Below are 57,671 nucleotides of genomic sequence, written 5' to 3'. Positions count from 1 at the left end.
AATGCAAACAGCATCCCCATGTACAGTTTGCGGGGGTGCAGGGCAAACTATAGATAAAAAGCCAGCAGATACCGATGCTCATGGACTTAAGGTAAAAGAAGAAACGGTAACCATTAAAATCCCTGCCGGGGTAGAAGATGGAATGCAATTAAAAGTTTCCGGCAAAGGGAACGAAGCTCCGGGGAATGGTATTCCAGGAGATCTTTTGGTAGCTATTGAAGAAAAAGCACATCCCACTTTACAACGAGAAGGGGATAACCTTCATTACGATCTTTATATAAGTTATTCCGAAGCAGCATTGGGAGCAAGTAGGGAAATAGATACGGTGTCTGGCAAAGTGCGAATTAAGATCGACGAAGGAGTTCAGTCTGGAAAAATATTGAGGCTTCGTGGTAAAGGTATCTCGAATATCAATGGTTATGGAAAAGGGGATCTCTTGGTACATGTGAATGTTTGGACTCCAAAAGTTCTAAATAAAGAGCAAAAAGACTTTTTCGAGAAAATGGCCAATGATGATAATTTTCAGCCTAATCCAGAGAAAAGCGATAAATCTTTTTTTGAGAAGGTAAAAGATATGTTTTCATAATTAAGATAATTTTAAGATAATTTTTATATATTTGGGTATCACTAATTTAATTTAGTGATACTTTTTCTTTTTCATAGCAATTTTTTTCCCATCCTTATTTTTAATTTAAGGGTGGGTTTTTGTTTTAAAACAGCGGCGTTGGCAAGTGTGAATAAATTTTTTAGGATATAAAAGCATTTCTGCGCTATTTCAATATATTTACGAGATAATAGACTTTTATGGATAATCTTCTGGTTGCAGAAAATATTTGCAAACAATTTGGAAATTTTACTGCGCTAAACAATGTCTCCATCAATATCCCAAGAGAGAGCATTTTTGGGCTCCTGGGACCAAATGGTGCAGGAAAGACCACTTTTATTAGGATAATCAATCAAATAACCATGCCCGATAGCGGGATGGTTTATCTGGATGGGAAACCATTGCACCCAGATGATGTTGGCCATATAGGGTATTTGCCAGAGGAACGCGGACTTTATAAATCAATGAAGGTGGGAGAACAAGCGCTCTATTTAGCTAGGCTGAAAGGTTTGACCAAGGCCGAAGCTAAGGAACGTTTGGATTACTGGTTCACTAAATTGGATATCACGCACTGGTGGGACAAGAAGATCCAAGAACTATCCAAAGGGATGGCCCAAAAAGTGCAATTTGTGATCACGGTACTTCACCGCCCTAAATTATTGATCTTTGATGAACCTTTTAGTGGTTTTGATCCTGTAAATGCCGACCTTATTAAAAATGAAATTTTACAGCTTCGCAAAGAAGGTGCTACCATCTTGTTTTCTACACACAGAATGGAAAGTGTCGAAGAATTATGCGATTATATGGCATTGATCCATGAATCCAATAAATTGCTGGACGGAAAAGTAGACGATATTAAAAGGGCACATAAAACCAATACTTTTGAAGTTGGAATGCATCCATTTAATGAAAACGAGTTGTTATCTGAATTAAAAGGGAATTTTAAAATTGGGAAAGCACAATTTAAATCACTTTCCGACGATTTAAAATTGAGCATTCAAATAAAACCAAACGAATCGCCAAACGATCTTTTACAATATTTAATCACAAAATCCAGGGTCAATCATTTTGTAGAGGTTGTGCCTTCAGTAAATGATATCTTTATTAAAACCGTTACTACAAATGAATAACCTTAAATTAATTATTCAAAGGGAGTATCTGGCAAGGGTAAGAAACAGGACCTTTATTGTAATGACCTTTTTGAGCCCCTTGATCCTTGTGGGGATGTTTTCTTTAATTGCCTATCTAAGTATGCTCAACAACAGTGAAACCCATACTATTGCGGTTAAAGATGATAGTGGCTTATTTAAAGGCGAATTCGAGAATAAAGAAGAAATAGATTTTGTGGATGTATCAGCAGTTTCCTTGGATGATGCCAAACTTTTGGTAAAAGAGAAAGAGTATTACGGGGTATTGTATATTCCAGATACCAAGAGTAATGTTGAGTTGGCCAAATCAATCCGGTTTTTCGGCAAGGAAGCTCCATCTATTGGCATTTTAAGGCAGATAGAACAAACCATTTCAGAAAACCTAACAACTCGAGAGCTTATTTCCCGTGGCATGGATATTTCGCAAATTAAAGCGGCCGAGGCTCAGGTAGACATCCGTATAGAAAATTTCGAAGGAAAGCGCACCTCAAAAATGTCCAATTATATAAAGATGATATTTGGAGGCGCAGCGGGATATTTGCTCATGATGTTCATTATCATCTACGGAAACATGGTAATGCGCAGCGTTATTGAGGAAAAAACCAATAGAATTATCGAAATTATAATATCATCGGTAAAACCCATTCAGCTGATGCTTGGGAAAATTATAGGAACCTCCCTGGCGGGAATTACCCAGTTCTCTATTTGGGTGATCTTAGGAACCGTTCTTTTATTGATAACTTCCTCCCTTACCGGAATGAACTTATTGGAAGCACAGCCGCAAATGCAGGATATAGACCAGGTTTCTAACGGGGAAATGCAGCAGCTGATAATAGATATTACCAACTTGCCTATTCTCACATTGATAATCTCATTTTTGGTGTATTTTATAGGAGGTTATTTTCTTTATAGTGCTATTTACGCTGCTATAGGTGCCGCGGTAGATTCAGAAACCGATACCCAGCAATTTATGTTCCCCATAATTTTGCCATTAATGTTGGGGATCTATGTGGGGTTCTTCTCGGTGATAGAAAATCCGCATGGTACAGTTTCTACCATATTTTCCATGATTCCATTAACATCCCCAATCGTAATGCTAATGCGCATTCCTTTTGGGGTGCCGTGGTATGAATTGGCGATTTCTGTAATCCTATTGTTCGCTACCAATGCAGGGGTAGTGTGGTTGGCAGCTAAAATTTATAGGGTGGGAATTTTAATGTATGGTAAAAAACCAACCTATAAGGAATTGTATAAATGGATTAAATATTAATCAATGCAAGGGAATGTAGAAAAAGTTAAGGAAGTGATAGAACAGGATATCTGGGGCCTAATCCAAGATTTTCTCAATATTACCCTGTATCCTTTTAATGGCGACGAAGACGGTAAAATCCATATTACCGTAGGTGTCGTTCTACTGGTTGTTTTTACTTTTGTGGTTACCACGATTGCACTTAAATTAATTCGTATATTCCTAACCAGGAAGTTGGAAGAGAACGATAAACTTAAATTTATAAGCGTTTTCAAATTTATAAAATACCTGGTATATCTTATAGTTGTAATTCTTACTTTAAGTTCTTCGGGAATAGATATTACAGTGTTGCTCACTGCTTCTGCGGCCCTATTTGTTGGTTTAGGTTTAGCCTTGCAGGAACTCTTTCAGGATATTATAGGGGGTTTGTTTATTATCGTGGATAAATCGCTACTGGTGGGGGATATTATCGAAATAGAAGGTCGAGTAGGTAGGGTCATAGATATTAAATTAAGAACCACCCGCGTTCTCACAAGGGATGATAAGGTAATGATTATCCCCAACCATAAATTTATTAGTGAGATCCTGTTCAATTTCACTCAAAACCATAGGTCCACCAGGGAATTTGTAAGTGTTGGGGTAGCCTACGGAAGTGATACAGAGAGGGTGCAAGCCATATTGTTGGAATGTGCCAAAGAACAAACAGGAATTGTTAAAAAACCTGAGCCTTTTGTCCTTTTTGATGATTTTGGCGATTCGGCACTGGTCTTTTCCCTACACTTTTTCGTTACAGATAGCTTTGTAGATCCTAAAATCAAAAGTCAGTTAAGATTTAAAATAGACAATTTGTTTAGATTGAACGGAATTACCATTCCGTTCCCTCAACGAGATGTACATATGTTCCACCCCGCCAGTGCAAGCAATCCTACAATTCCTCCAAAAAATGAAGAAAATTCTTAAGATAATCTTTTTCTTGTTCGTGATGGGAATAACTGTGGCAATGCATGGTCAGGCAACCGATTTGGCAAGAATAGAATATACGAATTTTCCGCAATCCAAGTCTGATAATTCTTTTAACCGTTTTAAGTCTTTTTTGAGGTTTCCTATTAAACTTAAAGATAGTGGAACTTATTTGGTACCGGGAATTAAATATGAGAATGTTAATTTTCAATATAAAGATGCTGCTTCTTTTCCTACGGGAAAGTTGGAACATTTAATATCATATGCTTTTAGCTTAGGCTATACTTTTAAAATGACCGAAGAATGGCGTTTTGGGGCAGAGGGAGAGATAAATGCGACTTCCAATTTCGAAACAGGAGAGTTGCAAAGTGAAGATGTTGAATATACTGGATCCATTTATTTTATAAAATCCAAAAAAGACGAAGGGTTTATTCAACCATGGAGATTGATATTGGGATTGCGTTATGCTACCTCTTCCAGTGTGAGGTTCCCATTGCCAATAGTTAATTATTACCGAAGATTCGATCCTAAATGGTCCTATACCTTGGGAGTACCAAAAACGAATCTAAAATATTATTTTGGAAAAAGCTCTTTACAGGCCTATGTTACCGTAGATGGATTTTATGCAAATATTCAAGAAAAATTTAATCCAGACGCAGTTAACACTCCAAATCAAAAATTGGCTCAAAATATTTCAATGACCACTGTTTTATCTGGGATTGGTTACGAATTACAGTTCTCGGAGTATTTTTCTTTTTATATTTACGGTAGTCATAGCCTTATTAATAATATTCGTTTGAGGGATGAAAATCAGGATAGGGTATATGTCATAAACGATACAAATTATTTATATGGCCGTACAGGTCTTAAATTCAGTATATTATAATGGCAAAAATTTTAGTAATAGAAGATGAAGCGGCAATACGAAGGGTTTTGGTTAAAATTCTTTCTGAAGAAAACAAAGCCTATCAGCTGGAAGAAGCTGAAGACGGATTGATTGGGATAGAGAAGGTCAAGGATGAAGAATACGATCTAGTTTTATGCGATATCAAGATGCCAAAAATGGATGGAATCGAAGTCCTTGATGCCATAAAAAAAATTAAGCCCGAAGTGCCAGTTGTTATGATCTCTGGCCATGGAGATCTGGATACTGCTGTAAATACTATGAGAATGGGGGCTTTCGATTATATTTCCAAGCCGCCAGACCTTAACAGGTTATTGAATACCGTTCGCAATGCACTGGACAGAAAAGAATTGGTGGTAGAAAACACGCTGCTTAAGAAAAAAGTGGGAAAAAAATACCAGATGATCGGGGAATCTCCCGCTATCACTTCCATTAAGGAAATTATAGAAAAAGTCGCACAAACAGATGCCAGGGTATTAATTACTGGGCCCAATGGTACGGGCAAAGAATTGGTGGCGCATTGGATACACCAAAAAAGCGACCGGTCCAGCGGGCCTATGGTAGAGGTGAATTGTGCTGCGATCCCTTCAGAATTAATAGAAAGTGAACTTTTTGGACATGTAAAAGGAGCTTTTACTTCGGCAAATAAAGATAGAGCTGGGAAATTTGAAGCGGCCAATGGCGGGACCATTTTTTTGGATGAAATAGGCGATATGAGCCTATCTGCTCAAGCAAAGGTATTGCGTGCATTACAAGAAAACAAGATTTCCCGCGTTGGGAGCGATAAGGATATAAAAGTCGACGTGCGAGTAGTTGCGGCCACTAACAAAAACCTTAAAAAAGAAATTGAGGATAAAAAATTCAGGGAAGATTTGTATCATAGGCTAGCTGTCATCCTTATTAAAGTGCCACCGCTAAATGAACGTAGAGATGATATTCCACTTTTGGTGAAATTCTTTACAGAAAAAATAGCAGAAGAACATGGGAGCAACGTCAAGGTATTTACCGCAAAGGCTATAGATCAGTTAAAGGATTATGACTGGACAGGGAACATTCGGGAATTACGAAATGTTGTGGAACGCCTCATTATACTTGGAGGTTCAGAAGTGACTGAAGAAGATGTGAAGCTTTTTGCCAGTAAATCCTAATATTTTGAGACAAGAATTATTCTTTGGTTTTTAAAGATTCTGGAATATACCTTAAAAAATACATGGTGTCCCCACTTGGATGTTTCCACTCATTAAAAAGTTCGAATCCAAATCTTTGGTAAACCAAGGCATTTTGACGCATTCTGGTTTCGGCATATAGCGGAATGTTGTAAAGATTTGCTTGACGATAGAATTCGTCTTTCATTTCTTTTCCTACTTGTTTGTCCGCCCCCCGGGAATCTTCTAAAATCCCCCAAAACCAACAGTATAAATATTCACCCTCTTGTGGTCGCTGGTTCTTGATGTGTTTTTGTGTCTTTAAGATATTTAAAGCATTCTTTATTCCCGTAACATTCCAAACAAGACCCAATTGTTCAGGCAATTCTTTCCAAAAATTCTCCTCTTTTTTGCTTGTTTTAAAAAGGATGGCAAAACCTTTTTGGTTCTCGGAAACAATAAGGGCATCCTTCTTAAGTGCCTTATCTACCATGTGAGTCGCCAAATAATGGAATCGTTGATCTCTTCTAGAATCATTCTTTACCACCTCCATAGAACTAGGAATTTCCTTTAGTAGGGTGGCAACATTCTGTATTATCTCTTCTCTTTCCAAGCTGTTGAATTTAAAGGCGAAGATAAAAAAAATATGTTTCTTAAAGATCGTATATTTAGCATTCAACGATTTAGAATATGGATAAATTAGATCTTGCTCACTTTCGAATAGATTCTGAGATTAAATTAAAAAACAAATCGACTTCCTTTTCTTTGAAAACCAAGGGAGAGGAGATTGAAGATATGCTAGAGGATACCAGGGAAAAACTGGGCAAATGGCAGGATAAATTATATGCACATGGCAAATATGCAGTGCTTATTTGCCTACAAGGGATGGATACTGCTGGGAAAGATAGTTTGATTAGGGAGGTGTTCAAAGATTTTAATTCCAGGGGTGTGGTAGTGCACAGTTTTAAAGTACCAACTTCTTTAGAGTTAAAGCATGATTTTTTATGGAGACATTATATCGCACTTCCTGCTCGGGGTAAATTCGGAGTATTTAATAGAACACATTATGAAAATGTATTGGTTACTAAAGTGCATCCAGAATACATTTTGGGAGAAAATTTGCCGGAGGTAACAAGTTTGGAAGATGTAAACGAAAAATTTTGGGAAGACCGTTACGAGTCTATCCGAAATTTTGAAAAGCATATTGCTGAAAATGGGACTTTGATCTTTAAATTTTTTCTTCATATCTCTAAAGAAGAACAGCGGCAACGCTTATTACGTAGACTAGATAAACAGGAAAAAAATTGGAAGTTTTCCCCAGGAGATCTTAAGGAGCGAAAATTATGGAATCAATATCAAGATGCCTATGAGCAGGCTATAAATGCTACCTCCAAACCTCATGCTCCTTGGTATGTGATCCCTGCAGACGATAAGGATACGGCACGTTATTTGGTTGCTAAGATCTTGTACGATGTGCTTACAGAATATAAAGATGTTCAGGAGCCAGAGTTATCTCAAGAGATCAAAAATAACCTTGAAGAATACAGGGAAATCTTAAAAAAAGAAATCTTATAATTACCTTTTTTAAATTCAAAAAAACATCCAAAATGAAAAAAATAGTTATAGTAGGACTTGCCATTTTGTGCAGTCAGCTATCATTTTCACAAATTAGTAGCAAACAAGAAGATTCGTTGAATCTTCGAAAATTATACGATATGTCTTTGCTTAATGGCAAGTCCTATCTATGGTTGGAACATTTGTCCAATGATATTGGAGGGAGGCTTTCTGGCTCTTTAGATGCGCAAAAAGCGGTAGAATACACTAAAAAGGAATTGGAGACCTTAGGATTGGACAAGGTTTGGTTACAACCCGTTATGGTCCCAAAATGGGTGCGTGGTGCTAAGGAATTTGCTTACATAGAAACTGCTCCCGGTAGCACCAGGAATATCAATATTACGGCACTTGGGGGCTCTGTGTCTACCCCAGTGGGCGGAGCGAAAGCCCAGGTTATAGAAGTGCAGGGAATAGAAGATCTTGCAAGGTATGGAGAAGCCCAAATTAAAGGGAAAATCGTATTTTATAATAGGCCAATGCGGGCAGATCTTATAAATACCTTTGAAGCTTATGGTGGTTGTGTAGATCAGCGGTATTCTGGTGCTGCAGAAGCCGCAAAATATGGGGCAATTGGTGTGCTGGTAAGATCCATGAATTTAAGGTTGGACGATTTCCCGCACACTGGAACCATGAGTTATGGCGAATTAAGGCCTTCTCAAAGAATTCCGGCAGCAGCAATAAGCACCAATGATGCAGAATATTTAAGCGGTCTTTTGAAAATTGAAAAGAAAACAGAGGTTTATTTTAAACTGAATAGTGAACAATTGCCAGATGTGCAAAGTTACAATGTAATTGGTGAGATTACCGGAAGCCAATTTCCTGATGAATATATTGTGGTAGGCGGACATTTGGATTCCTGGGACGTAGGCGATGGTTCTCATGATGATGGTGCTGGAGTGGTTCAATCCATGGAAGTTTTGCGACTATTAAAAGAATCTGGAATAAAGCCTAAAAGATCTATTCGTGTGGTCTTGTTCATGAATGAAGAGAATGGTTTACGTGGCGGCAATAAATATGCTGAAGTAGCTAAAGGGAAGAAGGAAAACCACATTTTTGCCTTGGAAAGTGATGCTGGTGGATTCACTCCCAGAGGATTTTCTTTTGAAGCAAAACAAGATCAATTTGATCAAATAGCAGCTTGGGAACCGTTGTTTAAGCCTTATTTAATTCACTATTTCGAGATTGGTCATGGAGGAGCAGATATTGGTCCGTTGAAAAATGGCAAAACCGTACTTGCTGGTTTGGTACCAGATTCTCAACGCTATTTCGATCATCATCATTCAGAAAATGACACTTTTGATCATATTAATAAAAGGGAACTGGAACTAGGTGCTGCTACTATGGCATCCATGGTTTACTTAGTAGATAAATATGGAATTTCAAAGCTTTAGGTGACAGTATTACCTTTTTAAAGTCTAGTTTTTTATATCATTTTTTTTTCCAAATAAATCATTATCCTTCTAAAAGGATCACACCACCCTGTCCCGAAGGCTTTCGGGATTGTTTTAGGATCTTCAACATAGATTAAAGTGATGGTGCAATAATTCCGAGGCGACCTGAAAAGCATGAAGAAAACCAAAGAATTTAATGATTTAAAAATGCGTTTCTGTAGCAAACCCGGATGATTGGTTCCATTTTAATTTTCTAAAAATCATAGCTGCTCTCTTTATTGAAAATTAAAATGGAATTCAATTTTTGCCCAAACAAATCCTGTTATCTTTGCCACTTAATTTTAGAAATTGCAGCTAACAGCCTACACCAAAGAGTTCAAATATAATTTAAGCATCGCCTTTCCTGTAATGATGGGACAACTGGGTCATGTGTTGGTGGGTCTTGCCGATAATTTAATGATCGGGCGGCTAGGTGCTGCCCAATTGGCAGCAGTGTCTTTGGGAAATAGCTTGGTCTTTATTGCCTTGTCCTTAGGGATTGGTTTTTCCTTTGCAATAACCCCGTTAATTGCCGAGGCAGATGGAGCGGGAAATATAGAAAAGGGAAGAAGTTATTTTCATCATGGCGTGATGTTGTGTACCGTAAATGGAGTTGCCCTTTTCCTGCTGTTATTGTTGGCTAAGCCTATTTTATATCATTTGGATCAGCCGCCAGAAGTGGTTGCATTGGCCCTTCCATATCTGGAAATAGTTGCTTTTTCCATGATCCCTTTAATGATCTTTCAGGCATATAAGCAGTTTGCCGATGGATTGTCACAAACAAAATATGCCATGTACGCCACCTTGCTCGCAAATGTGGTAAATGTAGTATTCAATTTTATATTAATCTATGGCTTTTGGATCTTCCCAAGGCTGGAGCTGGAAGGGGCGGCCATAGGAACCTTGATCTCCAGATTCTTTATGCTATGGTTTTTATGGGAAGTATTAAGAAAGAAAAAGAAATTCAAACCTTATTTTATTTGGTCTAAAAACGAATTTTTTAAAATTGCAATCTTCAAAAGAATATTGGCGCTTGGATTTCCTACTGCTTTACAGATGTTCTTTGAGGTAGCCATCTTTACTGGCACGATTTTCTTGGCAGGAATGTTAGGAACCAATCCGCAGGCTGCAAATCAAATAGCACTCAATTTGGCCTCTATGACTTTTATGATTGCCGTTGGGTTGGGAGTAACTGCAACCATACGGGTTGGAAATCAAAAAGGACTGCATAATTATAAAGAACTCCGGCGGATTGCAATATCCACTTTCTTACTGGTGTTTTTAATTGAAGCCGTTTTTGCCATTCTCTTTATTTTAATGAAGGATTGGTTGCCAACATTATATCTGGACAATGTAGACGTGATTATTCTAGCCGCTCAATTATTGGTGGTTGCTGCTTTATTTCAACTAAGTGATGGCCTTCAGGTTGTGATTCTCGGAGCATTAAGAGGATTGCAGGACGTGAAAATTCCGACAGTAATTTGTTTTATAGCATACTGGATCATCGGGTTCCCAGTTTCAATTTATTATGGAAGAGCAGAAAATTTGGGCAGTATGGGGATTTGGCTTGGCTTATTGGCAGGTTTAACGGCATCGGCTATAATGTTGTATTTTAGGTTCAATTATTTAAGTAAAAAATTAATTCTGAAGCTTGCTTGATTTTATGCTGAAATGATTTCAGAATAAATTTATCAGTTGAAAATAGAAAAAGGATATTGAGCTATCCTGAAGAATAATATAGGATGAAAAATGGCATTTTTGACAGCCTTCCTTTTGAAAATTATAAAAAATATAAACTATGGAATTCCCAAAATTTCTTTTAGGTGATAATACCGATTTTCCGGATGCTATTTTTGTGATCCACACAGAATATCCGAGATTTATAATCAATTTGGAAAACGACGATGTAGAGTGGTTGGAAGATTTTGATAAAGGTGATGAAAAGGAACTTGCTACCGAAGCTGAGATCTTGATCACACAGGCAAATGAATTTTACGATAGGGAAGTATCCAGATACGACGATTAATTTTATATGTATCCGTTTTTTGTCATAAAATTCATGTCGTCACCCTGAATTTATTTCAGGGTCGTTAAAGTGTAATGAGATTCTGAAACAAGTTCAGAATGACCGTTGCTTATCGATTATGATACTTTAAGAACACCCAATTAATTTTTAATGTTAGATGAACTAATAGAATACGACAGGGAGCTATTCCTTTATTTAAATAATCTTGGCAACCCTACGTGGGATCCTTTTTGGCTTTTGATGACCGATAAATGGACTGCCATTCCGCTGTATGCGGTGTTATTATTTTTGATTTATAAAAAAATTGGTGTCAAAGGAACCTTGATCACTATGGTGTTGGTTGCTTTAATGATTACCTGTACCGACCAGTTAGCAAATCTTTTTAAACATGGTTTTGAAAGACCAAGACCTTGCGGACAAGAAGGCGTGAAAGAGGCGACACGATTTATTGCAGAGCGTTGTGGCAGATTTGGTTATTTTTCTGCACATGCATCTAATTCTACAGCCTTGGCAGTATTTGTTGGATTAATTCTGAAAAAATTCTATCCAAAACTTATTTATTTCCTACTCTTTTGGGCGTTAATAGTAACCTACAGTAGAATTTACGTTGGGGTTCATTATCCTTTAGATGTGATCACCGGGATGTTAATAGGAACATTATTGGGCTTATTATTTGTGGTTTTGCATAAATTTTTCTTCCAAAAATTCAAGATTGTTTTTTAGTCAACACATAGAATTCTCGAATCAACCGGCTGTTCTTTCCTTTATCCATTGTTGGATTGAGATCTAAGGTGTCAATCAGCTTAAAATTATAGCTTCGGAATTTTTCCTGCCACTCCGGTTTTTCCTCTTGAGACACTAGGATTCCAAATTTATTATCGTTGGCTTGAGTTGGAAGTTCTTCTTCAGATTTTACGATAGGCATAGGTTTTCCATATTCAAAAATGAACTCAGGAATAATTCCGGAGGCTTCATAAATTCGTATATTTTCAGCTTCTTCAAATTTAATAAGCGTTGCTATATTTGGCACATTTCGATGTGGAGAGATCAATTCGGCTAAGGGAAAACCGAAATTTAAAATCGCCAAAATCATTAGAAATTGTAACCCAAACAGCAATTTTGGTTTCTTTTTAAGCAAGCCAAAGACAAAGCCAGCTCCCATTAAAAGCAATGCAATACTCACTAAAACAAAGCTGAAAGATTTCTCCCAGATTACTTCGCCAAAGAAATTATAAAGCACAAAAGGAGCAGCAATTGCAATTATTGCCAATACTATAAAATTGAGATAAACTGGAAATCGCTCTATTTTTGATAATCCCTGTCTGAAATTCTTAATGATGTATTCCACATAAAATCCCGTAGTCAATGCCAAAGGAATTAATACCGGCAATAAGTACCTGCTTTTCTTTTCAGGAATTAAGGAAAGTAAAACAACCGAAAAGAGCGTCCATAGGATATAGAATCTATAAGCTTTTAAATTAGAAACCCTTGGTTTTAAATACCAATAGAACAAGCTTACAAAAGCTGGAATAGTCCAAATTCCACTTTGGGTAAAGAAACTCCAATAATACCAAATAGGCCGCACGTTATAATTAAGCCACCTACTACTTTCAAGTTCTGCCACTGCGGCGAAAGCTTCAGCATCGTAATAGTGCACCACCACACTCCACCACGCACCAGATGAGACTCCTACAATTAGAAATAGGAGAAGGGCTGGCCATTTTTCAGAAAGATTTTTGAACTTATAACTTATTCCGTACGCTATCAAAAATGGCAAAAACAAGGCATATAAGGAAACCGGCCCTTTGCTCAACACAGAAATTCCAAAAAATAATCCGGCAAAAATCGCATAGGGATAGTTGTTCTTTTTAGTTTTAAATAAACGAATAATGAAATAAATACAACCCATCATAAAGGCATGGGTAAAAATATCCCACTGCCCGTCCCTGCCTGAAAAAATAATATAAAAAGAAGTCATTAAAATTAGACTGGAGATAAATGCGAGCTTCTTTTTTATTACCAATAACAGCTGAAGCTTATAAAATATAAAAGAGAGAAAAATTGAAGTTAAAGCTGCTGGCAAACGATAGGCAAACAAGCTTTCCATACCAAATAGATAGGCGGAAATCGCTGTTAACCACGTTGGGAACGGAGGTTTTTCATAGCGAGCTGCCTCATTCATCGTGGTGAAGATCCAATTATTATGAGTGAGCATTTCCCTGGCACTAATAAAATTACGGGCCTCCATGATATTTACCATAAGTACATCCAGATTAGTGATAAAAATTAAAACCCCCAAAAGAAGGAGCAACACTACGGGATAATTGTGGTAGGCCTTTTTTAAAATCTTCATAAGGGAAATGAGGGCTTAAATTTTTAAATGCGTTGTATTTTCAGCAATAATTTTGCGGCTGCGAAAGGCGTGGTTTCATTATTTTCTATGGCTCGCAATTGTTCTTCCAATGCTTTTTTGATTTTGGGATCTTTATAGAACCTGCTTTTTAAATGCTCGTTGATGGTTTGTAATAACCAGAATTTATTCTGATTATGGCGATTAATTTGAAAATAATTGTTTTTATCTACCAACGCTTTATATTTTAAAATCATCTCCCAAACTTCGGTGATCCCAGTTTCCTCTAAAGCACTGCACAAAGAGACTTTTGGTTGCCATTCACTGGCTTTTGGAGGATATAAATGCAAGGCCCTGTTAAATTCCAGTTTCGCATTTTTGGCAGCTTTCAAATTATCCCCATCGGCTTTGTTTATTACAATAGCATCAGCCATTTCTATAATTCCGCGTTTAATTCCTTGTAGTTCATCTCCTGCACCGGCCAATTTCAGCAATAAGAAAAAATCTGTCATGCTATGCACGGTGGTCTCACTTTGTCCCACGCCAACAGTTTCTATAAGTAAAATGTCAAAACCCGCAGCTTCACAGAGAATGATGGATTCCCTGGTTTTTTTTGCAACGCCGCCAAGGGAATCCCCGGATGGAGAGGGGCGAATAAAGGCATTTTCTTCGGTCACCAGCTTCTCCATTCGGGTTTTATCGCCCATAATACTTCCGTGAGAAACAGAACTACTTGGATCTACCGCTAAAACAGCTACTTTTTTGCCTTGTTGGATCAAGTAACTACCAAAAGCTTCAATAAAGGTGCTTTTTCCTACCCCGGGAACGCCCGTGATCCCAATTCTAAGAGACTTATGAGCATGCGGCAGACATTCTTCTATCAATTTTTCGGCAATTGCCTGATGATCGCTTTGGTTGCTTTCCACCAAGGTGATCCCTCTACTCAAGGCAGTTTTGTCTCCTGCCAACAGTTTCGCAGCTAAAGTAGAATCTTCAAATAGTTTTTTTCTTGAAGTCTTGATCTTAGCTTTCGACGCCGGATTAATATTTGGAGTTGCAGGGATGCTTGCTGATTGGTGTAAGGCAGATTTTTTAGCTGATTTGGACAAGATGGAAATTGAGATTTATGACAAATTTATGAGCACTTCTTTTGAAGTAAATGGCTTATGTTGGTATCTTCAAATTTAATTAAAATTAATCAAAAATATACAAGATGAAAACATTGTACAAAGCCAAAGTTACAACTTCTGGAGGACGGGAAGGACATGTAAAAAGTGACGATGGTATATTAGATATGAGAGTAAGCATGCCGAAAGGTATGGGTGGGAAAGGCGAAGATTTCACCAATCCGGAACAGTTGTTTGCAGCCGTATATTCTGCTTGTTTTGGAAGCGCTCTACAGGTAATTGCTAAGAAACACAAAGTAAATCTAGGAGATTTTAACGTTACGGCAACCGTGAAATTGGGAACCCTGGAAGACGGTAATCTACAATTGGCAGCTGTTTTGGACTGTTATATTCCTGGGGTAGAGGTAGAAAAAGGAGAACAGTTGGTAAACGAGGCGCACGAAATTTGCCCTTATTCTAGAGCTACAAGAGATAATATAGATGTTACATTAAATTTAATGTTGGATGAATAATTGAGGAAAAACTCAATTATAGTATTCTAGTTAGCTAAAGCAAGAGCTGTTCGAAATTTAATTTTTTGGACAGCTCTTTTATTTTTTAATCGGGATAGTAATTTTAACATCATCCCAGGCTAGATTGAATAGAACAAGATCGTTGGCCTTTTCAAAATAAATACTGAATTGATCCAAGGTGTCCTGAACCTTGATCACAGGAGCTTCTAACATCAAAACATCGAAATTGGGATCGCGAGCTGCTTTTTTTTCCAGATTGATGCCCCAAGGATACATCTTGGAATTAAAGATCACCTTCCAAGAATCTTGATTGGGGATGGTCCATAACGTATAGGTTCCACTTTGAAGGGGGGAACCATCAACTAAAATATCTTTATTCGTAGAAAAAGTGGTGGCTTCATTGGCTCCCGTCCTCCAAACTTTACCATAAGGCACTAGTTGACCAAATATTTTCCTTCCTTTTTTATAAGGCCTATTATAAACGACTTCCATTTTTAAAGAATCTTCAGAAAACACACTTATATCTTCTGGGCTATGAGCCTTGGTAGCATAACGCCATATAAGTATTGACCCAATGATAACTGCAATTACTGCGATAATGATCTTTATGGGAAAGCGCTGTGACCTTTTCATTTGAATTGTACCTTGTTTAAAAATTGTTTTCTAAAATTATACCAAATGCCTTAAATTAAAAATGATTGTTTGTATATCCTTTTTTTGTCCTAGAGTTCTTTCGTCACCTTGAGGGCTGTAATAAAAATTTTCCAGCGCAGGAAATTGACGTGTTTTTTATATAAATTGATGGGATGCTGAAACAAGTTCAGCATGACGACAATTCCGCATCGTCACCCTGAACTGGTTTCAGGGTCTCTATTTACTGTATTGGTTCTTAGTGTTATGAGGTTCTCAAACAAGTTCAGAATGATGGTATATAACACTTTATGATACTTTACGAATATACATATGATTGTTAATCAAAATTGCACAACACCTTTCAGAATGAATTTTTTCAAAAATAATCACTAATTTTTGCAACAAGAGGATTTTTAGCTCGTCTTTCAAGTACTAACCAATTAAGCAGTATCAAATTTTGTTAAAGCATCAACTCATAGAAGATTGTCGTGCCAACAACAGAAAAGCACAATTAAAACTATACAATAGTTATTGTGACGGGATGTTCATTGTTGCCAGCAGATTCCTTCGGGATACAGCCGAGGCAGAAGATGCCATGCAAGAAGCCTTTGTAAAGGCCTTTGCCAAACTGCATCAATATTCTGGAGAAGTAACTTTTGGGGCATGGTTAAAGCGGATCGTTATCAATAAGTGCCTCGATCAATTAAAGGCCAAAAAACTTGAATATGTTGCACTGAACGAGCAGTTGATGGAGAAGGTGGCAGATGATGAGGCTCAAGATTGGCAGGTGGATGATGGCATTGGAGTAGCGGAAGTGAAAGCTGAAATTCAGGAACTTCCAGAAAAGTATAAATATCCTCTTATGCTTTATTTAATTGAAGGTTATGATCATGAAGAGATTTCAGAAATATTGAAGATCTCACAAGTAGCCTCCAGAACATTAGTACATAGAGGAAAAAAGAAATTACAGGAAAAATTAAAAGCATTTAGAAATGGCACAGGATATTAGAGATATGTTCAAGGATGATGAGCCTTGGACTAAGGAAAAGTTAAGTAAAGGCCATCAAGAACGTTTTGAGGCAAAGCTGGATGCTGCGTTGCCAACACAAAAGAACAGCAATACGTTTGGCTTTTTAAAAATTGCGGCAATATTTATTGTAGCAGTAGGAATTGGAGCATTCTTTTTGAACAAAGACAGAATTATTAAAACGGAAACTCCACTGGTTGTTTCTCCAGAGATCAAAGAAGATGGAAATGAGCTTCCGGTTAAAGAATTTCAGTTAAGCGAGGTTTCCCCAGATTTTAAAAAGATCGAAAACTATTATTTAGCAGGGATCAATATGGAATTGGCCAAACTGGAAGTAAATCCTACCAACAAAGCCTTGATAGATTCCTTCATGGGAAAAATGTCCGAATTAAATAAAGAATATAAACGCTTGAATGCCGAGTTTAATGAAACAGGTCCCAATGAGCAAACTATTGAAGCAATGGTCGAAAACCTTCAATTTCGTTTGGACTTGCTGTACAAGCTCAAGAATAAATTAAATGAAATCAAACAAACTAAAAAAACACGTAATGAAAACTATAAAGTCTAATTATATCCTACTTTTCTGCTTACTATTTTCGGTAGGGATATTTGCACAAACTAAAAAACTCGAGAAGACTTATAAAACCAAACAGGATGTTTCTGTAGTGATAGATGCAAAATACACCAATATAATTATTGAAAATTGGGATAAGAATGAAGTAGCTATAGAAGCCTATCTGGAAGCAGGAAATTTAAAAGGCGAAGATGCCAAAAAAGCATTGGAAAGCTGGAAATTGGAGACCTCAGGAAATTCAGATAAAATTGAAATCAACTCCGGCGGTGGAACTACTGGCATGAACTTAAACATGGACCTTTCTTCATTAACCGAATCTATGGGAGATTTACAAAATATTCTCGGACCTATGATGACAGATATGATAGCGCCAATGTTGGAAAATATCAGTAAAAATCCGTTACCGCCAGAATTCCATGAGAAGATGGGAAATATGGACTTTGATTATGATGCCTATAAAAAGGATGGAGATAAGTATATGGAGAAATGGGAGAAAAAGATGGAGAAGAACTTCGGAAAGGATTTTGAAAAATCCATGGAAGCCTGGGGGAAACAATTCGAGGAGAACTCTGAGGTATGGGAAAAGGATTTTGAAAAGAAAATGGAAGCCTGGGGAGAAGATTTTGAAAAGAATTTTGGAAAAGACATGGAAAAATGGGGTGAGAGTTTTGGAAAAAAAATGGAAACCTGGGGCGAGAATTTTGGAAAAGAAATGGAAGCAAAACAAAGTTATAAAGGAGAAGGAAACGGAACCACAAGAGTTTCTTCTCAAGGCAAACGTATAATTAAAATCAAAATCCCGAAAAATGCCAATTTAGATTTGGATGTGCGATATGGCGAATTGAAATTGGGAGAAAAAACCACTAATTTAAAAGCTAATTTATCGCACAGTAGCCTTTCTGCAAATATTATTGAAGGCGAGAAAACTAAAGTTAATGTATCCTATAGTCCAATAAATATAAATGTTTGGAATTATGGAATCCTTAAAACCAATTATGTAGAGAATTGTGAGATTGGCAAGGCTAAAAGCATTAAACTCATTTCCAATTCCAGCGATGTAACTATCAAGGAGATCACTGATACAGGGATACTTTCCGGGACATTTGGAGAATTGTCGGTTGGTAAATTGGATACAGGGTTTAAAAATTTAGATATCACTTTAGAAAATAGCGACCTAAGATTGTCTTTACCAAGCGCTCCTTTAAATTTCAATTATAATGGCACTCAAAGCAATATTGAATATCCAAAAGCAACCTCTATAAAATCTACTAAATCTTACGATAACGAGATCCTTAATGGGTACTATAAATCCAAGGATGGAAATGGAAGTGTTAACATAAATGCAAGTTTTAGCGACGTGTATATAAAATAAGTTATTTTTGAAAAAAATAGCTCAATGTCCAAATCAAATTTCGTTGAATTTATAAAGGATTGTACCAAAGAATTCACTCCTGTTCTGGATAAAACCTTTGCAAAGAAGGATTTTGTTCACATAGATCTTTCCGAAACAAATAAGGATATTCGAGAGATGCCCATTCCATCTGCGAATGCAGTGAAGACTTTTATAGAAGGCTATGTTGCTTCCAAAAACGCAAAAGTGGCTTATGGCGGTTATAATGAGAAGCGTTCCCTATACCAACGCAGTGTGATCTTCAAAAACGAAACAACCCCTTCTGAAAGGAACATACATATAGGATTGGATCTTTGGTGCGATACCGGAACTCCAATATTGGCAGCCTTAGAAGGTACGGTACATAGTTTTAAGGACAACGAAGGTTTTGGTAATTACGGACCAACAATCATCTTGGAACATATGGTGGGAGATAGAACTTTTTATACGCTTTACGGCCATTTAAGCAAAGACTCTATTAAAAACCTAAGTTTCGGGCAGATTGTGGAAGCTGGAGATAAAATCGGGGCACTTGGTTCCCGGAAGGTGAATGGAGATTATGCACCGCATTTACATTTTCAGGTTATCAAAGATATACAGGGTTTTACCGGGGATTATCCAGGAGTTACATCTGCAGACAAACTGGATTTTTATTTAGAAAATTGTCCAGATCCTAATCTATTGCTGAAGATTGATTGAATTTGTTATCTCGAACCTAGTGAGAGATCTCAAGGGAACTGTATGTCCGAAGTAAAAAAGATTTCTCGGTCGCGAAAGGCTCCTTCGAAATGACAGTTTTTTTTAATTATATAATTGATTTTTTTGGTTTGTCATCTCGACCATCGGGAGAGATCTCAAGGGAACTGCCTGTCCGAAGTAAAAAAAGATTTCTCGGTCGCAGAAGACTCCTTCGAAATGACAGTATTTTTTTTGCTTGAAACCTTATTCCTTCTTCGTCTTTAAAAACCATGCAACTGCTGCTGAGGTTACCACGCCCATTACCAATGCTCCAAAAGTAGCCTGAATAATGTAGGATTTCAAATTGAAATAAGCTTCAGCTTGCTCTTGGTTCATCACTTTAGTTTCCACACTATAAGCAATCACATTATTAAAATAATCGGGAGTTATATAGGTACTGGTGACAAACTGGGATAAAGGCGACAACACTGTAATTACAATGGTTACGATTAGCCCTGCCACGAAACCTTGACGCCAAGTCATGATTCCATTATAGAAATTTGCTTTTTTGTCCCTTAAAGCAAGGACAAAAATTAATACGGCTATTATTCCGAAGAAATTGGTATAAATAGCATGCTTGGCAATATAAACATCATGCCAGCCCATAGCTTTTTCAAAAACCATCCAAAGCAGGGCTATAATTGTAAAAATAACACCCCACTTAATTTCTATTGAAACTTTATTCATTTTTGAGATCCTTTGGTTAGAAGGCTAAAGGTATCAAAAACTAAGAATTATTTTATTTTTAAAAAAGAAGCTACATAGAATTTCGAAGTTCGTCATCCTGAGGCCCGTGATAAAAAAATTATCTAGCGTAGGAAATTGACGTGTTTAAAATTCTAAAGGAAATTTATTTCCAGATTTTTAATATTTTAAGACCAGTTCAGCATTGTTCGGCGTTTTGTTGATTCTCTGGATATTGCCACGAATTCACGAATAATTTTCCAGGATTGTTATAACCAATAATTCGTGCATTTGTGGCCAATGATCCTGTTTATTGTTGGTCATCTTAAAATTTTTGCTAAAAACATAAAGCATAGGAAATTGATATATTTTAGGAATCCGTCAATGGTAACTTGTTTCAGGATCTTTATTATTTGAAAGCTGATAAGTTACTGGTCAAACTAAGCCTGTTGAAGGATCTCGGTAAAGCAATATATTCCATTTCAAAAGATTCCTCCTACCGTCGGAATGACAAAATACGCAAATGTCATCCTGAATGAAGTGAAGAATCTTAGGGAAATCACTTTATCATAGTAAATACTTCCCGACTCCGCTCGAAGTGACAAAACCCAGAATGTCAAACCGAGCCTGTCAAAGTTTATAGTAAATCGAATTTTTAATTATTTTCCAATGTATACCTCGTGGGCTTGCCCCGAGGTTCTTGATTTCTAATTTTCAAATAATAGAGATCCTGAAATAAATTCAGGATGACGTTTAAACCATCTCATCTACTATTAAAAACACCAAACCCGGCAATTTGCCGGGTTTGGTGTTTTTGGAAAACGTTTTATTCTAGCTTTCTTGACCGGTAAGCACCCAGTCTCCTTTATCCAAAAGCGGGATTGCTTGCTTGTACTTTAAGGTTTTATTCTCACCACTCATCACATTTTTAATGGTAACCTTATCATTCCTATTAATCTTTGGTTGATCGCGAACAATGGTTTCGGTTACTTGAGGACGGGATTGTGTTTGACCCGCAGCCCTGCTTTGTGCGGAGCGTTCATCTAGATTTGGAATTTCTTCCTTAGTGGTTTCAATTTTTTCACGACGTTTAGGCTGACGTGCTTCCTGGATATTGGTAGTATTTCCTTCTGGAATTTCTCCTTTGAACAGGAATGAGATCACATCTTTGTTTACTTGTTCTATCATGGATTTAAACAGCTCAAAAGCTTCAAACTTATAGATCAATAAAGGATCTTTTTGTTCGTGTACCGCTAATTGCACACTCTGCTTCAATTCGTCCATCTTACGCAAATGCGTTTTCCAGGATTCATCTATAATTGCAAGGGTGATGTTCTTTTCAAAATCTTTTGTCAGTTGTTTTCCTTCCGTTTCGTATGCTTTTTCAAGATTGGTGACAACCTGTAAGCTTTTCACACCATCTGTAAAAGGAACTGCGATACGCTCGAAATTATTAGCTGGATCTTCGTATACATTTTTAATAATTGGATACGCCAACGTAGCCGTGCGTTCCATCTTATTATGATAATGCTCGAATGCTGCCTTATAAACAATTCCAGCGATCTGTTGCACATCCATTTTTCCAAAATCCTCTTCAGAAACGGGAGAGCTCATAGAGAAGTAACGGATAAGTTCGAATTCAAAATTCTTATAATCGGATGCTGCTTTGTTATATTCAGCTATAACTTCAGAAGTATCAAAGATCATATTGGCGATATCTACCTTTAACCGATCCCCAAAAAGTGCATGGTAACGACGTTTGTAGATCACCTCTCTTTGGGCATTCATTACATCATCGTACTCCAATAAACGTTTACGAACCCCAAAGTTGTTTTCTTCAACTTTTTTCTGTGCACGTTCAATGGATTTGGAGATCATGGAATGCTGAATTACTTCACCTTCTTCCAAGCCCATTCTATCCATTAATTTCGCGATCCTTTCAGATCCAAATAAACGCATCAAATTATCTTCCAACGAAACGTAGAACTGGGAACTTCCCGGATCTCCCTGACGACCTGCACGACCACGTAACTGTCTATCGACACGCCTGGAGTCATGGCGTTCTGTACCTATAATGGCCAAACCACCTGCTTCTTTAACCTCTTTGCTCAATTTAATATCCGTACCACGACCTGCCATGTTGGTTGCAATTGTAACGATCCCAGCATTTCCAGCTTCAGCAACAATATCTGCTTCTTTCTTGTGCAATTTTGCATTCAATACATTATGGGGAACGTTTCTCAATTTCAGCATTCTACTCAACAATTCCGAAATCTCTACAGAAGTTGTTCCAATAAGAACTGGTCTTCCAGCATTCGAAAGTTTGGTTACTTCATCTATCACCGCATTGAATTTTTCACGCTTGGTCTTGTAAACAAGGTCCTCACGGTCAAATCGTACAATTGGTCTATTGGTTGGAATTTCCACCACATCCAATTTATAGATCTCCCATAATTCCCCCGCTTCAGTAACCGCAGTTCCCGTCATCCCTGAAAGTTTGCGGTACATTCTAAAGAAATTCTGTAGGGTTACCGTTGCAAAAGTTTGCGTAGCATCTTCAATTTTTACATTCTCTTTAGCTTCAATAGCTTGGTGCAAACCATCGCTATATCTTCTCCCGTCCATGATACGACCAGTTTGCTCATCTACGATCTTCACTTTGTTCTCCATGACCACATATTCTGTGTCCTTTTCAAACAAGGTATAGGCTTTTAACAACTGGCGCATGGTATGTATACGGTCACTTTTCACACTATATTCACGGAAAAGCTCTTCTTTTTTCTCTACTTCCTCTTCCTTGCTAAGTCCTTCATTATCGATCTTAGCGATCTCCATCCCAATTTCCGGCATTACGAAAAAGTCCGGATCATCTTTTCCAGATAAAAATTCCACCCCTTTATCGGTAAGATCTATCTGATTGTTTTTTTCTTCGATAACAAAATAAAGTTCTTCATCTACTTTTGGCATCTCACGATTGTTATCTGCCATGTAATGATTCTCGGTTTTCTGAAGAAGCTGCTTAATACCCTCTTCACTGAGGAATTTTATAAGTGCCTTGTTTTTTGGTAAACCCCTAAAAACCCTTAAAAGTTGAAGTCCACCTTCTTTAGTGTCACCGGCAGCTATCAATTTTTTGGCTTCAGCTAGCACCTTGATCAGATGACTTCTCTGAACGTCTACAATATTCTGGATTGCAGGTTTTAAAGCTTCAAATTCATGAATATCTCCTTTTGGAATAGGACCTGAAATGATCAAAGGTGTTCTTGCATCATCTACCAAAACCGAATCCACCTCATCTACAATTGCAAAATTGTGTGGGCGTTGCACCAAATCATCTGGAGAATGGGACATGTTATCCCTTAAATAATCGAAACCAAACTCATTGTTGGTGCCATACGTGATGTCTGCATTATATGCTTTTCTTCTTGCAGCAGAGTTTGGCCTGTGATAATCTATACAATCGATACTAATTCCGTGGAACTGAAAAATGGGAGCCATCCAAGCGCTATCCCTTTTTGCCAAATAATCGTTCACGGTCACAAGGTGTACCCCGTTTCCGCTTAAGGCATTTAAATACATGGGAAGGGTTGCAACGAGTGTCTTACCTTCCCCAGTTTGCATTTCGGCAATTTTACCTTGGTGCATGGCCACACCACCAATTAACTGAACATCATAATGAATCATGTCCCAAGTGATCGGTTTTCCGGCAGCATCCCAAGAGTTGCTCCAAATTGCATGATCTCCTTCCAACTCCACATAGTCTTTCTCTGCAGAGATTTCTCTATCGAAAGCTGTAGCGGTAACCTTTAGCTTGGGATTATATACAAAACGTTTGGCCGTTTCTTTTACGGTAGCAAAGGCTTCGGGAAGAATGTCGTTAAGGATACCTTCTGTGGTATTATACATTTCATCCTTTAAGGCATCGACCTCTGCGTAGATATCTTCATTTCTGGTAATATCTTCAGATGCATCTGCTTCGCTGTTTAAGGCTTCAATTTTTGAGCGGATATCTTTAGTGCCATCGGCGATTTTCTTTCTAAAAACAACTGTTTTTTCCCGTAGTTCATCTAAAGAAAGCGCTTCGAACTCCTTTTCCAAAGCTTTGATTTTCTCTACTATAGGTTGTATTTCTTTAACGTCTTTCTTGGACTTATCGCCAACAAAGACTTTTAATACAGAATCTAAAAAACTCATAGTTTTTTGTGTTTAATATGGTTCAAATGTACGCAAAAAAAAAGCCTCTTTTGGGAGACTTTTTTAGTATTTACGTGTTATGTTTTTCTAATATTCATCCTCGTTCCAAAGGTAATCTTCGTCTGTAGGATAGTCGGGCCAGATTTCTTCAATAGAGTCATATGAATCTCCTTCATCCTCTATGGATTGAAGGTTTTCTACTACTTCTAATGGTGCTCCCGTTCGAATTGCGTAGTCAATTAATTCATCTTTTGTTGCCGGCCAAGGTGCATCGCTTAAATAAGATGCCAATTCTAATGTCCAATACATTGATTTATCGGTGTTTATTTTTTGCAAAAATAATTTTTTTGTTGTAATAGGCAAGTAAAAAATCTATTATTTAGTCAATAATGTTAAGAACATGGTCTAAAATGTCAATTTCTTCAAGAAATCTCCAAGCTAGCTGAATAATTTTCAATTTGTTTAATTCCTCTTTTCAGGAATCCATTTTACCTCATTTGCATGTAAGTCTTTGGACAATTTCCGTGCCAGCACAAATAGGTAGTCAGATAGCCTGTTAAGGTATTGTAAAACCAATTCGTCGAACGGACTTAACTCGTAAAGAGCTGTAGATAAACGCTCTGCACGACGGCAAACGCAGCGAGCTATGTGACATATTGACACAGAGGAATGCCCTCCGGGAAGCACAAAATGAGTCATTTCTGGCAGCTCCTCATTCATGGAATCCATTTCCTTTTCCAGAAGTTGGATGTCTTCTGCTGTTATCGTAGGGATATTTAAACGTTCCTGTCCGCTTTTTAAAACTGCCTTTTCAGGATCTGTTGCAAGGGTTGCTCCTATGGTAAACAACCTATCTTGGATCCTATTTAATATGTTCCGGGTTTGGTCCCCAACTTCCTGATCTTTTACCAGCCCAATATGTGAATTCAATTCATCTATTGTTCCGTAACTCTCTATTCGAATGTGGTGTTTTGGAACCCTGGTTCCCCCAAATAGGGAAGTAGTTCCTTTATCACCGGTTTTGGTGTATATTTTCATGTTGATTTTATTTTGAAAAACTCAAAGATACAAACATTCAAAGAAGGTAATTAAGGAAATGTATGTCTGTATTTACTCATAAAATTGAATTTGTAATTAGACCGTCATGCTGTTCCGATAGTTATCGGAATTATTTCAGCATCTAACATGAGTAGAATCTAACCATAACTAGACCCTGAAACCATCCCGAAAGCCTTCGGGACCGGGTGACGTCCTAGCTAGAAATACATTTAAATATACTTTTCCAATATCAATACATGTGAATTTTTAAATCGGGCTACCCAGCTTTCTTTTTCTTTTTGCGTGCTAAATAGCGCATCCTGAAATTTTTGTTTTTTTTATGTTTGCGAAGTCTACTTGCACTGCCTTTATTCCAAAGAAAATAGGTGATCACAGCTGCAATTATCAATAAATAAATCCAGGTTTCCCTGTCAAAATCGATCATTTTGTAGATGAATTTAATACAAGGTAAGAAAATGAACTTTAAAAGCCAAGTTCAATTATTTCCATTTCGACGTCCGGATAGCTATCTGGATAGAAATAATTTTTTAAGTATTGTCGCTTCGAGCGCAGTCGAGAAGCATTTAATCCCTCATCGAGGGTTTAATCCCCCGAGGCTTGCCTCGAATTTTTTAAAAATAGTTTCCAATGCATACCTCGTGGGCTTGCCCCGAGGTTCTTGATTATAATACAGTAATGTCTTTGAGATTCTTCACTTCATTGCACTACTTTCAGAATGACATTTGTGTATTTGTCATTCCGACGGTAGGAGGAATCTCTTTTTGGTAAAGGTAATGCTTCGTTTAGATTCTTATTTTATAAACTTTTATCTGAAGCTATGGTCTCTTTTCGAACATCACTTTCAACAATTCCATCTCTAAGTCTTATAATTCTGTGGGCATGTTTTGCAACATCCTCTTCATGAGTTACTAGGATCACCGTGTTTCCAGCAGCATGAATCTCATCAAATAAATTCATGATCTCCAAAGAAGTAATAGAATCCAGGTTTCCGGTTGGCTCATCGGCAAGAATAATGGAGGGTTTGTTAACCAAGGCCCTTCCTACTGCCACACGCTGACGCTGCCCTCCCGATAACTGATTGGGTTTATGGTCCATTCTATCGGCTAGCCCAACATTGGCAAGCACTTCTTCTGCGCGAGTTTTACGCTCGGCTTTAGAGAAACCGGCATACACCATGGGCAATGCAACATTTTCCAGTGCGGTGGTTCGTGGCAATAAATTAAAAGTTTGGAACACAAAACCAATTTCCTTGTTGCGAATTTCTGCAAGTTCATCGTCACTCATCTTACTTACATCGTTCCCGTTAAGAATATATTGACCAGAAGTTGGTGTGTCCAGGCAACCAAGGAGATTCATTAAAGTGGATTTTCCAGAACCGGAAGGTCCCATAAATGCTACATATTCTCCTCTTTCTATATCCAGATCTATTCCCTTTAAAACCTTAATGATCTCTTGTCCTAAGGGAAAATCCCGAGTAATGCTTCGTATCTCAATAACCTTGCTCATAGTATAGTTCCAATAAATTTATAGCCTCAATAGGACGACCAGTTTTGATATTTGTTACAATCGAATTGTGAAATGCTCTTTTTCCTGCTCTTTTCTAAAAAAAACAATTCCCCAGAAAAAACTATCTATCGTTACCCTCACTTCAGGGTATTCTTTTATCTCTTCCCAAGCTTCCTCCATTTCTTGGGACCAATGGATATCATCAAATATAAAAACCGAATTGTTATGGGCCAAAGGTAAAAGTGTTTCAAAGTATTTTAAAGTAGGTTCTTTTTGATGGTTTCCGTCAAAATAAATGAGATCGAATTTTTGATGTGGTTCTTTTAAGATGGAATTCAGACTTATATCGAATTCCCCAATTTGTAGATTGATGTTTTTTAATCCAAATTCCTTAAAATAGCTTTGAGCTACTTTGGCCGTTTCTGGGCAACCTTCTAGCGTGGTTAGTGAAATAGGGTTTCCCATGGCAATTGCCATGGATGAGATCCCAATAGAGGTTCCTAGTTCCAGCCCAGATTCAAACTGAAAATAAGAAACCAATTTGTTTAAAAGAAGTGCTCTCTTTAAAGGAATTCCTGCATTTTTTGCGATAGCTGAAACCTGGCGATCATTGGATTTAAAAACCCGACTTCCAGCACCAAACTCCGTTACCTTGATGGTTTTTTTGTCGTTTCGGAGTTTGGTGTAATATTCTTGAAACTTGTTTTTATGAGGATTGTTTTCTTTTGAATAAAGACATTTTGTAAGCAGGTCATATACAAAAGGCGAGTGTACCCCATGTTGATTGGTAGATTTGTACAAGAATTTTATGTATGCTAAAATTTGGTGCAATTTTTTTAAAAGTTAAAATTACCTCTCTCCCGAAGCTGTCGGGACGCTCGAGGTGACATTTCATTAATTTTCAAAATTCAAAATTTCAGAAACCTGAACCCCTCGCCCTTCACCCCTCACGTTTAGGCTTCTTTAGCCCCCAATTCAAAATAGCGCTCTGTTTTTGTTTCAATACTATCAGAAACCTCCTTTAATTCTATGGATTTTTCAGCAATCTCATCTGCATTTAATGGCTCTAAAAATTGTTGCTGGATTTTTTCTTTCTTCTTCTCTAGATTAGCGATTTCTTTTTCGAGCTTATTGAATTCCTTCTTTTCGTTATAGGTTAGTCCACTATCTTCTTTGTTTTCAACTTTAACCGAAGTTGCTTTTGCTTCAGTATTTTTTGGTTTTCCGTTGGCTTCAGCAATCTGGCTGGATTCATATTCCCGGTAATCGGAATAATTGCCCGGGAAATCTTCCACTTCAGCATGACCTTTAAAAACAAAAAGATGATCCACGATTTTATCCATAAAATACCTGTCGTGAGAAACCACAACCAAACAACCAGGGAAATCCAGCAAGAAATTCTCCAAGACGTTTAGGGTAACAATGTCCAGATCGTTTGTTGGTTCATCCAAGATCAGAAAGTTTGGATTCTGAATAAGAACAGTACACAAATAAAGCCGCTTGCGTTCTCCACCACTTAACTTCTCTACAAAGTCGTATTGCTTTTTACGATCGAAAAGGAAACGTTCCAATAGCTGCTGTGCAGAAATCTGTCTTCCTTTTTGCAATGGGATGAAATCTCCAAACTCACGAATCACATCGATCACTTTTTGACCCGGTTTAGCCTGAATTCCACCTTGCGTATAATATCCAAATTTAATGGTGTCTCCAATAATCACTTTTCCGGAATCTGGCTTTACCGCACTGGTTAAAATGTTTAAAAATGTGGATTTTCCGGTTCCGTTTTTCCCAATGATCCCGATACGCTCCCCTTTTTGAAAGTTGTATTCAAATTTATCCAAGAGTTGTTTGCCTTCGTAGCTTTTAGAGATCTTGTGGATCTCTACGATCTTGCTTCCCAAACGTTCCATATTGATTTCCAGCTGAACCTGGTGATCTTTGCGCCTTTTGGAAGCTCGATCCTTGATTTCATGAAAATCGTCTATACGGGATTTGGATTTGGTGGTCCGGGCTTTTGGCTGCCTGCGCATCCAATCCAGTTCCTTTTTAAAAAGTTGCTTTGCTTTATCGGTATTTATTTGATCTACCTCTATTCTCGCATCTTTTTTATCCAAATAATAGGAGTAATTTCCTTTATAGGTATAAAGATTTCCATCTTCCAATTCCACGATCTCGTTGCACACATTCTCAAGAAAATACCTATCATGGGTTACCATGAAAATGGTAAAATTCTCTTTCCGGAAGAATTCTTCCAACCATTCTATCATATCCAAATCGAGGTGGTTGGTAGGCTCATCCAGAATAATAAAATCTGGTTTGCTTAAGAGCATCACTGTTAACGCCAACCGTTTCTTCTGTCCGCCCGAAAGATCCCCCACTTTTTTGTCTAACTGATCCAGTTTCATCTTGAAAAGGATCTGGGTATATTGAGTTTCAAAATCCCATGCCTGATGCATTTCCATAAGTTCGAAGGCTTTCTGATAGGCATCGGCATCATTGGGGTTTTCGAGGGCTTTTTCGTATTGGGCAATTACCCGCATGATTTCATTATCTGAAGCGAAAATAGTTTCTTCTACAGTTAAATTAGGATCCAAATCTGGTTCTTGGGCTAAAAATGCCGAAGTAATATCTTTCCTGTACACCACCCGTCCTTCATCTGGAGACTCGGTACCTGCCAAAATATGCAGCAAAGTGGTTTTTCCACTTCCGTTTTTAGCTACAAAGCCTACTTTTTGTCCTTCATTGATCCCGAAAGAAATATTGGAGAACAGTCCGACTTCCCCAAAAGATTTAGCTATATTTTCAACCGATAAGTAATTCACAGAATAATTTTTTGCAAAAATAGCTAGAATTTACGGAGTTAAAAGAAGATAAATTTTATTATTAGCCCACAACCGTTATATTTGTTTTTCAGGTTTAACTTTCGTGGTATATTTAACTATTATGAATTGCATAAACTTATGCACTGCATCAAGTGTTGCTGAATTTATTTACATCGCTCCCCGCTTATGAATTATAAATTATTAGCATTAATTGGAATTGTGGTTTTAAGTTTCACCTCTTGCATTTCCACAAAGAAGATCACCTATTTACAGCAGGATGCAACAGCGGCTGATAGTATTGTTCAAATTCAGCGTCTTCAAAAACCATATAGGATCCAGATAAATGACCTTTTGAGCATTCGTGTAAAAGCCCTCGATCAGGAATTGGTTGGCATGTTTAATCCAATTAATGAAGCTAATGTAAGTGCAACAGGAGAACAACGTTTATATTATGATGGCTTTTTGGTAGATCCGCATGGTAATATTAGGATTCCGTCCTTAGGTGAGATCAATGTCATGGGTTTTACCGTAGAGGAGGTGCGGGAACGAATAGAAAAAGAATTGTTGGATCAATATTTTAAAGATGAAGCAAATATTTTTGTCACTGTGAAATTGGCAGGAATACGTTATACAACATTAGGTGAAATAGGCTCTGGTAGCCAAGTGGTATATAAAGAACAGGTAACCATTATGGAAGCTGTGGCAAATGCAGGAGGAGTTACAGAATATGGAGACTTAACCAATATTAAAATTATCAGGCAGTACCCGGGAGGTGAAAAAATTCATAGTATAGATCTTACTTCGATAACAGCAACAAAAAGTCCGTATTATTATATTCAACCCAATGATCTAATCTTGGTAGATCCATTACCTCAAAAAGCATTGGGATTTGGTACCACGGGCTTAGCGACCGCCAGGGATATTGTAGGAGTGGTTACTTTGCTGACTTCTGTAATCTTAATTTTCACAAGATAATTATGGCGAATGAAGATGATCATATCTCGGACGTAGGTTCCACTTTCGATTTTAAGGGATTTATCCTTAAAATTCTAAGTTACTGGCAACTTATTCTAGTTTCTGTGGGGATAAGCATGGCAGTTGCCTATTACAACAATGTTAGAAAACTACCCGTTTACCAGTTGGGGAATTCGATTTCCATAAAAGACGATCAAAACCCATTTTTTACCACCAATACAAGTCTTACTTTTAATTGGGGAGGGGTTTCAGATAAAGTGAGTACGGCAACCACAATTTTAAAGTCTAGATCCCATAATGAAGAGGTGGTAGAAAAGCTACAATATTATCTTCAATATTTAAGCGATGGGGAATATCAGAGAATAGATGCCTATGGGACTGCTCCATTTATAGTTGAAGTAGACACAAGTAGGTTTCAGGCTATTAACTTGCCAATTACCATTACTTTTAAATCTGAAAACACGTTTAATTTAAAAGCTGATATTCCATCTTCACTTTCCACTCAAAATTACGGGACCAAAGAGAAGGGCTCCTTGAGCTTGGATACCCAAGATTTCAGCAGGGATTTTAAGGTAGGAGAACCTATTCAATTACCTTTTTTCAGCGGGGCAATAAATAGGAGTAAGCAGGCCTTGCAAGTTGCAAAACCCTTCTATATAAATTTCTTGAATTTTGATTCAGCGGTTGGGCAATATCGGGGAGTGTCCATTGGAGCAGATAATATGAATGGCTCTATGCTAAATTTGTCAATGAGCGGTGGTAATAAAGCGAGGATTGTTGAGTATTTAAATGGAACCGTTGCCGTGCTGAGCGAGAATATGTTGGAGCGCAAAAATTTGTTCGCCACAAAAACAATCAGGTTTATAGACAGCAGTTTAGCTGTAAAATCTCGGGAATTAAAAGATGTTGAGGACGAATTAAACGATTTTAGGAATGAGAATGCTATTCTCGATATCTCTGCAGAAAGCTCTCAAATTTCCTCAAAACTTGCAGGATTTGATGTGCGGAAAGAAGATATAAGAAGGCAACTAGCTTATTTTAATACACTAGAAAGTTACTTGCAAACCAAGACAGATTATAGCAATGTTCCAGCACCTTCGGTTGCAGGTATTAATGAAGGAAGTATTACATCTGGGGTAGGAAAAATTTTGGAATTATCTCAGGAGCGAAGTAAGTATCAATATTCCTTAAAAGAAAACTCCCCGGTGTTTGCAGATATCGACAGGCAGATCAATTCTGTAAAAACAGTACTTCTGGAGAATATCAGTTCTTCAACGGGATTGTTACAAGGAGAATTAAGATCTATCAATGGACAAATTGCTCAATCTGAAGCCGCAATAAAAAAATTGCCGCAGGAAGAGCAAGATCTTTTAAAGATTCAGCGTAAATATAGTATTAGTGAAAAGACCTATAATCTTTTCTTAGAAAAGAGAAGTGAGGCCAGTTTGATAAAAGCAGCGAATGTAAGTGATGTAATGATTATAGACGGTGCTAAAGATACCGGAGGGGGTCAAATAGGGCCTAATACCCAATTAAACTATGTGATGGCATTATTGGTGGGGGCTGTTATCCCGTTGGTTTTTGTATTTCTTATAGTTTTCTTAAATACCAATGTATTAAATGCACAAGAAGTTTCGAGATTGTCCCCTATTCCAATTTTAGGGTTGATAGGGAAGAACAAGGTGGATTCTAATTTGGTGGTTTTCGAAAAACCAAAATCGGCCATTTCAGAAGGTTTTCGGGGAATTCGGAGTAGTTTGCAATTCATGTATAAAAAGCTGAGTGTTACCGGTTCCAAAACCGTAATGATCACTTCTTCGGTTTCTGGGGAAGGAAAAACCTTTTGTGCCATGAACTTGGCGACTGTTTTTGCATTAAGCGGAAAGAAAACGGTATTATTGGGACTGGATTTACGTAAGCCTAAGATTTTTGATGACTTTGAATTGGACAACGATCTTGGGGTAGTAAATTATCTAATCGGCAATAATTCGGTAGATGATATCATCCAACCCAGTAAAATTCCTTTTTTGGATGTAGTGACGGCAGGACCCATTCCACCAAACCCTTCAGAATTATTGATGACAGATGAAATGGAAACTTTAATGAATGAGTTAAAGGAGAAATATGATTATATCATAATGGATACGCCCCCCATTGGAATTGTCGCCGATGCCATGAATTTGGTTAAATATGCAGATACCACGCTATTTTTGATAAGACAAGATTATACCAAAAGAGGGATGCTAGAGTCTATAAATGAGAAATATTCTAAAGGAGAGATCAAGAATATTAGCTTTGTACTTAACTATTTCCAACATCGCGCAAAATATGGCTATGGTTACGGCTATGGCTATGGCTATGGCTACGGTTATGGCTATTCCTACAATAAATACAACGCTTATGGGGAAGCTCCCGGAAAAATTGCCCAGTTTAAAAAATGGTGGAGAAATGCGATGCGGAATTTTGAATAGGTTTTGGAAGTGAAGAGTGAAGGGGTGAAGTGTGAAAGAGAAAAGGGTGAAGAGTTAGGAGTGAATGGATAATTATAATAAGGATTAAAAAATGAATCATAAGGATCTGGAAGTATGGAAAAAAGCTATGGATTTGGTAGAACAAATTTATCTACTAACTTCTACTTTTCCTTCTTCTGAAATGTATGGATTGACTAATCAGTTACGCAGGGCAGCAGTTTCAATACCCTCAAATATAGCTGAGGGATCAGCGCGAAAAGGGGATAAGGAATTACTTTATTTTATAAACATGGCAACTGGGTCACTAGCTGAAATTGAAACTCAGCTTTTAATTGGCGTTAGATTGAAATATATAAAAGAACAAAACGAAATTTTTGATAAAATAATCGAAGTCCGAAAAATGTTGCTCGGTTTTAGAAATTATATAAACAGAAAATCATAATGAAACCATCCATCATGAAAAACACCCCTTCACCCTTCACTCTTGAATCTCGTCCTTTGACAGAAGACTCTTCACCCTTCACCCTTCACTCTTCACTTTTATGAGCGAAGCGAATAATGACTGGCTTTACGAAATAACCCCCAAACGAAAACTGATCGATCTTAATTTTAAGGAGATCTGGCGTTATAGGGATCTTTTGATACTTTTTGTGAAACGGAATATTGTTACCGTTTATAAACAAACTATTCTTGGTCCATTATGGTATTTTATACAGCCAATGTTTACGGCGATTACATTCACATTGGTGTTTAATAACATTGCCAATATCCCTACCGGTGATGTACCTCCTTTTTTATTTAACCTTACAGGTATAACCGCCTGGAATTACTTTAGCCAGTGTCTTACAGGAACCTCCGATACTTTTAGGGCCAATGCCGGAATTTTTGGTAAGGTATATTTTCCAAGAGTAATCATGCCTCTCTCGAATGTGATAACAAACTTGTTCAAATTTGGGATTCAGCTTTTGGTATTGCTGGTTTCTTACATTTATGTGGTTTGGAGCGGAGTCGAAATAAGTCCCAATCTTAATCTTCTTTTGCTTCCCATTTATATTATAATGATGGCTATGCTTGGCTTGGGTCTTGGAATGATCATCTCTGCCTTTACAACAAAATATAGGGATCTTACGGTTCTGGTGGGATTTGCAACTTCATTATTGGTTTATTTTTCTGCTGTACCTTATCCCTTGAGTGAAGTTGAAAACAAAATGCCGGATTATGCGTGGATCGTTCAATATAATCCGTTGACCCAAATTATAGAGGGATTCCGATATATGATTCTAGATACTGGAACATTTACGTGGTTTGGATTCACTTATACGTTGATAATTTCAATATCCTTGTTTTTATTCGGATTGGTAGTCTTTAATCGTACGGAAAAGAATTTTATAGATACTGTATAGGGTGAGGAGTGAAGGAGTGAGTAGTGAAGGAGTGAGTAGTGAAGGAGTAGTGAGTAGTGAGTAGTGAGTAGTGAGGAGTGAGTAGTGAGTAGTGAGTAGTGAGTAGTGAGAAATTTACAATAAAACTTTTAATTTACGGATTAACTTTTTATTTTCTGATAACTGATAACTGTTTATTTTAATAACATCGCAGCATTCACCAATTGCCAAATATGAAAACTTGATTCTTGGTTCCCAACGAGATAGGCCTGCCATTCTTTTTCGATTTGATTATTATCGAACCAATCTAAATCCTTAAGGTTTGCTAAGTTTGACTCTACCCATTCTTTAAGTTCTTCTCCTAGCCATTCTCGTTGAGGAGTTTGCAAAGGGCGTTTGGGAGCAAAGGAAATATCCTGGGGAGCCACAGATTTCAAAATTTCCCTAAGCATATATTTTTGAACCCTATGATGAATTTTAAATTCTGGAGGTTGGGCAAAAGCGAACTCTACAAGTCGGTGATCTAGGAAGGGTTCCCGAAGTTCTGTGCTATACGCCATAGAGATCCGGTCATTGAATCTAAGTGCACGGGGAATTTTGGTATAAAACAGGTCCCGGAATTGCTTGTTTTGAAGGTTGTTGTCAAAAAGTTGGGGATAAGATGGTTTCTCCGCAAGTAATCTTAGTTTATCAGTTAAGACATTGGGTTTGTACGGACTGTTATTTCCTACTCCCTGAATGATGTTTTGAGAATCGGTTTTTGGAAGATAATAATCATAACCAGCCCATTGCTCATCCATGCCCTGTCCATCCAGCAAAACTTTTATCCCATCTTTTTGCGCCTGTTCAAAAATCTTGGAATAGGCCAGCGTGGGGATTCCCCCAAAAGGTTCATCTTGTATTTCTGCTATTAATTTTGCTGAATTTTCAACTTCCCTAGCAACAAATTTTACACTTGTAAGTGGGTTTTTGGTAGTAGAAATCATTTTTTCTACCCAGGGGAGTTCATCATATTTTAAATCTCCCGTATAAAAGGTATAGGCATTGATCCTTTTTTTATCTTCAAATTCATTAACCAAGGCAAGAAGCAATGAACTATCAACGCCCCCGCTAATATTAAAACCAAGAGGAACATCGGCTCTAAACCGAAGCGCGATGCTATCTTTTAAAAGACTCAAATAAATATTCTTTGCTTCTTCAAAGCTATTTTTAGTATCGATCTTTGACACTGCTTCCGTAAAATTATACCATTTCTTTATTACTAATTTCTCATTGGAAAATGTTAAAAAATGGCCTCCTGGAAGTTGATGGATATCTTCAAAAAATGTTTCATCTGGCAATCCATAAGAGCCATAAGTAAAATAAGTGGCCCACACTTTTTCGTTGGGTAAATTTCGTTTTAAAACCGAGCGGATAGCCTTGATCTCACTGCTGAAGTATAAGAAACCGTTTTCCTGAGTATAAAAAAAAGGTTTTACCCCAAACCGATCCCTGGCTGCAAAAAGCGATTTTTCCTTGATGTCCCAAATTGTAAAAGCAAACATGCCAATAAATTTGTCCAAACATTTCTTGCCCCATTTAATATAAGCTGCAAGCAGTACTTCTGTGTCCGAAGTGGTTTTAAAATGGTAAGAGTTTTTTAATTCCTCTTTAAGTTCTTTATAATTATAGATCTCGCCATTGAAGGTGAGTTGGTACCTCCCAGAAATATCGGTAAATGGTTGATTTGCATCTGGAGAAAGGTCGATAATTGCAAGCCTGTTGTGTCCTAGTGCAGCAAAACCCTCATCTATAAAAATTCCCGTGTAATCTGGACCGCGATGAACTTGTTTTTTTAGCATTGCTTTAAGATCCTTTTCCGATGCTTCGGAAGAAATTATACCCGCTATTCCGCACATTAGCCTTCTGTTTTTTTGATTATATCTTCAGCTAGGTTCCAATCCTTTTGGGTATCTATATTTACATAGAAATTATTTTTAGATTCTATATAGCCTATGGAATTTCCATAAAGTGAATCCTGATTTAATATGACATCTGTCTTGGTAATATAAATGGCACCATCGCGATGAAAAGCTTTTGGTAAATCTTGTCGTCTGGAAATTATTTTATCTTCTCCGGTTGCGATTTTAAGATGATTATTAGCGTCTGCTTCAAATATCCAATGCGGATTAAAATCGGTGGGTACTTCCCTTACTGAAATTAGGCACTCCAAATTTTCGCTCTCGAATTTTTGGATGGATTTATCGATGAGGCCTTCCTCTCTAAATGGGGTAGTAACTTGTAATAGGCAAATTGCATCAAATTTTTCATTTTTGGCTTCAAAAAATGCCAGGGCATGTTTAATTGCGGAAAGGGAGGGAGTGTCATCTTGGGATAAATTTTCTGGCCGTATAAAAGGGACATCTAAACCTATTTTTTTTGCAACTTCAATAATTTCATTATCATTAGAACTAAGTATCACCCGGCTAAGTAATTTTGAAGCCAAAGCAGATTTGGCCGTATATTCCAATAATGGGATTCCTCCCAATAATTTGATATTCTTCTTTGGGATTCCTTTGCTTCCGCCTCGAGCTGGGATTATTCCTAGTACTTTCATTGCCCTGTTAATTTTGGAATTTATAATGTATAAAGTAGCTCTTTAATAGGTTATTGTTTTGCTGAAGGTCAATTCTGTAGTTGCAAGAATGTTGGCTATTTTGGCGCCAGCATCTCCATTTCCATATATTGTAGAAACTTCAAAACTTCTTGAATTTATAGCTGTTCTTATTGCAGATTCTATTTCTATCTGATTATAAGAAACATCAGTAACATTTTCAGCACGATTCCTTCGGAATTGGCGGTTCCCTATATTTACTACTGGAAGACCTAAATAGGCACATTCCCTTAGGCCAGCACTGGAATTGCCAACAAGTGCTTTGGAATTGCTAAGTAATTTCAAAAAATCCAAAGGTTCCATGTTTTTAAAGAAATGGATATTGGTAGGCTGTTCCAGTTCTCGAAAAGCCCTGATCCCATTTGAAGTCCCATCGGAACCGGCATCTACATTTGGCCAGAACCAGAATGTGGGATAGTTTAAAGATTTTATGGCTTTTAACGTCTCCTGAATATGATTCTTAGACTCCTTATATTCAGTGGTTACAGGATGTTGCATTACGACTATATAGCCATTTTCCCACTTAAGTTGAGCACCAACACCTCCATATTTATCTAAAGGGTTAAAATCAAGATTTGGAGACTTGGAAATTTCTTTTGCCAGATCTATAGAAGGGCATCCGGTATTAATGACTTTTTCAGGATTTTCACCTAGTTTGATAACGCGTTCCCTGGCATCTTCACTTGCTACTAAATGAAGGTCTGCAAGCTTCGTATTTGCGTGCCTAACTTTTTCATCGATACTACCAGTTACTTCCCCGCCCTGAATATGTACGAGTGGGATATTCTGATATGCCGCTGCAATGGAAGTTGCAATAGTTTCAAATCTGTCGGCAATGGTAACAACAGCATCGGGTTTAAGGTTGTAGAACACATTGGTAAGCTCCATCACCCCAAGCCCAGTGGTTTTGGCCATGGTGGTGGGGTTTTCACCTTCAAGCACCATAAATACCTTGGCAGCAATTGGAAATCCATCTTTTTCAATAAAATCTACTGCATTTCCATACCTATCTAGCAAGGCCGAACCGGCAATTACTAATTGTAATTCCAGATCCGGATGATTTTGAATAGCTGTTAAAGCAGATTTTATTCTGCTATAAGAAGGTCGGGCAGTAACTACCACGCAGATTTTACGTTTGGGCATTTATTGACGGTTTGGAGTTAAAGGTAATGGATTATCAAATAATACAAAAAGATATAATTTAGGATTTCACCCGTCATTGCGAAGGAGTCTTTACGACCGTTGCGTTCTTCCCACCCGTCATTGCGAGGGAGTTTTTACGACTGCGGCAATCCCATGATGTTAACTCCAAAGATGGGATTGCTTCGCTCACCGGATTTTCAACTAATTTGAAGGCTTTTGGCTTTCGCTCGCAATGACGTTCCCAAGGGTTGAAACTTGAGTAAATAAATTATCTATATAATATGTATATTTAAAAATGCAATTTTCCGCGGTTTATATTATTACTAACAAAAATCACACGGTACTTTATACTGGGGTGACTTCAAATCTAGTTAAAAGGATTTACCAACATAAAACAAAAGCTTATATAGGTTTTTCCTCGATATATAATTGTGATCAATTGGTATATTTCAAAGAGTTTTCTAGTATTATAGAAGCGATTTCTTATGAAAAGAAACTGAAGGCCGGTAGCAGAGCTAACAAGGAAAAATTGATTAATTCCTTAAATCCAGAGTGGAAGGATCTGTCAGATGGGTGGGTGTTTAATTTTAATTAGTTGGATTTCATTTACTCACCACTCATTGCAAAGGAGCGGCAAAGGAGTTGCAAGGGAGCCTCTGCGACCGAAGCAATCACGACCGCGGCAATTTCATGATGTTTATTTCCAAATATGGGATTGCGTCGCTCAGTTATATTTTATGTTGATTGAAGGTTTCTGGTTTTCGCTCGCAAAGACGTACTTATCGTCTTTGCGAAGGAGTATTTCACGACCGACGCAATCCTATAATTGTTAAGACAGAATGTTTTTTTTAATCACACTTTTATAAAACCCAATATTCCTCTCAACCACCACCTCCGTAAAAAACTTTGCTACCACCTGTTCGCTTGCAAATCCTGTTACACGACCATTTTGAATCAATCCCAACTGTTGGTGACAATACAAGACAACAGTCCCGACAAAAATTAAAATTTAGTATATTTGAATAAAAGTTATAATAATGACAGTTGCCGAAAAATATATCGTAAATACCTATTCAGATCTTTTTGAGGGACTAAATTGGATTAGTAAGATTGAATTATTAGAAAAACTTGCGAAATCCCTGAAAAAAGACCGGAAAAGTAGGGATAGGGATTTCTTTAATTCTTTTGGAGCCTTTGGTTCTGAAAATTCAGCAGAAAAAATCTCTAAAGAAATTAAAGAGAGTAGAAAGTTTAATCGTGAAGATTTGAAATTTTAATCATTTATGCAGTATTTACTGGACACGAATACTTGCGTGTTTTTCCTTCGTGGAAAATTGAATCTTGACGAATTAATAAGAAGTATAGGTATTGAGAATTGCTTTATTTCAGAATTAACTGTGTTTGAACTAAAATATGGTGCGGAAAACAGTGAGAATCCAAATAAATCTCATCAAGCCGTTTCTAAATTTATCAGCGGATTATCAGTAATACCAATTTATGGAGTTGTCGAAAAATATGCTGAAGAAAAAGTTCGCTTAAGAAATAATGGTACGCCAATGCACGATGAGTTTGATTTAATAATTGGAGTTACCGCAATCGTAAATAATTTAACTTTAGTAACTGATAACATAAAAGATTTTAAATATCTGAAGAAACTAAAAATTGAAAATTGGTTTCAACGAAAATAAGTACTGCGACCAAAGAAATCTCTACCCATTTGCGAAGGAGTTGCGAAGGAGCCAAGCGACTGAAGCAATCATGACCGACGCAATTACTATCGATTTGCGAGGGAGCCTCGCGACTGACGCAATCTCATGATACCAACTCCAAAAAAGGGTTTGCATCGTTCAGTTGTATTTTATGTAGGTTGAATACTTCTAGTTTTCGCTCGCAAAGTCGTTTCCTTCAGCATTGCGAAGGAGTTGCCACTTCTCACCGTCTTTGCGAAGGAGCCGCCAAGGCGACTGAAGCAATCTCACGAGCGGGACTCCTCACATGAGATTGCATCGCTCAATTATATTTCGACTGAGTTGAATGTTTCCATTTTCGCTCGCATAGACGTACTTATCGTCTTTGCGAAGGAGCCGCAAAGGCGACTGAAGCAATCTCATAGTATGAACCACACTCATGAGATCCCTTAACTTTTTTTAATCACACTTTTATAAAACTCAATATTCCTTTCTACAACCACTTGCGTAGAAAATTTAGCTACCACCTGTTGCCGGGCCGATTTTCCCATTTCCTTTGCAAGCTTAGGATTTTCCAATAATTGCAGGACTTTCCTAGCGTATTCCTGATGCTCTTTTGGGTCTACAGTAAACCCGGTTATACCATCTATCATCACTTCTTTTGCCCAGCCAATATTTGATGTTACCATTGCCTTTTCCATCGCCATTGCTTCTATCCACGTCATTGGTAAAGCTTCCGCAAAACTGGGGAGTACAATTACTTGGGCTTTGCCAATCTGTGTTAATACCTTTTCATAAGGAAGCACGCCAAGCGATGCTGTGTTTTTCTTGGCTACTGGAGAAAGTTTATCAAGTATCAATTGTTTGGTGGAACTGCCTGTAAAATGATCTTTTACATCTTTTCCTGCAAAAAGAAGCCTGGCTGTTGGTTTCGCCTCCACTATAAGGTTAAAGATTTCTGCTAGTTCCAAAATCCCTTTTTTTCTGATGATGCTTCCAAAATAAAGAATGGTATTAGGTTCAATCTCGGTATTGTTGGGTTTAAAATAGTTTATATCCACCGAATTGGGAATGACTTCAATTTCTTTTTTTAAGCTGAAAAGTTCTGTGGTTTTCTTCGCGGTGAATTCACTCACAGAAAGCAGGTGATTTGCTCCTGTAAATGCTTTTTTCTCAAACCAGAAATTCTTTTTTTTCTGCGCCCGGTTTTCAAGATGGCAAAAATAGGTGTCACTGCCATTCATTCTAATTACTAGCGGACATTTGAGATTCATAAAAGCGGTAATCCCGGTCCAGTCAGGGGCTTCAATAGCGCCTATTTTGTCTTGTACAATTGCTTTGTTGAGGTAATGCTGAAGAAATTTCCGGTGCAGGTACCAGCCTAGAAACATATATTTTTGCTGCTTTATCAAATGAAATTTTATTCCGTCTTCAATAAAAACCTCATCTCTTGTCTGGCCGTAGATAAATAGAGAAACTTTCACCCCTTTTTCCACTAGGGCTGTAACCATGTTTTTAATGCTGGTGCCAATCCCCGCGGCAGGATTCGTTTTAGGATGTGGGTATTCGGAGGTTAAAAAGCCTAAGTGCATTTTTTTGCGATTTTATCAATTTCCTCCCAGATTCTTTCAGAAGCTTTTTCTGGCGGAGAAAGATTTATTTTTTTGAACCAATTTTTAGCATGATTAACGGTCTCTCTTGAGTTAGTTAGAATTAAATTTAGCTTAGGTGCAATTTCTGTTTTGGAATTTAACCAAATAACCTCTTTCCCATTTGGCATAGATCTAAAATGCACAAACTTATAAATCTTTTTTGATGACCAATTGGAATCCATCTGTTTTTCAACATCGTAGTTTAAATATAGACAGGGCTTGTTTAGTAATGTATAATCGAAAACCATTGAGGAGCCTAAATTTATAACTGCTTCTGTATGAAGAATGGTATTTATTTGTAATTGAAGATCTTCTTTAGTTGGGATAACTGCATTCCAGTTCTCACCAACTTGTTTCCATTTGGGAACCAGGGAAACTATCATATTTTGATATTTATTTAAAACATTATCATATCTATCAGAAAAATCCACAGGACATCGCCTAAATATAATTCCAATGTTTTCCCCATTACTATTTAATTTCTCTATTACTGTTGCTACATCCCGTAAATAATGAGGATCATCTGGACTAGTGGTTTTATCGTCCCCACTAAAACAAATATATTCCTTAACGGGATTTAAGTTGTTCTCTCGAAAAAAATCTTCTCTTGCCTTTCTAAGGCCCAAATTAAAATGAGGTTCGAACTGTGGGCTCCCGGTAATAAAGATATTGTCTGGCTTAATAAAAGGATAATACGTAAGTAATTCATCTTTCATATATTCGCTCCACACGAAGTAGAAATCTGGTTCTACAACCATGGTTGCCTTGGGAAGATTGTCCCAGGAAAAAATAAAAGTGCTGGTGGGAATCCCCAGGTCTTGTGCTGCGGTTAAGGGGGCAATAGCATTTACCGGCCGCTGATTGGTGCAAAATATAAAATCTGGTTTTTCTCTTTCCAAAACTCCTTTGCAATGTTTATAAAAAGCGGATTTTCTTTCGGATGCTTTTAATTTCCCCCGTAATTTTTGCAGTCCCTTTTCTCCTTTATATATTTTAGTGAGTTGAGTAACAATTGTATTTTTAATTTTGGATTTTATGCCTTTATTGGAGGAAGGGAATTTGTAGGTTTGGTATACTTTATCTTTAAATTTTTTTTCAAAATAATTCAGCTCCACATTGATTTTCGCCCGTTTTAAAAGATCGGTGTAAGCGCGAGGTTTTCCGTGAAGTTTGAGTTCTTTGTAACCCAATTCGGTGAGGTCAAAAGGGGTTTGATTCCAGAATATCACGTTCCAACCCATTTGTTCTCCTATCTTAACAAAAGATGTAAAAGCGAAATTTCGTAAGCCGACGCCATCGGGAAGCAGGATGAAGATTTTTTTTGATTTCAAGTCGGGTAATGGTTTTGGCTTGTTCAAATATAGGGAAAATGTTATGATGTGACGGAGTGATGATGTGATGTAGTAAAGGAGCAACGTGGGGAATTAGGATAGCTCGTTAAACCCCTGGTTCCTAAATGGGAAAGAAAACAGAAGAAGGTGAGATAAGTGGAAAGATAGAGAGGAGATAGAATTCTAAAATCAACAAATTACGAATCCCGAATTAACCAATCCCAAATTAACGAATCACACTAAACAAAAATCATTACTTTTGAATTTAAGAAAATCTAAATTTGATGTCATCCCAAAGCATTCCATTGTTTTACTGGAGCGAGATAAAATTTATCTTTAAGAAAAAAGAAAATTATGGCGATCTGCTTTCCAAATATCTAGTAGAGAAAATTTCGGGAAAAGAAACAAGATGGATACATCCCAAAAAACAGCCTTGGTATAAGTGGAACAAAAAAAATTATTTAGCTATTGGCAGTATCATACACCACGCTACAAAAAACAGTATTGTGTGGGGAAGTGGCATTATTAATAAGGAACAAACAATTGAAAAGGCAGATTTTCGTGCAGTACGAGGTCCACAAACCAGAAAATTTTTAATGGAGTTGGGTTATGAGTGCCCTGAAGTTTATGGAGATCCGGCATTGCTACTGCCAAAATGTTATTATCCCGAAATTGAGAAAAAATATAAATTAGGTATCACACCGCATTATCATGACTATAAATGGGTGGTAGAAAATTTTAAAAATGATCCTGAAATTCTGGTCATCGATCTCATGACGATGGATATAGAAGAAGTCACCAAACAAATTTTGAGCTGTGAAAAAACTATATCTTCTTCTTTACACGGAATAATTGTTTCCCATGCTTATGGAATTCCCAGTATTTGGGTGGAGTTTTCAGATAAAATTTTTGGCGATGGAATCAAGTATAGGGATTATTTTGAATCTGTGGAAATTCCTTATTATCAGGTTGAATTTCTGGGCAAAAAAATGTTTTTGCAAGAAATTGAGGATTTGTTTGAAAAATATCCTGCCTTACCAGCAGTTGGGAAAGTTGAGAAATTATGTGATGGATTGATGGAGGTTTGTCCGTTTGGTTGGGATAAGAGAGAAGAGTGAGGAGTGAGGAGTGAAAAGTCAAAAGTCAAAAGTGAAGAGGGAAGAAAAATTAAAATTATACCTTGCTGATTTAAGTAATTAATGGAAGAGAAAGATCTAAATCAGGAAAAAAATAAGGCACACTACGAAACATTGTATGCCAATTATCCTATCAGCAATATCCTTCATTGGATAAATAACCTCGATAAATTTCTCGACGCTGCGACCACTACCGAAACCAGTTGGTTTGGTCTTTATCAAAACAATTTTCGGGAGAAAATAAAAGGGAAGAAAGTATTGGAGATGGGCTGTGGCGATTGTACCAATGCGGCAGTAATGGCTGCTTTGGGTGCCGAGGTGTATGCCAATGACATCGCATCGGCAAGTGGCGAAATTATAAAACAGGTAAACGATAATTTTACTTTTAAATTTCCAATCCAATTTGTAGATGGAGATTTTTTGGAAAACAAACTGTCATCTCATAGCTTTGATTTTGTGATAGGAAAAGCCTTTTTACATCATTTAACGATCCCAGTAGAGAAATTATTTTTGAAGGAGACTGCCAGGCTGTTAAAGCCCGAGGGGGAAGCCCGCTTTTTTGAACCCGCGGTTAATTCAAAGATCTTGGATGAGATCCGTTGGCATGTTCCCATTGGGGGCAGGCCTTCTAAATTCAATAAAACAGCTTTTGCTAGATGGAAAGAAGAAGATCCTCATCCAGATAGAAGTTTTAATTCCAAACATTGGGAAAAAGCGGGGGAAGAATTTTTTAAGGAAGTGGAAATAATTCCTGTGGGAACCTTGGAGAGGTTTAGCCGGTTGTTTGGCTGGGGAGAAAGAAAAAATAAATTCAAGCGCTGGGCCTTGAAAAACGAAAGATTATTGCCGGATTCAATTAACAAAAAGTTTACAAGAAGCCAATTAATAATTTACAAAAATCATTGTACTACTAAGCAAGTTTTCTAACTCACAACTCCTTCTCGTCAAAGAAAAGAAAAGGGGGATTTTTGTATCTTCCCAAAAATAATTGGTCTTTTAACTAAAAAAAAATAAATTTAGTGAGCATAATTTTAAAAGCTGAAAATATCTCCAAACAATACCGGCTTGGTAAGGTTGGTACGGGAACACTCAGCCATGATCTTAATCGTTGGTGGCACGGCGTAAGAGGTAAGGAAGATCCATATCTCAAAATAGGTGCGGTTAATGATAGGAGCTCAAAGGCGACTGAAGATTACATTTGGGCTTTACGGGATATAAATTTTGAAGTAAAGACAGGGGAGGTATTGGGAATAATAGGTAAAAATGGGGCAGGAAAAACCACTTTGCTTAAAATTTTATCCCGCGTAACTTCTCCTACCACAGGTTATATAAAAACCAAGGGAAGGATTGCTTCTTTATTAGAGGTTGGAACGGGATTTCACGGGGAGCTCACCGGGCGGGAGAATATTTTTATGAATGGTGCGGTTCTCGGGATGACTAAAACAGAGATTAAAAGAAAACTAGACGAAATCATAGATTTTTCGGGCTGCGAGATGTATATAGATACCCCGGTAAAAAGATATAGCAGTGGGATGACGGTGCGTCTTGGTTTCGCTGTCGCCGCGCACCTAGAACCCGAGATTTTGGTGGTAGATGAGGTCTTGGCGGTTGGAGATGCCGAGTTCCAAAAAAAAGCGATTGGTAAAATGCAGGACTTATCTCATGGAGAAGGGAGAACAGTGCTGTTTGTAAGCCATAATATGGCTAGTGTAAAAAGTTTGTGTGACCGTGGTATAGTATTAGAAAACGGAACATCTGTATTTGATGGGGAAACTGAAAATGCGATCAATTGTTATCTTTCAGATGAAAAGCAAATAATTCAAAAGGATCTTAGTTCAATTAGAGACCGGAGTGGCACGGGTATAGTAAAATTTCGAAGCTTTCAAATTGAGCATAGAAATGGGCAAATAATTGAAAATGTATTAAATGGAGATACAATTAAATTTTCTTTTAAAATTGATGTGAGGAATCTCACTAATATTTCAAATATTGACTTAGGATTTTCTATTCATACCCTGGATGATGAATTAATAACAGTTCTTTATAATTCTTACCAAAACAAAACTATACAAGTAACTGAAGATGGTGAATATACAATCAAATGTGTTATTCCAGAATTAGCTTTAAATGAAGGAGCATATATTGTAAAAGGACGAATTGAATGTGATAAAATAGAATCAGATTGGCCAAAAGAACCATTAGGTAAATTTATTGTTATAAAAGGTGATTTTTACAAAACAGGAAATCTTGGTTTTAATGGTAAGTCGAAACTTCTAATAAAAGGGGAATGGGATTTAGTGAATTGAAAAAATTTATTTTTAAAATAACTCCAATTAAGATCCTAAAAATGTATCAGGAGCCTATAAAAAATCAAGTTAGAGAATTGGACTCTTTTTCAACTCTATCATATTCACAGGAAGGAGAAGATTTAATTTTAAAAAGAATATTTGAAGGCCAAAAAACAGGATTTTATATAGATGTTGGAGCCCATCATCCTCAAAGGTTTTCTAATACCTATTTATTTTATAAGATGGGGTGGAGAGGGATTAATATTGATGCCATGCCTGGTAGTATGGTTAAATTTAAAGAATTAAGGCCTGGAGATATTAATGTTGAAATTGCAGTTTCAGATAAAGAAGAAATATTGACATTTCATATTTTTAATGAACCAGCCCTTAATACTTTTGATACATTAAATGCTGATAGGTATCAATTAGATACTAATTATAAAGTTATTGCGAAAAAAGAATTAAAGGTATTTCCTTTAGTAGATGTATTAGATAAATACAATTCAGAAGAAAAGCAAATTGACTTCATGAATATAGATGTTGAAGGTTTAGATTTACATGTTTTGAAATCCAATAATTGGATAAAATATAAACCTTTAATTATTTTAATAGAATTACTGGAAATGAAATCAATTGATGAAATTCAGAAAAGCGAAATTTATATTTTTTTGATTTCTAAGGGTTATGTGTTTTTTGCAAAAACAGTAAATACTTGCATTTTCAAAGTCTTAAATTAATTTGATTGTTTTTTTAAAATGTTTAATACCCCAATTCTTTTTATCATTTTTAATCGCCCAGATATAACATCTAGGGTTTTTAAAGAGATTAAAAAACAGAAGCCTAAATTTTTATTTGTTGCAGCTGATGGCCCTCGGCCAGGTGTTGAATATGATATTGATAAGTGCAGAAAGGCAAGAGAGTTAGTTTTGAATGGGATAGATTGGGATTGTGAAGTAAAAACTTTATTCAGGAAGGAGAATTTAGGTTGTGGAAAAGGGGTTTCATCTGCTATAGATTGGTTTTTTGAAAATGTAGAACAAGGAATTATTTTGGAAGATGATTGTTTGCCGCATCCTAGTTTTTTTATGTATTGCGAAACTTTACTTAATAAGTATAAACATAATGAGAATATTTATGCGATAAGTGGTGATAATTTCCAAAATGGAATTCGAAGAGGCGATGCGTCCTATTATTTTTCACATTACGTGTATGTTTGGGGTTGGGCTAGCTGGAGAAGGGCATGGAAACATTATGATTTCGATTTGGGAGAATTAGAGGAGCTTAAAAGCAATAAATTATTTGAGAAAATAGATAAAAGAAAAAATTTCAAAGAATATTGGTTAAAATTATTTGAAAAAGTTAAGCAAAAAGAAATAGACACCTGGGATTACCAGTGGCTATTTACAATTTGGAAAAATAACGGATTAACTGTTGTTCCAAATACTAATTTGATCAGTAATATCGGCTTCAGTAAAGAAGCCACTCATACAAAAGATTTAAGTTTGTTAGCTAATCTAGAAACTGAGGATATTGGATTAATAAAGTCGCCAAAAATTATTACAGTTGATATCAGTGCCCATAACTATGATTCTAAAATGGTTTATAATATAAATTCCGGAAAAGATAAATTAAAAGGGTTTTTAAATGTTTTACTTGAAAAATATAAACGTAAAAAATTTAAACAAAAAATAAATCTTAAAAAAAAATTAAGAAAATTAATTGCCCGTGAAATAATTGATTTATTAAAACGTAAAACCGGCAATTCAACAAACAAAACCCCGAAATTATTACAACTACCACGCTATACCAAGACAACAATTGAGCTAAATGGTAAGGAATTAATTATCCCAGATAATGCCTCTTTTCGGTTTATGTATAGAGAGATTTTTGAGGAAGAAATTTATAAATTCATCACTACTAATTCTGAACCCTATATAATTGATGGAGGAGCAAATATTGGATTAGCAGCAATATATTTCAAAGAGCTATATCCTAATGCTAAAATAATAGCTTTTGAACCCGATCCCGAAATTTTTAAAATATTAAAAAATAACATTGAAGTATTTAATTTTCAAAACATTGAATTGGTACAAAAAGGACTTTGGGACAGCAAATCAAAATTAAACTTTTTCTCTGAGGGTGCGGATGCTGGTTTGATAACAACTTTAGATAATTCCCGGGTTTCCCCCTTAGAAATTGAAACTATCTCACTTAAAGAATATTTAAATCAACCTGTAGATTTTTTAAAGCTGGATATAGAAGGTGCAGAAACAATTGTTTTAAAAGACATCGAAGACGATCTTTGTAAAGTTGAAAGGATTTTCGTTGAATATCATTCGTTTGTAGACCAACCCCAAACCCTTAATGAAATCGTAAACATTTTAACAAGGGCTAAGTTTAGAATTTATATGTCAATCCCAGGAAATAATTCCCTGAAATCACCCTTTTTAGGTCTTATACCATATAACAATATGGATTTTCAGTTAAATTTTTTTGGTTATAAGGAAGAAATAAAAACCAATAACAAAATATGAAGTTTTTAAATTTAGGATGTGGGAATAGCTATCATAAAGATTGGACTAATATAGATTTCACCTCTAGCAGTGAATATGTAATAGAGCATAATTTATTAAAGGGAATTCCCCTGAATGACGCTTCTATGGAGGTGGTATACCATTCCCATGTTTTAGAACATTTTTCAAAAAAGGATGGAGAGGAACTAATGAAAGAATGTAATCGGGTTTTGAAAAAGAATGGTATTATGAGGGTTGCAGTCCCAGATTTGGAAACCATAGCAATAGAATATTTACGCAATTTAAATTTGGCAATTGAAGGAGGTAATGATGCTAGACATAATTATGAATGGATAAAGCTAGAATTGTTTGACCAAATGGTAAGAAATAAATCTGGCGGTGAAATGGGGAAATATCTTCATCAAGCTTTTATACCAAATGAAGAATATGTCTTTAATAGGATTGGGTTAGAAGGAAAAAATATCAGGGAAGCCTTTTTATCCGAACAAAATAAGGAAAGGCCAGTTGGAAATAAATCTTTATATAGACCTTCCAGAAAGAAGAAGGTTAAGAAACTTATCAAACGATATATATTTTGGTTGCTAAAAAAAGTTAAACTTCAGGAACCTATTCCTGAAGCAGAAATAGTATATACCGGTAACTTTAGATTATCTGGCGAAATTCATCAGTGGATGTATGACCGTTATTCACTAACAGAACTCTTAAAAAAAGTTGGTTTTGCAGATATTAGAATATGTAATGCTTTTGAAAGCAGAATTAAAGATTGGGAGAAATATAAACTAGATGTAGTTAATAAGGAAATTAGAAAACCCGATTCTTTATTTATTGAGGGAAGAAAATTATGAAAATCTTAATTGTAAATACCTACGATAAAGGAGGAGCTGCAAATTCCTGTATTAGATTATATAAAGGATTAATTAAGAACGGGGTAAAAACAAGTTTACTTTTACAGAAGAAAACGAAAAATCTTCCATCAGCAGAAATTGCCAAACCACTGCAGCTTAAAATCACTAAACTTCAAAAAGCAAAGAAGGGCTTAAAAAAGGTTTTAAAAGAGCTTAATTTGTATTCTAACCCTCCTCTAAAAGAAACCCCTTTTGTTTGGAAAAGAGCTTCTAAATTGGAAATGTTTAGTTATCCTGCGTCCAATTTTGATATCATGCAAACATCAGCTTACAAAGAGGCCGATATTGTAAACCTTCATTGGGTAGCAAATTTCCTGGATTATAAAAGTTTTTTTAAAAACAACAAAAAACCTGTTGTATGGACCCTCCATGATATGAATCCGTTTTCTGGAGGGGAACATTATACCGAACTTTTTTCAGGGTTGGATGAAGAAGGTTATCCAATAAAAAGATTAATTACCGGTTTCGAAAAACAAGAATTTGAAAAAGTTGTTCAAATTAAAAAAAATGCTTTAGAATATTTTAAAAATTTAACAATTGTGGCGCCTTCCCATTGGTTGGCAAATGAGGCTAGAAATAGCGAAGTCTTTAAGGGGATGGATGTACAATGTATTCCGTATGGTTTAGATCCCCAAATATTTGCGCCCAGGGATAAAGCATTTTCCAGAAAATTATTGAATATTCCCCAAGATAAAGTAATGATTTTGTTTGTTGCAGATTCAACAAGCATCCCTCGTAAAGGTTTTGAGTTTCTTAAGAGAGCCATTAAACAAATTAAGATGGAAAATTTAATTTTATGTGCTATTGGAAGTAAAAACGCTGAACTTGAGTCTGACAATGATATTATAGAATTAGGATCTATTAAAGACGAAAGATTAATGAGCGTTGCCTACTCTGCAGCCGATATTTTTGTAATTCCTTCTATTATGGATAATTTGCCAAACACGGTTTTAGAATCATTAATGTGTGGCACCCCTGTAATTGGTTTCCCTGTTGGTGGCATTCCAGATATGATAGAACCCGGAAAAAATGGCTTATTAACCAAAGAAATAAGCGCTAATGCGTTGGTAGAAACTTTAACCGAATTTTTAAATGATCCTGAAAAGTTTGATAGTAAAAAAATCAGAAAGGAGGCACTAGCTAAATACGATCATAAAATTCAGGCGGAGAGGTACCACAAATTGTTTAAGAATATTCTTGAAAATAACGATAAAATCTAATCCAGTACAAGTGAAAACAGCTCTTATAACAGGCATCACAGGACAAGACGGCACATATTTAGCAGAATTATTTAGGCAAGGGGTATGTAGTTCATGGCATTAAAAGAAGGAGTTCTTCGTTCAATACAGATAGGATAGACCATCTATACCAAGATCCGCATGAGAAAAATATTAGATTTAAATTGCATTATGGAGATTTAAGCGACCCTCTAAACCTTACCCATATTATCCAGGAGGTACAGCCCGATGAGATCTACAACCTTGGAGCGATGGCCCATGTAAAGGTGAGTTTTGATACTCCGGAGTATACCGGTAATATAGATGGCTTGGGCACTTTACGTATTTTGGAAGCGGTTAGATTGTTAGGTCTTTCTAAAAAAAACAAAGATATATCAAGCCTCTACTTCAGAATTATATGGAAAAGTACAAGAAAGCCCTCAAACCGAGAATACACCATTTTATCCAAGAAGTCCCTATGGGGTAGCCACATTATACGCCTATTGGATCACGGTAAACTATGGGAAGCTTATGGCATGTTTGTATGTAATGGAATTTTATTTAACCATGAATCTCCGCTTAGGGGAGAAACCTTTGTAACTAGAAAAATCACGAGGGCAGCTTCCAGAATAGCTTTAGGGATGCAGGATGTTTTGTATCTTGGGAATCTGGATGCACAAAGAGACTGGGGCCATGCAAAAGATTATGTTTTGGCTATGTGGTTAATGCTTCAGCAAGATGAGCCGGAGGATTTTGTGATCGCTACGGGGGTAACAACTTCGGTTAGGGAATTTGTAAATTTAGCATTTGCCAAAGTAGGAGTCAGTTTGGAACACGAGGGTAAATTGGAAAATGAAATAGGAAAGATAGCGTCTTGTACCAATCCAGAATATCAGCTACCAGTTGGAAAAGTGGTGATAAAGATAGATCCAAAATATTATCGACCCACAGAAGTTGATATGCTAATTGGGGATGCCACAAAATGTAAAGAGAAATTGAATTGGGAACCAACACATTCTATAGATGAATTGGTTTTAGATATGATGATGGCAGACTTAAAATTATTTAAGAAAGAGAAATACTTGAAAGATGGAGGACACGATACTTTGAATTATAATGAGTAAAAAATAAAAGGTCAAAGTTCAAGATTCAAAGGTTCAACTACGAACTTCCTCTCAAAATTATTTTTAATTAGAGTTAATTCATTTTAATTCGGGTAAATTCGCAACAAATGGAGAAAGATTCTAAAATATACGTTGCAGGTCATACTGGAATGGTGGGTTCTGCACTTGTAAGGAAATTGGAAAAGGAAGGATATTCAAATCTCGTAAAGAAAGCATCTAAAGAACTCGATCTTAAAAATCAACAGGCAGTTATTGCGTTTTTTGAAGAGGAAAAACCCGAATATGTTTTCTTAACTGCTGCCAAGGTTGGGGGGATAGAAGCCAACAATAAATATAGAGCCCAGTTTTTATATGAGAATTTGATGATCCAGAACAATATGATCCATCAAAGTTATTTGCACAAGGTTAAAAAATTGTTGTTTTTGGCATCATCGTGTATTTACCCAAAACTGGCCCCACAACCCATTAAAGAATCTTATTTGCTAACAGGGGAACTCGAACCCACCAATGAGCCTTATGCCATTGCGAAGATAGCTGGAGTAAAAATGTGTGAAAATTACAATAGGCAATATGGGTGTAATTTCATCTCTGTAATGCCCACCAATTTATATGGACCCAATGATAATTACGATTTAAATACTGCTCATGTTTCACCTGCCTTGCTGCGCAAATTTCATGAAGCAAAGATTTGCCATGAAAAAACAGGTTACCATGAGCCTGTGGAACTGTGGGGAACAGGCACTCCTTTGCGGGAATTTTTGCATGTAGATGATCTAGCGGAAGCCTGCTTTCATTTAATGCAAACGTATCAAGGAAATATAAGTGTGAATATTGGAACAGGGAAAGATATATCTATTCATGACCTAGCTTTACTAATAAAGGATATTGTTGGTTATGAAGGAAAGTTGATATGGAATAATGAAAAGCCGGATGGAACCCCAAGAAAGTTACTTGATGTAAGTTTGAGCCATAGTTTGGATTGGAAACATACGATCGGGTTGGAAGAGGGGATAAAAGACGTGTATAAGCATAAATTTATGAAACAAAATGCCTGAAAAGCCACTAATTTCATTTATAACGGTAAACCTAAATGATGTTGAAGGTCTCAAAAGGACAATGTTCAGTATTTTTGGGCAAATCTGGCAGAAATTTGAATATATAGTTATCGATGGAGGTTCCATAGATGGGAGCAGGGAATTTATTGAAAGCCATAGTAATAAAATTGACTATTGGGTAAGTGAAAAGGATTCCGGGATTTACAATGCGATGAACAAGGGAATAAAAGCAGCCAATGGCGAGTATTTGTTGTTTTTGAACAGTGGGGATCATTTATTTGGTAATCAAGTACTATCTAAAAATATCCATGAATTAGGATTTTTCGATTTAGTATATTTTAATATCCAGATTATAAATAAAAACAATGTACACATAATCTCATATCCTAGTCATCTACGTTTTACAGATCTATTTTATGGTACTTTATGCCACCAATGTGTTTTTATAAAAAAGACTTTATTTGCTGAAATTTCTTTATATGATGAAAATTTAAAGATAGTGTCAGACTGGAAATTTTTGATTTTAGCACTTTTTAAATTTAATTGTAGTTATAAAAAAGTTGATAACCTTCTTAGTACTTATTATTCGGATGGGATCAGTGCAGATAATCAAAATGAACAGATAATTATGGAGGAAAGGCAACGAGTTTTAAAAAAATACTTTGAAAATTTTTTTTATGAAATGGATGAGTTAAACGAACTAAGAAGTACAATTAAAAATTTAAAAGGATCTAAGAAGATTAATTTATTAATAAAGTTTGGTTTATTAAATAAATTTTAAATCTATTATTTATAGAATAAAAAGTTATAATCCTTTAATTGTATTTAGAGAGACTAAATTAATGTATATCCGTTTTCTGTCCTAAAAGTTCTTTCGTCACCCTGAGACCTGTGATAAAAAAATTTATCTAGCGTAGGAAATTGACGTATGATGGTTCTTAGCAGATTTATCGTTTTTAAGAACTTCTTTTTTGCAGTGTAGTGCTTCCCCAGCGTAAAATTTTCGAAGCCTTGGAGAAAATTTAGCTGGGGGAGTACGGTTCCGTTTTTTTTGGACAAACAAAAAAATGAACAATCATTAAAATTAATCAAAGCTTTATAGACCAAAGGGAGTGTTTTACAAATTCTTGGAATTACCGCAATGAGAACAAAAAGCGCATTAAAAAATGGCCAAGGCATTAGGTACTATAATTATATATAAATCAGCAATTTATAAAAATACGGCAATGGTAACTGGTTTCAGGGTCTAGGATTCACAAACAAATAAAAACACGTCAATGGTAATTTATTTCAGGGTCTCAATATTGTATTGATTTACATTGAAATGAGATTCTGAAACTCCCGAACGGTCGGGACAGAATGACGTCATTTTTCAGTTTAGGATACTTTACCGACAAACAAACTAAATTATAAGTTTAGTTCTATAATCTAATTATAAATCCCAAGCTTAGGTATTTTGTGATTTTTAGTAAGCAAAACCATTTAGAAATTAAGAATAAACAGAAAAATCATAGAATAAAGCCCTAGTTTTTTAAAATGAAATTATTAATAAGCACCCCTTATCTCTCTGTAGTGGGAGGAACCGAGATAGAAACCTTAACAACCGCCCAGGAACTTGCAAATTCTGGCAAGTTTAAACAAGTTGAAATATTTTGTCCATATAAGCCTAACCATCCAATTTATTTAGACCTCGCTTCCAACCCCAAGATAAAGTTTAGTACTTATCCTTCTTTCTTTAAAAATGAAAATGTAAAAAAAATCAACAAGGCTTTTAGGATCACATTTAATTTAAAAACTTCATTTCTTGAAAATGCGTATTGGTTTTTAAAACGTTTAAAAGGATTTGATTATGTTTACATTTTTGCAATGACTTCTCAAAAATACTACTTGCCCTTGCTTAATAATTTTAAAGGAAATAAATGCCTGCTCAAATTTACTATAGTTTACAAAGAAGAAATTCCGGAGTGGAAAAAACAATTTTTAAGGCCTTTGAAAAGAATTGTTGTATCTAATATTCTCCATCAAAAGTTTTTATCTATCAGTTTACAGAGCGATAATGTGATTGTTCAGGATTTGATTATAGCTAATGAAAAAAAACTTTTGCAAACTGAAACCACTAGAAAATTTACTTTTGGAATGCTTTGCCGGTTTTCAAAAGAGAAAAGGATTGAACAAGCTATAAGACTGATAGAAAGGCTAAATTCCAATGGGAAAAATGCTACTTTAATAATCCAAGGGAAAGGAGATGAAGAATATTTTGATCAGTTGAACGAGTTGATAATTTCTCTTCATTTAAACCAATTTATTAAGTTAATTAAGATGAACATCCCCCCCGCCCAAACTCATTTGTTTTATAAAAATATTTCCTTCTTCCTTATAACTTCTGAGTTTGAAACAGGACCATTAACAGGTCTGGAAGCCATGGCAGCAGGCATTCCCGTTTTATCTTATAATGTTGGAGCTATGCAAACAAGATTTAAGGATCATGACTTTCTAATTGTGAATAAATTTGATGAAATGTTTGAAATGGCACAACAATTAATAGAATTGAAAAAAATAGAATATAAAACACTTTCAAATTCCATACGACAAACGTATATTTCCCAATGCTCCAATACCCCTAAAGTAGAAAAATTAGAGGATCTTTTTTTTCAAAAATAAACAGATGGATAAATTAGTTTCCGTAGTAATTCCCTGTTATAACGATGGTGCTTATATCGAAAAAGCAGTTCAATCTATCTTAGGCCAAACTTACTCCAACAGAGAAATAATCATAATTGATGATGGATCTGATCAAAAAACCAAAGAGGTCTTAAAAAGGCTAAATGAAAAAGCTCATCTTTTAATTTATCAGGAAAACAAAGGTCCTAGTGGTGCAAGGAACAGGGGAATCATGGCTGCAAATGGAGAATATATACTCACTTTGGATGCGGATGATTATTTTGAACCCACTTTTATTCAAAAGGCGGCAGCCGTTTTAGATAATTATCCAAAAGTTGGGTTGGTAAGTTGCCATGCTCACCTCTTTATTGGAAATACAATACGTGGTGAGATTATTTCCAGTGGTGGCGAGGCAAAAGGCCTTTTAATTAAGAATGGAGCGCTTGCAAGTTCATTATTCAGGAAAAAAATTTGGCAGGATGTTCATGGGTATGATGAAAAAATGGAAAAGGGTTATGAGGATTGGGATTTTAATATTTCAATCACTAAAGCAGGATGGAAGATTTACATTTTAAAAGAGCACCTATTCCATTATCGTTTAAAAGAAAAATCACGAAATCATTTTGCAGACCTTTCTTTTAAATATGATCTTCTCGCCTATATTTATATAAAGCATAAGGATATCTTCATTAATAATTATGAGGATAATATTATTAATCTTTTTTCCAGAATTGATAAATCAGAAAAAGAAAAAAGAAAAATAAAAAATACTTTCACCTATAAATTTGGTGCTACTGCTCTCCAACCCTTTAAATTTATTGCAAGAAAAATCAATGAAGGCTCTAACACAGAAAAATAAGGAGGTAAAAATTCAAAATATGTTTGGGAGTAAAAATTTTGTTATTATCAAACTTTTTGGTGGCTTGGGAAACCAAATGTTTCAATATGTTATTGCAAAATTAATCGCAGAAAAGAAAAATTCCCAGGTCTTAATTGATACTTCCTTTTATAATGATAACAATGAGAATTTAAAAAATTTCCCAAGATACTTTAGCGTTGGAATTTTTAATAATTTATTAAGGGTAGCGACCAAAGAGGAAATTTATTTTTTTTATATCTTAACTACACTTGAGAAGTTGAAGAAAAAACTGGGTTTAAATTATCCCAAGGTTTATGAGGAATTATCATTTGGTTTTGATCCTAAGGTGCTAAATTTACAAGCACCTGTTTATTTAAAAGGATACTTTCAAAGTCATAATTATTTCTCAAGAAGAGAAAAATTTATACAGAATATTTTTAAATTTCCTATAAATGAGTTAGATGAAAGGAATGAGAAAATTAGGCTTCTAATAGTTTCAGGAATCTCTGTCTCTATCCATGTTCGGCGGGGTGATTATGTGGCAGACGATAAAACAAAGAATTTTCACGGAAACTGTACCATGTCCTACTATAAAAAAGCTATTGCATTCTTTTCATCGCGATTAACTAATTTTAATTTAGTTTTCTTTTCCGACGATATACAATGGGTTCAGCAGGAATTTAAAAATTTTCCTAATAAAAATATTTTTGTTCCTGGAAACACGGAGGAAGATAGCTGGAAGGATATGTATTTAATGAGCTTATGTAACCATAATATAATAGCTAATAGCTCCTTTAGTTGGTGGGCAGCTTGGCTGAATGAACATTCCGATAAGATAATCATTGCTCCCAAAAAGTGGTTTTTGGATGCTGAGCAAGAGAAGAATTCTAAAGATTTAATT

Annotated in this window: 51 protein-coding genes and 1 pseudogene (2 of these 52 running past the window's edge); 36 read left to right on the top strand and 16 right to left on the bottom strand. The window is 36.3% G+C overall.

Annotated features, from left to right (window positions below; genetic code table 11):
- The 6 genes from dnaJ to JM83_RS02710 all read left to right on the top strand — a co-directional run.
- Positions 1-586, top strand: the 3' portion of a protein-coding gene (gene dnaJ / locus JM83_RS02735; RefSeq protein ID WP_144959148.1) for a molecular chaperone DnaJ. The gene continues 545 nt to the left of window position 1, outside the view; 586 of the gene's 1,131 nt are visible here — the last part of the coding sequence; the start codon falls outside the window, past its left edge; the stop codon is at positions 584-586.
- A 218-nt stretch (positions 587-804) separates the two neighbouring features.
- Positions 805-1,734 carry an ABC transporter ATP-binding protein gene (locus JM83_RS02730; protein ID WP_144959146.1) on the top strand — a complete coding sequence of 310 codons (930 nt, stop codon included), beginning with the start codon at positions 805-807 and terminating at the stop codon, positions 1,732-1,734.
- A complete protein-coding gene (locus tag JM83_RS02725; RefSeq protein WP_144959145.1) occupies positions 1,727-3,022 on the top strand; it encodes an ABC transporter permease in 1,296 nt (431 codons plus the stop codon). Before JM83_RS02730 ends, JM83_RS02725 begins: the two co-directional genes overlap by 8 nt.
- Before the next feature lie 3 nt (positions 3,023-3,025).
- Positions 3,026-3,961, top strand: coding sequence for a mechanosensitive ion channel family protein (locus tag JM83_RS02720; RefSeq protein WP_144959143.1), 936 nt, complete (start codon positions 3,026-3,028; stop codon positions 3,959-3,961).
- Complete coding sequence (locus tag JM83_RS02715) at positions 3,945-4,847, top strand: DUF6268 family outer membrane beta-barrel protein (protein WP_144959141.1); 903 nt, start codon at positions 3,945-3,947, stop codon at positions 4,845-4,847. Before JM83_RS02720 ends, JM83_RS02715 begins: the two co-directional genes overlap by 17 nt.
- The gene (locus JM83_RS02710) at positions 4,847-6,013 is read left to right on the top strand and encodes a sigma-54-dependent transcriptional regulator (RefSeq protein WP_144959139.1); all 1,167 of its coding nucleotides are present in this window, start codon (positions 4,847-4,849) and stop codon (positions 6,011-6,013) included. Before JM83_RS02715 ends, JM83_RS02710 begins: the two co-directional genes overlap by 1 nt.
- A 16-nt stretch (positions 6,014-6,029) precedes the next feature.
- Here the strand turns inward: JM83_RS02710 and JM83_RS02705 are convergent, their stop codons facing one another.
- Positions 6,030-6,623: a hypothetical protein gene (locus JM83_RS02705; RefSeq protein WP_144959137.1), complete on the bottom strand. Its 594-nt coding sequence runs from the start codon at positions 6,621-6,623 to the stop codon at positions 6,030-6,032.
- Between the two features lie 77 nt (positions 6,624-6,700).
- Between JM83_RS02705 and JM83_RS02700 the strand changes: the two genes are divergently transcribed.
- The 5 genes from JM83_RS02700 (at position 6,701) to JM83_RS02680 (ending at position 11,803) form a co-directional block, all read left to right on the top strand.
- Complete coding sequence (locus JM83_RS02700) at positions 6,701-7,585, top strand: PPK2 family polyphosphate kinase (RefSeq protein ID WP_144959135.1); 885 nt, start codon at positions 6,701-6,703, stop codon at positions 7,583-7,585.
- Between the two features lie 32 nt (positions 7,586-7,617).
- Positions 7,618-9,015 (top strand): M20/M25/M40 family metallo-hydrolase, encoded by a 1,398-nt coding sequence (locus tag JM83_RS02695; RefSeq protein WP_144959133.1) that lies wholly within the window; start codon positions 7,618-7,620, stop codon positions 9,013-9,015.
- Between the two features lie 348 nt (positions 9,016-9,363).
- Positions 9,364-10,713: an MATE family efflux transporter gene (locus JM83_RS02690; RefSeq protein ID WP_144959131.1), complete on the top strand. Its 1,350-nt coding sequence runs from the start codon at positions 9,364-9,366 to the stop codon at positions 10,711-10,713.
- Positions 10,714-10,852: 139 nt separating this feature from the next.
- Complete coding sequence (locus JM83_RS02685) at positions 10,853-11,080, top strand: hypothetical protein (RefSeq protein WP_121346559.1); 228 nt, start codon at positions 10,853-10,855, stop codon at positions 11,078-11,080.
- Positions 11,081-11,230: 150 nt separating this feature from the next.
- Positions 11,231-11,803, top strand: a complete 573-nt coding sequence (locus tag JM83_RS02680) for a phosphatase PAP2 family protein (RefSeq protein WP_144959129.1) — start codon at positions 11,231-11,233, stop codon at positions 11,801-11,803.
- On the opposite strand, the gene JM83_RS02675 is transcribed toward JM83_RS02680, so the two are convergent.
- A complete protein-coding gene (locus tag JM83_RS02675; RefSeq protein ID WP_261376315.1) occupies positions 11,787-13,433 on the bottom strand; it encodes an ArnT family glycosyltransferase in 1,647 nt (548 codons plus the stop codon). The genes JM83_RS02680 and JM83_RS02675 overlap by 17 nt on opposite strands.
- 23 nt (positions 13,434-13,456) lie before the next feature.
- Complete coding sequence (meaB, locus tag JM83_RS02670; RefSeq protein ID WP_144959127.1) at positions 13,457-14,539, bottom strand: methylmalonyl Co-A mutase-associated GTPase MeaB; 1,083 nt, start codon at positions 14,537-14,539, stop codon at positions 13,457-13,459.
- A gap of 104 nt (positions 14,540-14,643) precedes the next feature.
- On the opposite strand from meaB, the gene JM83_RS02665 reads away from it, so the two are divergent.
- Complete coding sequence (locus JM83_RS02665; RefSeq protein WP_144959125.1) at positions 14,644-15,069, top strand: organic hydroperoxide resistance protein; 426 nt, start codon at positions 14,644-14,646, stop codon at positions 15,067-15,069.
- Between the two features lie 78 nt (positions 15,070-15,147).
- Here JM83_RS02665 and JM83_RS02660 read toward each other — a convergent pair whose 3' ends face one another.
- Positions 15,148-15,702 (bottom strand): DUF2911 domain-containing protein, encoded by a 555-nt coding sequence (locus JM83_RS02660; RefSeq protein WP_144959123.1) that lies wholly within the window; start codon positions 15,700-15,702, stop codon positions 15,148-15,150.
- 457 nt (positions 15,703-16,159) lie between these two features.
- Between JM83_RS02660 and JM83_RS02655 the strand changes: the two genes are divergently transcribed.
- From JM83_RS02655 to JM83_RS02640, 4 genes are read left to right on the top strand one after another with little or no spacing between them, the layout of a single operon-like run.
- Positions 16,160-16,711, top strand: a complete 552-nt coding sequence (locus tag JM83_RS02655) for an RNA polymerase sigma factor (RefSeq protein WP_144959121.1) — start codon at positions 16,160-16,162, stop codon at positions 16,709-16,711.
- Positions 16,695-17,297 carry a hypothetical protein gene (locus tag JM83_RS02650; protein WP_144959119.1) on the top strand — a complete coding sequence of 201 codons (603 nt, stop codon included), beginning with the start codon at positions 16,695-16,697 and terminating at the stop codon, positions 17,295-17,297. Before JM83_RS02655 ends, JM83_RS02650 begins: the two co-directional genes overlap by 17 nt.
- Positions 17,278-18,675, top strand: coding sequence for a hypothetical protein (locus tag JM83_RS02645; protein WP_144959117.1), 1,398 nt, complete (start codon positions 17,278-17,280; stop codon positions 18,673-18,675). Before JM83_RS02650 ends, JM83_RS02645 begins: the two co-directional genes overlap by 20 nt.
- 24 nt (positions 18,676-18,699) lie before the next feature.
- Positions 18,700-19,392 carry a peptidoglycan DD-metalloendopeptidase family protein gene (locus tag JM83_RS02640; protein WP_144959115.1) on the top strand — a complete coding sequence of 231 codons (693 nt, stop codon included), beginning with the start codon at positions 18,700-18,702 and terminating at the stop codon, positions 19,390-19,392.
- A 243-nt stretch (positions 19,393-19,635) separates the two neighbouring features.
- Here the strand turns inward: JM83_RS02640 and JM83_RS02635 are convergent, their stop codons facing one another.
- The 7 genes from JM83_RS02635 to JM83_RS02605 form a co-directional block, all read right to left on the bottom strand.
- Positions 19,636-20,118, bottom strand: a complete 483-nt coding sequence (locus JM83_RS02635; protein ID WP_144959113.1) for a DUF4199 domain-containing protein — start codon at positions 20,116-20,118, stop codon at positions 19,636-19,638.
- An 828-nt stretch (positions 20,119-20,946) separates the two neighbouring features.
- Complete coding sequence (secA, locus tag JM83_RS02630) at positions 20,947-24,309, bottom strand: preprotein translocase subunit SecA (protein ID WP_144959111.1); 3,363 nt, start codon at positions 24,307-24,309, stop codon at positions 20,947-20,949.
- Positions 24,310-24,396: 87 nt separating this feature from the next.
- Positions 24,397-24,618, bottom strand: coding sequence for a DUF2795 domain-containing protein (locus JM83_RS02625; protein ID WP_006989959.1), 222 nt, complete (start codon positions 24,616-24,618; stop codon positions 24,397-24,399).
- Between the two features lie 153 nt (positions 24,619-24,771).
- Positions 24,772-25,347, bottom strand: a complete 576-nt coding sequence (locus JM83_RS02620; protein WP_144959109.1) for a cob(I)yrinic acid a,c-diamide adenosyltransferase — start codon at positions 25,345-25,347, stop codon at positions 24,772-24,774.
- An 816-nt stretch (positions 25,348-26,163) separates the two neighbouring features.
- Positions 26,164-26,874, bottom strand: coding sequence for an ABC transporter ATP-binding protein (locus JM83_RS02615; RefSeq protein ID WP_144959107.1), 711 nt, complete (start codon positions 26,872-26,874; stop codon positions 26,164-26,166).
- Between the two features lie 54 nt (positions 26,875-26,928).
- The gene (locus JM83_RS02610; protein ID WP_144959105.1) at positions 26,929-27,705 is read right to left on the bottom strand and encodes an O-methyltransferase; all 777 of its coding nucleotides are present in this window, start codon (positions 27,703-27,705) and stop codon (positions 26,929-26,931) included.
- A 122-nt stretch (positions 27,706-27,827) separates the two neighbouring features.
- Positions 27,828-29,696, bottom strand: coding sequence for an ABC-F family ATP-binding cassette domain-containing protein (locus tag JM83_RS02605; RefSeq protein ID WP_144959103.1), 1,869 nt, complete (start codon positions 29,694-29,696; stop codon positions 27,828-27,830).
- A 186-nt stretch (positions 29,697-29,882) separates the two neighbouring features.
- On the opposite strand from JM83_RS02605, the gene JM83_RS02600 reads away from it, so the two are divergent.
- The 4 genes from JM83_RS02600 (at position 29,883) to JM83_RS02585 (ending at position 34,545) form a co-directional block, all read left to right on the top strand.
- Positions 29,883-30,671 carry a polysaccharide biosynthesis/export family protein gene (locus JM83_RS02600; RefSeq protein WP_144959101.1) on the top strand — a complete coding sequence of 263 codons (789 nt, stop codon included), beginning with the start codon at positions 29,883-29,885 and terminating at the stop codon, positions 30,669-30,671.
- Between the two features lie 2 nt (positions 30,672-30,673).
- Positions 30,674-33,142 (top strand): exopolysaccharide transport family protein, encoded by a 2,469-nt coding sequence (locus JM83_RS02595; protein WP_144959099.1) that lies wholly within the window; start codon positions 30,674-30,676, stop codon positions 33,140-33,142.
- A 91-nt stretch (positions 33,143-33,233) separates the two neighbouring features.
- Positions 33,234-33,584 (top strand): four helix bundle protein, encoded by a 351-nt coding sequence (locus JM83_RS02590; protein ID WP_144959097.1) that lies wholly within the window; start codon positions 33,234-33,236, stop codon positions 33,582-33,584.
- Between the two features lie 100 nt (positions 33,585-33,684).
- Positions 33,685-34,545, top strand: coding sequence for an ABC transporter permease (locus JM83_RS02585; protein WP_144959095.1), 861 nt, complete (start codon positions 33,685-33,687; stop codon positions 34,543-34,545).
- A gap of 173 nt (positions 34,546-34,718) precedes the next feature.
- On the opposite strand, the gene asnB is transcribed toward JM83_RS02585, so the two are convergent.
- From asnB to neuC, 3 genes are read right to left on the bottom strand one after another with little or no spacing between them, the layout of a single operon-like run.
- Positions 34,719-36,422, bottom strand: a complete 1,704-nt coding sequence (asnB, locus tag JM83_RS02580) for an asparagine synthase (glutamine-hydrolyzing) (RefSeq protein WP_144959093.1) — start codon at positions 36,420-36,422, stop codon at positions 34,719-34,721.
- A complete protein-coding gene (locus tag JM83_RS02575; RefSeq protein ID WP_144959091.1) occupies positions 36,422-37,120 on the bottom strand; it encodes a cytidylyltransferase domain-containing protein in 699 nt (232 codons plus the stop codon). The genes asnB and JM83_RS02575 overlap by 1 nt, the downstream gene beginning before the upstream one ends.
- A 42-nt stretch (positions 37,121-37,162) precedes the next feature.
- On the bottom strand, positions 37,163-38,320 hold the full coding sequence (neuC, locus tag JM83_RS02570) for a UDP-N-acetylglucosamine 2-epimerase (RefSeq protein ID WP_144959089.1): 1,158 nt from the start codon (positions 38,318-38,320) through the stop codon (positions 37,163-37,165).
- A 295-nt stretch (positions 38,321-38,615) separates the two neighbouring features.
- Between neuC and JM83_RS02565 the strand changes: the two genes are divergently transcribed.
- The 3 genes from JM83_RS02565 (at position 38,616) to JM83_RS02555 (ending at position 40,008) form a co-directional block, all read left to right on the top strand.
- Positions 38,616-38,915 (top strand): GIY-YIG nuclease family protein, encoded by a 300-nt coding sequence (locus tag JM83_RS02565; protein ID WP_144959087.1) that lies wholly within the window; start codon positions 38,616-38,618, stop codon positions 38,913-38,915.
- 442 nt (positions 38,916-39,357) lie between these two features.
- Positions 39,358-39,597 carry a hypothetical protein gene (locus JM83_RS02560; RefSeq protein WP_144959085.1) on the top strand — a complete coding sequence of 80 codons (240 nt, stop codon included), beginning with the start codon at positions 39,358-39,360 and terminating at the stop codon, positions 39,595-39,597.
- A 6-nt stretch (positions 39,598-39,603) separates the two neighbouring features.
- Positions 39,604-40,008 (top strand): type II toxin-antitoxin system VapC family toxin, encoded by a 405-nt coding sequence (locus tag JM83_RS02555; RefSeq protein WP_144959084.1) that lies wholly within the window; start codon positions 39,604-39,606, stop codon positions 40,006-40,008.
- A gap of 449 nt (positions 40,009-40,457) precedes the next feature.
- Here JM83_RS02555 and JM83_RS02550 read toward each other — a convergent pair whose 3' ends face one another.
- Together JM83_RS02550 and JM83_RS02545 are read right to left on the bottom strand one after the other, a co-directional pair.
- Positions 40,458-41,600 (bottom strand): glycosyltransferase family 4 protein, encoded by a 1,143-nt coding sequence (locus JM83_RS02550; RefSeq protein WP_144959082.1) that lies wholly within the window; start codon positions 41,598-41,600, stop codon positions 40,458-40,460.
- Positions 41,591-42,991, bottom strand: a complete 1,401-nt coding sequence (locus tag JM83_RS02545) for a UDP-glycosyltransferase (RefSeq protein ID WP_144959080.1) — start codon at positions 42,989-42,991, stop codon at positions 41,591-41,593. The genes JM83_RS02550 and JM83_RS02545 overlap by 10 nt, the downstream gene beginning before the upstream one ends.
- Before the next feature lie 284 nt (positions 42,992-43,275).
- Here JM83_RS02545 and JM83_RS02540 point away from each other — a divergent pair, with 284 nt between their 5' ends.
- From JM83_RS02540 to JM83_RS02480, 13 genes and pseudogenes are all read left to right on the top strand, one after another.
- Positions 43,276-44,109: a polysaccharide pyruvyl transferase family protein gene (locus JM83_RS02540; RefSeq protein WP_144959078.1), complete on the top strand. Its 834-nt coding sequence runs from the start codon at positions 43,276-43,278 to the stop codon at positions 44,107-44,109.
- A gap of 81 nt (positions 44,110-44,190) precedes the next feature.
- Positions 44,191-45,054, top strand: coding sequence for a class I SAM-dependent methyltransferase (locus JM83_RS02535; RefSeq protein ID WP_144959076.1), 864 nt, complete (start codon positions 44,191-44,193; stop codon positions 45,052-45,054).
- Positions 45,055-45,146: 92 nt separating this feature from the next.
- Positions 45,147-46,433, top strand: coding sequence for an ABC transporter ATP-binding protein (locus tag JM83_RS02530; RefSeq protein WP_144959074.1), 1,287 nt, complete (start codon positions 45,147-45,149; stop codon positions 46,431-46,433).
- Positions 46,415-47,152 (top strand): FkbM family methyltransferase, encoded by a 738-nt coding sequence (locus JM83_RS02525; RefSeq protein ID WP_144959072.1) that lies wholly within the window; start codon positions 46,415-46,417, stop codon positions 47,150-47,152. The genes JM83_RS02530 and JM83_RS02525 overlap by 19 nt, the downstream gene beginning before the upstream one ends.
- 18 nt (positions 47,153-47,170) lie before the next feature.
- Positions 47,171-48,949 carry an FkbM family methyltransferase gene (locus JM83_RS02520; protein WP_144959069.1) on the top strand — a complete coding sequence of 593 codons (1,779 nt, stop codon included), beginning with the start codon at positions 47,171-47,173 and terminating at the stop codon, positions 48,947-48,949.
- Positions 48,946-49,794 (top strand): class I SAM-dependent methyltransferase, encoded by an 849-nt coding sequence (locus tag JM83_RS02515; protein WP_144959067.1) that lies wholly within the window; start codon positions 48,946-48,948, stop codon positions 49,792-49,794. Before JM83_RS02520 ends, JM83_RS02515 begins: the two co-directional genes overlap by 4 nt.
- A complete protein-coding gene (locus tag JM83_RS02510; RefSeq protein WP_144959065.1) occupies positions 49,791-51,074 on the top strand; it encodes a glycosyltransferase in 1,284 nt (427 codons plus the stop codon). Before JM83_RS02515 ends, JM83_RS02510 begins: the two co-directional genes overlap by 4 nt.
- Positions 51,075-51,084: 10 nt before the next feature.
- Positions 51,085-52,195, top strand: a pseudogene (gene gmd, locus JM83_RS02505) (GDP-mannose 4,6-dehydratase).
- Positions 52,196-52,302: 107 nt separating this feature from the next.
- Positions 52,303-53,250, top strand: a complete 948-nt coding sequence (locus tag JM83_RS02500) for a GDP-L-fucose synthase family protein (RefSeq protein WP_144959063.1) — start codon at positions 52,303-52,305, stop codon at positions 53,248-53,250.
- Entirely contained in the window at positions 53,243-54,031 is a 789-nt protein-coding gene (locus JM83_RS02495) for a glycosyltransferase family 2 protein (RefSeq protein WP_144959061.1), read from the top strand. Before JM83_RS02500 ends, JM83_RS02495 begins: the two co-directional genes overlap by 8 nt.
- 755 nt (positions 54,032-54,786) lie before the next feature.
- Positions 54,787-55,911: a glycosyltransferase gene (locus JM83_RS02490; RefSeq protein ID WP_144959059.1), complete on the top strand. Its 1,125-nt coding sequence runs from the start codon at positions 54,787-54,789 to the stop codon at positions 55,909-55,911.
- A gap of 4 nt (positions 55,912-55,915) precedes the next feature.
- Entirely contained in the window at positions 55,916-56,770 is an 855-nt protein-coding gene (locus JM83_RS02485) for a glycosyltransferase family 2 protein (RefSeq protein WP_144959057.1), read from the top strand.
- Between the two features lie 19 nt (positions 56,771-56,789).
- Positions 56,790-57,671, top strand: the 5' portion of a protein-coding gene (locus JM83_RS02480; protein ID WP_144959055.1) for an alpha-1,2-fucosyltransferase. It continues 24 nt past the right edge of the window; only the first 882 of its 906 coding nucleotides appear in the window; it begins with the start codon at positions 56,790-56,792; its stop codon lies beyond the right edge, outside the window.

It is taken from the genome of Gillisia sp. Hel_I_86, from assembly GCF_007827275.1.
Classification (GTDB): Bacteria; Bacteroidota; Bacteroidia; order Flavobacteriales; family Flavobacteriaceae; genus Gillisia.
Note: the sequence above shows the minus strand (reverse complement) of the source record. Positions and strands in the feature narration are given on the sequence as shown.

Excerpts from the sequence above, each read along its gene's own strand:
- JM83_RS02660 (WP_144959123.1), bottom strand. The coding sequence starts at position 15,702 with ATGAAAAGGTCACAGCGCTTTCCCATAAAGATCATTATCGCAGTAATT.
- asnB (WP_144959093.1), bottom strand. The coding sequence starts at position 36,422 with ATGTGCGGAATAGCGGGTATAATTTCTTCCGAAGCATCGGAAAAGGAT.
- JM83_RS02525 (WP_144959072.1), top strand. The coding sequence starts at position 46,415 with ATGGGATTTAGTGAATTGAAAAAATTTATTTTTAAAATAACTCCAATT.
- JM83_RS02515 (WP_144959067.1), top strand. The coding sequence starts at position 48,946 with ATGAAGTTTTTAAATTTAGGATGTGGGAATAGCTATCATAAAGATTGG.
- JM83_RS02725 (WP_144959145.1), top strand. The coding sequence starts at position 1,727 with ATGAATAACCTTAAATTAATTATTCAAAGGGAGTATCTGGCAAGGGTA.
- JM83_RS02550 (WP_144959082.1), bottom strand. The coding sequence starts at position 41,600 with ATGCACTTAGGCTTTTTAACCTCCGAATACCCACATCCTAAAACGAAT.
- JM83_RS02615 (WP_144959107.1), bottom strand. The coding sequence starts at position 26,874 with ATGAGCAAGGTTATTGAGATACGAAGCATTACTCGGGATTTTCCCTTA.
- JM83_RS02710 (WP_144959139.1), top strand. The coding sequence starts at position 4,847 with ATGGCAAAAATTTTAGTAATAGAAGATGAAGCGGCAATACGAAGGGTT.
- JM83_RS02535 (WP_144959076.1), top strand. The coding sequence starts at position 44,191 with ATGGAAGAGAAAGATCTAAATCAGGAAAAAAATAAGGCACACTACGAA.
- JM83_RS02600 (WP_144959101.1), top strand. The coding sequence starts at position 29,883 with ATGAATTATAAATTATTAGCATTAATTGGAATTGTGGTTTTAAGTTTC.
- secA (WP_144959111.1), bottom strand. The coding sequence starts at position 24,309 with ATGAGTTTTTTAGATTCTGTATTAAAAGTCTTTGTTGGCGATAAGTCC.
- JM83_RS02510 (WP_144959065.1), top strand. The coding sequence starts at position 49,791 with ATGAAAATCTTAATTGTAAATACCTACGATAAAGGAGGAGCTGCAAAT.
- JM83_RS02625 (WP_006989959.1), bottom strand. The coding sequence starts at position 24,618 with ATGTATTGGACATTAGAATTGGCATCTTATTTAAGCGATGCACCTTGG.
- JM83_RS02715 (WP_144959141.1), top strand. The coding sequence starts at position 3,945 with ATGAAGAAAATTCTTAAGATAATCTTTTTCTTGTTCGTGATGGGAATA.
- JM83_RS02555 (WP_144959084.1), top strand. The coding sequence starts at position 39,604 with ATGCAGTATTTACTGGACACGAATACTTGCGTGTTTTTCCTTCGTGGA.
- JM83_RS02700 (WP_144959135.1), top strand. The coding sequence starts at position 6,701 with ATGGATAAATTAGATCTTGCTCACTTTCGAATAGATTCTGAGATTAAA.
- JM83_RS02500 (WP_144959063.1), top strand. The coding sequence starts at position 52,303 with ATGGAGAAAGATTCTAAAATATACGTTGCAGGTCATACTGGAATGGTG.
- JM83_RS02675 (WP_261376315.1), bottom strand. The coding sequence starts at position 13,433 with ATGAAGATTTTAAAAAAGGCCTACCACAATTATCCCGTAGTGTTGCTC.
- JM83_RS02650 (WP_144959119.1), top strand. The coding sequence starts at position 16,695 with ATGGCACAGGATATTAGAGATATGTTCAAGGATGATGAGCCTTGGACT.
- JM83_RS02685 (WP_121346559.1), top strand. The coding sequence starts at position 10,853 with ATGGAATTCCCAAAATTTCTTTTAGGTGATAATACCGATTTTCCGGAT.
- JM83_RS02495 (WP_144959061.1), top strand. The coding sequence starts at position 53,243 with ATGCCTGAAAAGCCACTAATTTCATTTATAACGGTAAACCTAAATGAT.
- JM83_RS02595 (WP_144959099.1), top strand. The coding sequence starts at position 30,674 with ATGGCGAATGAAGATGATCATATCTCGGACGTAGGTTCCACTTTCGAT.
- JM83_RS02520 (WP_144959069.1), top strand. The coding sequence starts at position 47,171 with ATGTTTAATACCCCAATTCTTTTTATCATTTTTAATCGCCCAGATATA.
- JM83_RS02485 (WP_144959057.1), top strand. The coding sequence starts at position 55,916 with ATGGATAAATTAGTTTCCGTAGTAATTCCCTGTTATAACGATGGTGCT.
- neuC (WP_144959089.1), bottom strand. The coding sequence starts at position 38,320 with ATGCCCAAACGTAAAATCTGCGTGGTAGTTACTGCCCGACCTTCTTAT.
- JM83_RS02560 (WP_144959085.1), top strand. The coding sequence starts at position 39,358 with ATGACAGTTGCCGAAAAATATATCGTAAATACCTATTCAGATCTTTTT.
- JM83_RS02585 (WP_144959095.1), top strand. The coding sequence starts at position 33,685 with ATGAGCGAAGCGAATAATGACTGGCTTTACGAAATAACCCCCAAACGA.
- JM83_RS02590 (WP_144959097.1), top strand. The coding sequence starts at position 33,234 with ATGAATCATAAGGATCTGGAAGTATGGAAAAAAGCTATGGATTTGGTA.
- JM83_RS02665 (WP_144959125.1), top strand. The coding sequence starts at position 14,644 with ATGAAAACATTGTACAAAGCCAAAGTTACAACTTCTGGAGGACGGGAA.
- JM83_RS02645 (WP_144959117.1), top strand. The coding sequence starts at position 17,278 with ATGAAAACTATAAAGTCTAATTATATCCTACTTTTCTGCTTACTATTT.
- JM83_RS02720 (WP_144959143.1), top strand. The coding sequence starts at position 3,026 with ATGCAAGGGAATGTAGAAAAAGTTAAGGAAGTGATAGAACAGGATATC.
- JM83_RS02635 (WP_144959113.1), bottom strand. The coding sequence starts at position 20,118 with ATGAATAAAGTTTCAATAGAAATTAAGTGGGGTGTTATTTTTACAATT.
- JM83_RS02620 (WP_144959109.1), bottom strand. The coding sequence starts at position 25,347 with ATGAAAATATACACCAAAACCGGTGATAAAGGAACTACTTCCCTATTT.
- JM83_RS02640 (WP_144959115.1), top strand. The coding sequence starts at position 18,700 with ATGTCCAAATCAAATTTCGTTGAATTTATAAAGGATTGTACCAAAGAA.
- JM83_RS02565 (WP_144959087.1), top strand. The coding sequence starts at position 38,616 with ATGCAATTTTCCGCGGTTTATATTATTACTAACAAAAATCACACGGTA.
- JM83_RS02730 (WP_144959146.1), top strand. The coding sequence starts at position 805 with ATGGATAATCTTCTGGTTGCAGAAAATATTTGCAAACAATTTGGAAAT.
- JM83_RS02680 (WP_144959129.1), top strand. The coding sequence starts at position 11,231 with ATGTTAGATGAACTAATAGAATACGACAGGGAGCTATTCCTTTATTTA.
- JM83_RS02575 (WP_144959091.1), bottom strand. The coding sequence starts at position 37,120 with ATGAAAGTACTAGGAATAATCCCAGCTCGAGGCGGAAGCAAAGGAATC.
- JM83_RS02540 (WP_144959078.1), top strand. The coding sequence starts at position 43,276 with ATGTCATCCCAAAGCATTCCATTGTTTTACTGGAGCGAGATAAAATTT.
- JM83_RS02695 (WP_144959133.1), top strand. The coding sequence starts at position 7,618 with ATGAAAAAAATAGTTATAGTAGGACTTGCCATTTTGTGCAGTCAGCTA.
- JM83_RS02490 (WP_144959059.1), top strand. The coding sequence starts at position 54,787 with ATGAAATTATTAATAAGCACCCCTTATCTCTCTGTAGTGGGAGGAACC.